The sequence below is a fragment of the Novosphingopyxis baekryungensis DSM 16222 genome (assembly GCF_000420305.1).
In the GTDB taxonomy this organism is placed as follows: Bacteria; Pseudomonadota; Alphaproteobacteria; order Sphingomonadales; family Sphingomonadaceae; genus Novosphingopyxis; species Novosphingopyxis baekryungensis.
In genome coordinates, this window is sequence record NZ_ATUR01000003.1 from 453,510 (window position 1) to 511,180 (window position 57,671).

Sequence of the window (57,671 nt, forward strand, 5' to 3'; positions counted from 1 at the left end):
CGCTGGCAGAAAACCTCAGCGGCCGCGGCATTCGTGCCAATCTCGTGCTGGACGGGGATTTTCGCACCCCCGCCGTCGCGTACAAGTTGAATGCCGCGGCGCTTGGCTTCAACGATATCGTGGTGGAGCGCCTATCTGCCGAAGGGTCGGCAACGGTCAAGGCGGACCGCATCCTGATTCCGGTCAACGCCACGGCAGCCCGGATTACCGGGCTCAATGCAACCGCCGGCGAGCTGCTCACCAATGTCCGTTTGAATGGCGATATCGCCGTGGATGGTCCACGCATTCTGAGCGACAATCTGCGCATTCGCTCGGACAGGTTGCAGGCCGAGGCGCTGATCATCGCGAATCTCGACACCGGCCTCTACACGGGCGCCCTTCAGGGGCAACTCAACAACTACCGCATCGACAGCGTGGGTGTGATCGACATCAACACGCAGGCGGACCTGCGCGCGAACAATCAAGGCGGCTTCACGCTTGGCGGCAAGCTGCGTGTGCGCACGACGCAGATTTTCAATGAAAGCGCGCGCGATTTTCTGGGCGGTGACACCCTGATATCGACGGACTTCGCGTTCGGTAGCGATGGCGTGGCCCGTTTGCGCAATCTCAATGTCGCCTCGCCTGCCTTTCGGCTTACGGGCGGATCGGGCAGCTATTCTCCCGATGGACAGATTGCGTTCAGCGGTCAGGGCGTCTCGCGCCAATATGGCCCGCTCGGCTTGCGCGTGACGGGCACGATGACCAATCCTACCGCGGTCCTGACGGCCGATCGACCAGGCTTCGGGATCGGTCTGGCCAATTTTCAGGCGCGCGTGAATGGCAGCAATGCGGGATATGCGGTGCTGGCCAAGGGCGATACGGATTACGGTCCGTTCGATGCGGATCTGACGGTGATCACCGGCAATGCGCTGACCATCGATATCGCCCGCGCCAATTTTGCAGGCGTCGTCTTTGACGGGCGCGTGCAGCAGACCGCAGCCGGCCCCTTTGCCGGGCGCCTGAATGCCAACGGTTCGGGCATTAACGGTGTCGTGCAGCTGGCGTCCGTATCCGACGTGCAACAGGCCGTTATCGATGCCCGCGCCAACAACGCCAGACTACCCGGCAAATTCAATGTGTCGATTGGCCGTGCGATCATCGATGCAACCGTTACGCTATACGATCAGCCTTCCGTGGTGGCCGATGTGCAATTCGCCAACACCAATTATGGCGAGCTCAATATCAACGCCGCCCGCGCCAAGGTGAATTATCAGGGCGGCAACGGGACCGCGCAGATTTATGCGGAGGGACTTAATAGCGTACCATTCCGGATCGCTGCCAATGCCGATCTCAAGCCCGATCTGTGGCGGATCGCGCTGGATGGCCGGGCCAACAGCATCGATTTCAAGACGAAGAACCCCGCGCGGATCATTCCGGGAGCAGGCAAGTATCGGCTGCAACCCACCACCATTTTGCTGTCCAGCGGATCGCTGCAACTGGCCGGTCAATATGGCGACGGTCTCACGTTGCAAAGCCGCCTGAACGATGTCGATCTGTCCATTGCCAATTCCATCGCGCCGGGCCTCGGCCTCGGCGGCAAGGCGAATGGCAGCCTCGATTTCAATCAGGCGTCCGATGGCAGCTTCCCCTCTGCGGATGCGCGGATCAGTATCAAACGCTTCACCCGCACCAGCCTGTCCGCCGTCTCCACCCCCGTCGATGTGAATTTCGTGGGCAAGCTGCTGCCAAATGGCGGTGATGCGCGCGCCGTCCTGCGCCAGGGCAGTACGGTCATCGGCCGCATGGTCGCCACGCTCAATCCCCTGCCACCTGACAGCGGAAGCTGGGTCACGCGCGTGCTCACCGCACCGCTGGGTGGCGGCATCCGTTATAATGGTCCGGGAAGCACCCTGTTCAGCTTTGCGGCAGTGCCGAACCAGACGTTGAAGGGTACGATCGGCCTTGCTGCCGATTTCAGCGGCCGTGTGCAGCGACCGCAATTGACGGGCCTCGTGCGCGCCAACGACCTGACCTATGAGAATGAGGTCTATGGCACGCGGCTCAGCCAGATGAAGCTTGCGGGGACCTTTACCAATGACCGGTTTCAGCTTGATACGCTTCGCGCGGTGGCTGGCAATGGAACGGTCAGTGGCTCCGGTTATGTCAGCCTGAGTTCCGACGCGGGCTTCCCGCTGGATCTGAAATTGAATCTGGACGATGCCCGTCTGGCCCGCAGCGACAATATCTCTTCGACGGCGACCGGCGATATCCGCATCACCAACCAGCCGGGCTCCAATGCAAAAATTGCAGGCACCATCCGTCTGCCCGAGACGCGTTACAAGGTAATCCGTCAGGGCGGCGCCCAGGTGCCGGTGCTGACCGGCGTGCGCCGCAAGCCGCCGCTCGGCCGCCAGAAGGTTACCGGCGATGCGCAGCCCGGCGCCGGCCTGCCGACGGTGTTCGACCTCGCCGTCAACATCAAAGCGGACGACCAGATTTATATTTCCGGCATGGGGCTGGAGTCCGAATGGGCGACGGATCTGCGCATCACAGGCACCACTGCCAATCCGGCGATCGCCGGTGAGGTTTCGCTGGTCCGTGGCACCTACGGCTTTGCTGGCAATTCCTTCGAGCTGACTGAAGGCCAGATCACGTTCAATGGCGGTGAACTGACCAATCCCACGATCAAGATTGCCGCCGAGTCCGATGTCGATGGAGTTACGGCCATCCTGAATGTGACGGGCCGCGCACAAAATCCGCAGATCGCCTTTACGTCCACGCCGGCGCTTCCGCAGGACGAAATCATCAGTCGCATTCTTTTCGGCAGCTCGGTGGCCAATCTTTCCGCCATCCAGGCGGTTCAGCTCGCCTCATCGCTCAACAGCCTGCGCGGCGGCGGTGGCGGGTTCAATCCGCTGGGTGAGCTTCAGGCAGCCACCGGGATCGATCGTTTGCGCATTCTTGGCGGGGATGATGCGAGCGGGCGCGGCACGGCACTTGCGGCAGGCAAATATCTGACGGATGATGTCTATATCGAAATTATCACCGACGCCCGCGGCTTCACGGCGACGCAGCTCGAGGTCACCTTGACGCCGTTCCTTTCGGCCTTGAGCAGTTTCGGCAGCTTCGGCGGCTCCAATGTGAGCGTGCAGTATAAGAAGGATTATTGATGCGGGCGGTGTTGCGCATCGCGCCACTATTGGTGGCTTCGCTCTGCAGCGTCGCATGCCAAAAAGAGCCGGATTTCGACACGCAATATGACGCCACGAAAAGCGTGATCGACGCACGCACCAAAGCGCTTGATGCGGAAATGGCCAATAAGATGGAAGCGATGGACCGCGAAATGGATGTGCGCGGGTTCGCCACGCCATCCACCCAGCCGACCACGACCGACCGTTCCACGCCAGATAACGGCTGATCTTGCAAATACAGCGTTCCGGCGAAACCTTGCTTGATATGTTGTAACATTCCAGTATGAGAGCCGCTTCTCCCGCCTCTCAAAAATGGTTCTGCCCTATGAAATTGCTGATCCCCCTGCTCGCCGGCAGCTGCTTGGCCGCGCCCGTTCATGCGCAATCAACGCAGGCTGCCGCGCCTGAAAATTCGTTGCAACAGCGAGAAAATCTATCGGCCTATCATGATGAGGCACCTGCCGAGATCATCGTGACGGCGCCCTATCAGCGCAATCGCCTCGATGTGCTGTCCGGCACTTCGGTCCTGACCGGCGAACAGCTGGCGCGCGAACTGAAGCCAACCATTGGCGAAACCTTGGCGAGCCAGCCCGGCGTTTCCGCAACGTCCTTCGGTCCGAACGCCTCCCGCCCCGTCTTGCGCGGTTTTCAGGGGGAGCGCGTGCGGGTGCTTTCCGACGGTATCGGCAGTTTCGATGTGTCGAACACCAGCGTCGATCATGCGGTGGCCATCAATCCGTTGACGGCCGACCGCGTGGAAGTTCTGCGCGGCCCATCGGCCCTGCTCTACGGTTCATCGGCCATCGGCGGCGTGGTCAATGTGATCGATTCGCGCATTCCGCGCCGGGTGCCCGACGAATTTTTCCATCTCGATGGCATCGCGACCTATGGCAGCGCCGCAAACGAACGCTCGGTTGCGGGCGCTCTAGATGTGCCCGTCGGCGGCAAGTTCGTCGGCCATGTCGATGGTAGCTACATCAAGACCGATGATCTGGAGACTGGCGGATTCATTTTGACGCCGGAATTGCGTGCCCGTGCCGCTGCCAGCGCCGATCCGGAGATCGCAGCGCTCGCCAATCTGAAGGGTAAGCTGCCCAACAGTGCCTCCGAAACGTCCGACATCGCGGCGGGCCTGGCCTTTATCGACAGCGGCGGCAGCATCGGTTTTTCCGTCAATCAGTATGACAGCCTCTATGGTGTGCCCGTCCGCTATGCCCTGAACCCCGGCGAGGAAGCCGAGGCCGTCATGCTGGATGTCAAGCAGACCCGCGCCGATCTGCGCGCCGAAGTCGACACGGGCGGCGGCATTCTACGCCAGATCAAGCTGCGCGCGGGCTTCGCCGATTATCGGCATGATGAGCTGGAGGACACTGGCGAGATCGGTACCAGCTTTTTCAACGAAGGCATCGAAGCGCGCGTGGAGCTGGTCCAGGCCCGCCGTGGCAATTGGGAAGGCGCCGTTGGCGGCCAGCTGCTCGTGCGCGATTTCAACGTGATCGGCGAAGAGAAATTCCTGCCGCGCAATCGCACCGAACAATATGGCCTTTTCACCCTGCAAAGCTTTGACCTCGGCCCGCTACGCGCCGAAGTCGGCGGGCGGTTCGAACATAGCGTCATCAGCGCCTTTGCCGACGAAGATCTGGGTAATGGCGATATTCGCCGCACGTTCGATGCCTATTCCGGGTCCCTGGGGGCCAGCTACGGCCTCTTCGATGGATGGCGCGCCGGTTTGAGCGCGACCTACAGCGAACGCGCCCCATCTGCCGAAGAGCTGTATCCGAACGGTCCGCATGCCGGCACGCAGGCCTTCGAGATCGGTGATCCGACCTTTACCAAGGAGCGGAGCAAGGGGCTCGAGGCTTCGCTGCGCGGATCCGGCGACGGCTATAACCTGTCCCTCTCCGGCTTCTACAACTGGTTCGACGATTTTATCTACGATCAGCAGACTACCGCCATCGAAGACGGCTTGCCGGTGTTTCAGTTCAATCAGGGTGACGCGCGTTATTACGGCTTTGAAATCGAAGGATCGGCGCAATTGCTGCAACTGGGCGGCTTTGCCGTCAATGTGGACGGATTGGCGGACTATGTTCATGCCACCATCACCAATGTTGGCCCTGCCCCGCGCATTCCCCCGCTTCGCTTTCTGGGCGGTATCGAGGCGCAGTCGGATCGCCTGACCGGCCGTATCGAGGCGGAATATAGCTCGGAACAGACGCGGGTTGCCGCCATCGAAACGCCGACCGACGATTTCACGCTGGTGAACGCGTCGCTTTCCTACAAGCCCTTTCAGGACAATCAGACCACCCTGATCCTGTCGGCTAACAATCTTCTGGATGTGGTTGCACGCCGCCATGCCAGCTTCCTGAAGGACTATGCCCCGCTCGCCGGACGGGACATCCGGTTGAGCCTGAAACTTTCGCTTTGACCCAGGGCTGCCGCGTTCCGCCAATCAGGGCTGGACGCGGCTGGCCATCTGAATAGAAGCGTGTCCATGACACAATTTGATCTGACAGACGAACAGCGCGCCATCCAGGACATGGCGCGCAAATTCACCGCCGACGAAATCACGCCCCATGCCGCCAAATGGGACGAAGAGCATATCTTCCCGCGTGACACGATCCGCAAAGCCGCCGAACTCGGCTTTGCTTCGATTTACGTGTCCGAGGAGTCCGGCGGGATCGGTCTTGGACGACTGGATGCGGCGCTGATCATGGAGGCCATGGCCTATGGCTGCCCGTCCACCAGCGCGTTCATTTCCATCCACAATATGGCCAGCTGGATGATCGATGCGTTCGGCAGCCAGACGGTGAAGGACAAATATCTGCCCGATCTGGTCAGCATGGACAAGATCGCCAGCTACTGCCTGACCGAGCCCGGCTCCGGCTCCGACGCGGCGGCGCTCAAGACCAGCGCGAAGCTGGATGGCGACCGTTATGTGCTGAACGGCTCCAAGCAGTTCATTTCCGGCGGCGGTGAGAACGAGATTTACGTCTGCATGGTGCGCACCGGGGTGGACGGCCCCAAGGGTATCAGCTGTCTGGTCGTCGAGAAGGACATGCCCGGCGTAAGCTTCGGCGCACCGGAAAAGAAGCTGGGGTGGCATTCGCAACCCACCGCGCAGGTGATCTTCGACGATGTGCGCGTACCGGTCGAGAACCGTGTCGGCGATGAGGGCGAAGGCTTCTCCATCGCGATGAAGGGCCTCGACGGCGGGCGCCTCAACATCGGCGCATGCTCGCTGGGCGGGGCGCAGCGCTGTCTGGACGAAGCGATCGCCTACACCAAGGACCGCAGCCAATTCGGCACAGCCATCGCGGACTTTCAGAACACCCAGTTCATGCTGGCCGATATGGCCACCGATCTGGAGGCCAGCCGCGCACTCCTGTATCTTGCCGCCGCCAAGGTGACCGAGAATGCGCCCGACAAGACCCGCTTCGCCGCCATGGCCAAGCGCCTTTCCACCGACAATGGCAGCAAGATCGTGAACGATGCGCTGCAATTGTTCGGCGGCTATGGCTATCTGCAGGATTATCCGATCGAACGCTTCTGGCGCGATCTGCGCGTGCATTCCATCCTTGAGGGCACCAACCAGATCATGCGCATGATCGTCTCGCGCGATCTTTTGCGGCAGTAAAACCCCTATTGGGCAAATCTTATCCGTCATCCCGGCGCAGGCCGGGGTTTCAGATGGCGCAGCGCCGACTGGGTTTCCGGCCTTCGCCGGGATGACGAAGGAAAGCTTTTTGACATGACCGACCAACTCATCATCCGCACCGAGGGCCTGACCGGGCGCATCAGCTTGAACCGGCCCAAGGCGATCCACGCACTGACCACCCCGATGTGCTTCGGCATGAGCGAGGCCCTGTCCGCCTGGGAACATGACGACGCCGTGCAGGCGGTGATGATCGATCACAGCGAAGGCCGCGGCTTCTGTGCGGGCGGCGATATCCGCATGCTGGCGGAAAGCGGAGCAAAGGACGGCAAGGATGCGCGTGCATTCTTTCATTCGGAGTACCGCCTGAACCACCAGCTGTTCACCTATGACAAGCCCGTCATCGCCTTCATGGACGGCATCACCATGGGCGGCGGGGTCGGCATCTCGCTGCCCGCACGTTTCCGCGTGGCGACCGAAAACACGCGCTTCGCCATGCCGGAGACCGGCATCGGCCTGTTCCCGGATGTCGGCGCGGGCTGGTATCTGCCGCGTCTGGAGGGGCGCGTCGGCCAGTTTCTGGCGCTCACCGGCGCGCGGATCGACGGGGCGGAGTGCCTCGCGCTCGGCCTTGCCACGCACTATCTGCCATCCGAAAAGCTGGACGAAGCCAAGGAACGCATTGCCGAGCGGCCCGAGCGAATCGCCGGGATCCTCGGCGAGCTGTCGGTCACCGCACCCGACGCGCGCATCACCGAGAATATGGCCCGCATCAACCGCTTCTTCGCCAGCGACTCCTATGAGGATATCCTCGAGGCGCTGGAGAAGGACGATAGCGATTGGGCGCAAAAGGAGCGCGACACGCTCGGCACAAAAAGCCCGCAGACCTGCAAGGTGGCGCTGCGCCAGCTGAAGGAAGGCGCGGACATGCCGGATTTCGCTGCGGAAATGGCCCAGGAATATACCATCGGCGCACATGTCGTCGGGCGGCACGACTTTCTGGAAGGCGTGCGCGCGTTGATTATCGACAAGGACAACAGCCCCAAATGGAACCCGGCCACGCCCGCCGAGGTGAGCGATGCGCTGATCGACGAGATTTTCGCACCTTTGCCCGCGGGCGAGGCGTGGACGCCGTTGGCGCGCTGAAGCGGAGAGCAAGATGACGTACGAAACGATCACCACCGAAACGCGCGGCGCGGTCACGCTGATCACGCTGAACCGCCCCAAGGCGCTGAACGCACTTAACGCGCAGATTCTCGACGAGCTGATCGAGGCGTTCGAAGCCTATCAGAACGATGATGGCCAGCGCTGCGCTGTGCTCACCGGATCTGGCGAAAAAGCCTTCGCCGCCGGGGCCGACATCAAGGAAATGGCCGACAAGCCGATGGCCGATTTCTATGCCGAGGACTTCTTCTCGCGCTGGACCAGCCATATCGTGAAGGCCGTGCGCAAGCCATGGATCGCGGCGGTGAACGGCTTCGCTCTCGGAGGCGGGTGCGAGCTGGCTATGATGGCGGACTTTATTCTGGCGTCGGACAGCGCCAAGTTCGGCCAGCCGGAGATCAAGCTGGGCGTGGCCCCCGGCATGGGCGGATCGCAGCGGCTCACCCGCGCCGTCGGCAAGTCCAAGGCGATGGAGATGTGCCTCACCGGACGTATGATGGACGCCGAGGAAGCCGAACGCGGCGGCTTGGTCGCGCGCATCGTCCCCGCCGCCGATCTGCTCGACGAGGCGATGAAAAGCGCCGCTGCCATTGCCGCCATGCCCCCGCTGGCCGCCATGGTGAACAAGGAAATGGTCAATGCCGCCTATGAGACCACGCTGGATCAGGGCCTGCTGCACGAGCGCCGCCTGTTCCAGATCCTGACCGGCACACAGGACAAGGCCGAGGGCATGGCCGCCTTCATCGAAAAGCGCGAAGGCCAGTGGAAGGGTCGCTAATCGCCCGCCCGGCGCTCCGTTGCAACGAAGGCGAACGTCCTAACCTTCGCCTTCCAGCAGCGCCAGCGCAGCGTCATTGACGCGCCGGAGCATCGAATCGAACCCCGCCAGTTCTTCCGGGTCGAACCGGCCGAAGATAGCGCGCTCTATGGCGCGCGCCTGCGCCCCGATCCGTTGATGCAGGTCTTCGCCCGCATCGGTCAGCACCAGTTCGTGGCTGCGCCGGTCTTCTGATCGCGCGCGCCGCAGCAACAGCCCGCGATCCACCAAGGCGCGCGCCGAGCGGCTCACCGTCACCTTGTCCATGCGCGTGCGGGTGACGATGTCCCGTTGCGTCAGCCCTGCCCCCTCCGCCACCACGGCCACCAATCGCCACTCCGGAATCGTCAGCCCGAAATGGGATCGATAGGTGGCAGCGATCGTTTCACTGACGATATTGGACGCAACGGACAGCCGGTAAGGCAGGAACTCGTCGAGCCGCAATAGGTCGGCTGCATGGTCTCCGGATTGATCTGAAGCGCTCATTGCGGTAACATAGTTACAAATGAAACGAATTTGGAGTCTCGACACATGCCAACCGATGTAACCAAGCTCCCCGACAATGTCGCCGGCCTCGACGGTTTCGAATTTCTAGAATTCGCGGGTGACGCCAAGCAGATCGACACGATTTTTCGGCAGATGGGCTTTACGCCGATCGCCAAGCACCGCTCCAAGGCGGTGACGCTCTATCGCCAGAAGGGCATCAACTTCCTGCTGAACGAAGAGCCCGGCAGCCAGGCCCAGCATTTCGTACGCGAGCACCATACTGGCGGTGCCTGCGCCATGGGCTGGCGCGTGGAAGACGCGGCCAAGGCGTTTCAACATGCGGTGGACAATGGTGCCGAGCCTGCGACCGGCGATCTTGGCTGGATGGAGCTCAAAATTCCCGCCATCCGCGGCATCGGTGGCAGCCTGATCTATTTCGTGGATCGCTATGGGCAAAATGGCGAGCCCGACATCTACGATATCGATTTCCGCTATTTCGATGGCGTCGACAAAAATCCCGAAGGCGCGGGCCTCTCGATCGTCGATCACCTCACCCACAATGTCTATCGCGGACGGATGAAGTTCTGGGCCGATTTTTATGAGCGGCTCTTCAATTTCACCGAGATCCGCTATTTCGACATCAAGGGCGAATATACCGGCCTCACCTCCAAGGCGATGACCGCGCCCGACGGCAAAATTCGCATCCCGTTGAACGAGGAAAGCGAGGGCGGCGGCGGTCAGATCGAGGAATATCTGGTCGATTTCAACGGCGAGGGCATCCAGCACATCGCCATGTCCACGCCCGATATCTATGCCACGATCGACCAGCTGCGCGCCAACGGCCTGCCTTTCATGAACCCGCCGCCGGACACCTATTACGACATGCTGGCCGAGCGTCTGCCCGGCCATGGCGAGCCGGTGGACGAGATGAAATCGCGCGGTCTTCTGCTCGATGGATCGACCGAAGACGGCGATCCACGCCTTCTTCTTCAGATCTTCACCGGCAACATGTTCGGGCCTGTGTTCTTTGAGATCATCCAGCGCAAGAAGGACGAAGGCTTCGGCGAAGGCAATTTCAAGGCGCTGTTCGAAAGCATCGAGCGCGACCAGATGGACCGCGGTGTGCTGAAAAAAGGCGAGAAAGCCGAAGCCTGACCAAGGCTTTTCGTCGGCGCTTTCTCACATAGCGCCACAGCAATAAAAAGCCCGCCCCTCCGGTAAAATGGAGGGACGGGCTTTTCAATATTCGGTCAACCTTGTGCCTTTTTGCGCAGGCGATATGCGTGCAGCAATGGCTCGGTATAGCCGCTGGGCTGCTCCTCGCCTTCGAATACCAGCGCGCGTGCGGCTTGATAAGCAATGCCATCGAGCGACGGTGCCATCGGCTGATAGGCCGGATCATCAGCATTCTGTGCGTCGACCTTTTCCGCCATACGCGCGAAAACGGCGTCGACCTGCTCCGCCGTGGCAATACCGGTCTTCAGCCAGTTGGCGACATGCTGGGAAGAAATACGCAAGGTCGCGCGATCCTCCATCAGGCCGATGTCATTGATATCCGGCACCTTGGAACAGCCGACGCCCTGATCAATCCAGCGCACGACATAACCCAATATGCCCTGGATATTATTCTCCAGTTCCCGCTCGACCATATCGCTTGGGAGATTGGTGTCGCTTGCCAGCGGGATGCGCAGCAATTTTTCCAGACCCGGTGTCTCGCGTTGTGCAATTTCCTGCTGCAGTGCGAACACATCGACCCGGTGATAATGCACGGCATGCAGCGTCGCTGCCGTCGGGCTCGGCACCCAGGCGGTGTTGGCGCCGGTCCTGGGATGGCCGATCTTCTGCTCCATCATGTCGGCCATACGGTCCGGCGCGGCCCACATGCCCTTGCCGATCTGTGCCTGGCCGGAAAAGCCATGCGCGAGACCGATCTGAACATTGCGGTCTTCATATGCCGAGATCCAGTCGCTGCTTTTCATCTCACCCTTCGGCACCATGGCACCGGCGTGCATGCTGGTGTGCATCTCGTCGCCCGTGCGATCGAGGAAGCCGGTGTTGATGAAGAAAATCCGGTCCTTCACGGCATGGATACAGGCTGCAAGATTGGCGGATGTGCGGCGTTCCTCATCCATCACACCCATTTTCAGCCGATTGCGGGCCATGCCCAGCATATCTTCGACCGCCGCAAACAGCTCGTCGGTAAACGCCGCTTCTTCCGGCCCATGCATTTTCGGTTTCACCATATAGGTGGAGCCGGCACGACTGTTCGTACGTCCTGCCTTACCGTCCTGAAGGCTGATGAGCGCCGTCATTGCCGCATCCAATATGCCTTCGGGTGCATCCCCCCCATCGGCCAGCTGGACTGCCGGCGTGGTCATCAAATGGCCGACATTGCGCACCAGAAGCAGGCTGCGCCCCGGCAGCGTGAAGCTGCTGCCATCGGGAGCGGTATAGGCGCGATCGGGGTTCAGCGTGCGGCTGATCGTCTTGCCGCCCTTTTCGAAACTTTCCGACAGATCGCCGCGCATAAGGCCCAGCCAGTTGGTGTAGCCAAGGACCTTGTCTTCGGCATCGACCGCGGCAACCGAATCCTCCAGATCCACGATCGTGCTGAGCGCCGATTCCAGAATGACGTCCGCAATGCCGGCGGGATCGTCCTTGCCCACCGGATGGGCGCGGTCGAACCGCACCTCGATGTGCAGACCATTGTGCCGATAGAGGCGCCCCTTGCCATCTTCACTGGTGCCGACAAACTGCTGCGCATCGGCCAGCGCTATGTCGCCGTCCGGGTTCTCCAGATCGGCCCAGCTGCCCGACGCCAATGGCACCGCTTCATCCAGGAACGACTTGGCCCAGGCGACGACCTTGGCTCCGCGTTCGGCATCATAGCCGCCCGGCTTCGCTTCACCCGGAATGACATCCGTGCCGTAAAGCGCATCATAGAGGCTGCCCCAGCGAGCATTGGCTGCGTTCAGCACGAAGCGCGCATTCAGCGCAGGGACCACCAGCTGCGGCCCCGCCAGGGTCGCAATTTCCGGATCGACATTGCCGGTGCCGATGGTGAATGCCTCCGGGTCTGCGACCAGATAGCCGATGTCCCGCAGGAAGGCGTGATAAGCGGAGCCCTCGGCGATGACATCATGCTGCTGATGCCAGCTATCGATCTTCGCCTGCAAATTGGCGCGTGTTTTGAGCAGAGCATGATTGCGCGGGGCAAATTTGGCATAGAGATCGGCCAGGCCGCCCCAGAACGCGTTCGCCTCGATCCCGCTACCGGGCAGCGCCTTGTCTTCCACAAAGCGGACCAGCTGCTCGTCTATCTTCAGTCCATTACGTTCGATCATGACAGGATATCCTTCAGTTCTGGCCCATGCGACGCATAAAATCGGCGCCAGCGAAATGCGCCGCCTCGCCTAGCTGTTCCTCGATCCGCAGCAGCTGATTATATTTGGCCGTCCGATCGGATCGCGACAGGGAACCGGTCTTGATCAGCCCGCAATTGGTAGCGACCGCGAGATCGGCGATGGTCGTATCTTCGGTCTCGCCCGAGCGGTGCGACATGACCGCGCTGTATCCGTGGCGATGGGCAATATCGACGGTTTCCAGCGTCTCGGTAAGCGAGCCGACCTGGTTGACCTTGATCAGGATCGAATTGCCCAATCCGCGATCGATACCATCGCGAAGCCGTTTTTCCTGCGTCACGAACAGGTCATCGCCCACCAGCTGGCAGACCGAACCGATCTTGTCGGTCAGCTGTTTCCAGCCGTCGAAATCATCCTCATCCATGCCGTCCTCGATCGACAGGATCGGATAATTGGCCTGCAGCGTTGCAAGATAATCCACCTGCTCCGACACCGAACGCGTGACGCCTTCCCCGGCATAGGCATAGGCACCATCCCTGAAAAACTCGCTGGCCGCCACGTCGAGGGCAATGACCATGTCGCGGCCAGGCTCGAACCCGCAATCGCGCATGGCGCCCATGATGAAGTCCAGGGCTTCATCGGCAGAAGGCAGGTCGGGTGCGAAGCCGCCTTCATCGCCCACCGCCGTGTTCTGGCCCTTGGCGGATAGCGCAGACTTCAGGCTGTGGAACACCTCGGTCCCCATCCGCAGCGCCTCACGGAAGCTGTCCGCCTTCACCGGCATGATCATGCATTCCTGAAAATCCAGCCGGTTGTCCGCATGCGCGCCGCCATTGACGATATTCATCATCGGTACCGGCATGGTCTTGGCGTTCGCTCCGCCAACATAGCGATACAGCGGCAGGCCGAAACTGTTGGCCGCAGCATGCGCCGTCGCCAGCGATGCGCCGAGGATGGCGTTGGCGCCCAGCCTGCTCTTGTTCTCGGTTCCATCGAGCGCCAGCATCACCCGGTCGACCGCCACCTGATCCACCGCATCCATGCCGGTAATGGCATCCGCGATGGGACCATTGACGGCCTCGACTGCCTTCAGCACACCCTTGCCGCCGAAACGCGCCTTGTCTCCATCGCGCAGCTCCACCGCCTCATATTTGCCGGTCGACGCCCCGGACGGCACGGCGGCACGCCCCATGCTGCCATCGGCCAGGAATACATCTGCCTCCACCGTGGGATTGCCACGGCTGTCAAGAATCTCGCGGCCGATGATTTGTGAAATAATGGTCATGTAAGGGGCCCTTGCGTTGTCAGAATCTGTTGCGGTCCTCCTGACGGAAGGCTTGGCGCAAGGCAAGGCATCGGCGCAAGGATCCTCAGCGCTGGCAGCGCGCGCAGTAGAAGGTTGAGCGGCCTCCTTCGCTCCGGCGGCGTACGGTACCGCCGCAGGGACATGGCTGTCCTTCTTTGCCGTAGACCCGCCACTGCTTTGCAAAATAGCCAAGCTCCCCGTCGGGGCGGGCATAATCGCGCAAAGTCGATCCACCGGCGTCGATCGCGGCGATTAGCACCGCTCTGATTGCCTCAACCAGCCGTTCCAAGTGTAGCAGACTGATCTTGCCGCCCTGCCGCCCGGGGGCGATCCGCGCCATGTTGAGCGCCTCGCACACATAGATATTGCCGAGGCCGGAGACGATCCGCTGATCCAGCAACAACAGTTTGATGGCGGCAACGCGGCCATCCAGCGCACGCTGCAGATAGGGCGCCGTGAAATCGGGCCCGAGGGGTTCCGGCCCCATCGCCGCGAATGGCGGCCAGACATTCACCTCTTCGGTCGCAATCAGATCGACCGAGCCGAAGCGGCGTGGATCATTGAGGCTGAGCAAATGCCCGCTCTCAAGCCCAATCACCAGATGATCATGCGTGCCGAGGCTATCCGGATCGATCCGCCAGCGACCGGACATGCCAAGATGAAAGATCATCGTGTCTCCGCGATCGGTATGGATCAGCCCATATTTGGCGCGCCTGCCCAGGCCGCTGATGGTCGCCCCGGTCATGCGCTGCCGCAGGTCTTCCGGGAAAGGACGGCGCAGATCGGGCCGCCGGGCCTCGATCCCGGCGATTCGCTTCCCATCCATGACCGCTGCCAGGCCGCGCACTGTGGTTTCGACTTCGGGGAGTTCCGGCATGGCCAGCTATATAGGCGCTTGATGGCGGCGCGCCATTGTTTCGCATTGTGGTCACCGCCATCTAGCAAAAGCGCGGCGCTGTCCCTAGGACGCTCGCCAAGGATCGCACGAGGACCAGCAAGATGTCAGACACCGTTTCTTTCGGCTTCGAGGAAGTAGCCCCCGATGAGAAGACCCGGCGCGTGGGCGGTGTGTTTTCCAACGTCGCATCAAATTACGATGTGATGAACGATGCCATGTCCGGTGGCATGCATCGGCTCTGGAAGGATCGCTTCGTGCGTCTCGTCAAACCGCGCGAGGGCGAGGATATTCTCGATATGGCGGGCGGCACCGGAGACATCGCCTTTCGCCTGCAGGCCAAGGGCGCGAATGTGACGGTGGCCGATATCAATCCCGAGATGCTGGAAGTCGGCATGCAGCGTGCGGTCAAGCGCGGGCTCGACGGGCTGGTCTGGACAGAACAGAATGCCGAGACGCTGACCTTTCCCGATCGGCATTTCGATGCCTATACGATTGCGTTCGGGATCCGCAATGTCACCGATATCCCGGCCGCGCTGGCCGAAGCGCATCGCACGCTGCGCTATGGCGGGCGCTTCTTCTGCCTGGAATTTTCCACAACATTGTGGCCCGGTTTTGCCGATGTCTATGACTGGTATTCGATGAATCTCGTGCCCAAGCTCGGCAAGGCGATCGCCAAGGATGAAGACAGCTATCGCTACCTCGTCGAATCGATCCGCCGTTTTCCCGGCATGGCGCAGTTCAAGGGCATGATCGAGGACGCCGGTTTCGTGCAGGCGAAGGCTGAACCGATCCTGGGCGGACTCGTCGCAATCCACAGCGGCTGGAAGATTTGATGCGCGAGCGATCGATCCAGACATGACCGCCGCGCGCACCCACATCTTCCGCCTTTTGAAATGGGGCCGTATCCTCGCGCGCCACGGGGCGCTGCGCGATATCGAGACGGCACGCCAGACGCCGCTGCCGGTGCGCCGCCTCTGCCGGATTGCGCGCTTCGGCACGGTGCAGCCCAAAACGCCTGACTATGCCGCGGCTTTTCGCGAGATCGGTCCCGCCGCGATCAAACTTGGCCAGACCCTGGCCACGCGGCCCGACCTGGTTGGCGAAGAGGCCACGCATAATCTGCTGAACCTCCAGGACAGCCTGCCGCCCGAGCCGTTCGACAAGATCTGCGAACAGATCGAGCGCGCACTGGATGCGCCGCTGAACAAGCATTTCCAGTCGATCGACCCCGATCCCATCGGCTCCGCTTCGATTGCGCAGGTGCATAAGGCGGTAACCACCGATGGCCGGACCGTCGCCATAAAGGTGCAGCGTCCGGGCATCGACAAGCGCTTCCTGCGCGATATCGAAACCTATGAATGGGCCGCAGCCCATCTGGAAGCCTTTGGCGGGGAGGCCGCGCGTCTGCGCCCGCGCCTCATCATCGCCAATTTCAAGCGCTGGACCATGCGAGAGCTGGATTTGCGCCGCGAAGCCGCCTCGGCCAGCGAACTGAAAGACGCGATGCAGTCCGAGGCCTTTTACGAGGTGCCGGAGATCGATTGGGACCGGACGGCTGGCAAGGTGCTGACGCTGGACTGGGTCGACGGGGTCAAGATCGCCGATCGCGAGAAGCTGCGCGCCGCCGGGCATGATCCACACCTGCTTGCCAACCGGCTGGTCCATGCCTTTTTGCGACAGGCGATCAGCGAAGGCTTTTTTCACGCAGATATGCACCAGGGCAATCTGCTGGTGCGCGCCGACGGCACGATCGTGGCCATCGATTTCGGCATCATGGGCCGGATCGATCGCAAGGCACGTTTCTGGCTGGCCGAAATCCTCTACGGCTTGATTACCGGCAATTATCGCCGGGTGGCCGAGATTCATTTCGAGGCGCAATATGTGCCGGCCCATCATAATCTCGAAGAGTTCGCAACCGCCTTGCGCGCCGTGGGCGAACCGATGCGCGGCAAGCCAGTGAGTGAGCTGTCCGTCGGCATGATGCTGGACGGCCTGTTTGCCATCACGCGCGATTTCGACATGCAGACGCAGCCACATCTGCTGCTGCTGCAGAAGACGATGGTGATGGTGGAAGGCGTGGCCACCTCACTCGATCCCGGCATCAATATGTGGGACACCGCCGCCCCATTCGTGCGCGAATGGATCCGCACCGAGCTGGGGCCGGAAGCCGCCGCCGCCGATGCCATTCGCCGCAACGTACAAACGCTGGGCCTGATCCCCGATCTCATCCGCCGATTGGACGACACGCTGCCGAACAAGGGCGGCGCCCCGCCCCCGCCGCCATTGCCGGAGATCAAGCTGATCTGGGACCGCGACCGTCCGCGCGGCGCCGGCTTGCGCTATGTCGCAACAGCCTTGGTCGCCGCTGCCGCTGGCGCGGCCGGCATGTGGTGGATAGGTCTAAGCGTATGAGCCAGAAATCCATCCTCCTCATCGTTGGTGGTGGTATCGCCGCCTATAAATCGCTGGAACTGGTGCGCCTGCTCCGGCGGCAAGGCATTGCCGTGCGCGCGCTGATGACCAAATCCGCGTACGAATTCGTCACACCGCTGTCCATGGGCGTGATGACGGAGGATCAGGTCTATTCGGACATGTTCGATCTGAAAGACGAACGCGAGATCGGCCATATCCAGCTGTCCCGCCAGAGCGACCTCATCGTCATTTGCCCGGCCACCGCCAATTTGCTGGCCAAGATGGCGGCCGGCATCTGCGACGATCTGGCGACCACCGTACTGCTTGCCACCGACAAGCCCGTGCTCGCCGTGCCAGCCATGAACGTACGGATGTGGGACCATCCCGCCTCGGCGCGCAACCGGGCTCAGCTTACGGCGGACGGCGTAGACGTGATGGAACCGGACAGCGGGTCCATGGCCTGTGGTGAGTTTGGGCCCGGGCGTCTGCCCGAGCCGCCGTCGATCGCACGGCGTATCTGCGCAAAGCTCGGCATCGGCTTCGATCCAGCGCTCGCCCAGCCGCATGCACCGACGACCGAACCTGCCGACCCGCTGGCCGGCCAGCCCGCCTTTGCGCCGGACAGCCACCGGCCATTGCACGGCAAGCGCGTACTGGTCACCGCCGGGCCCACGCATGAGCCGATCGATCCGGTGCGCTACATCGCCAATCGCAGCTCTGGCAAACAGGGCTTCGCGATCGCCGAAGCCGCCGCCAATATGGGTGCGAATGTGACGCTGATCGCCGGGCCGGTCAATCTGGCCACGCCCGCCGGTGTTATCCGCATCGACGTGGACACCGCGCGGGAGATGCAGGCGGCTGTTGAAGAGGCTCTGCCGATGGATGCAGCCATTCTGGTGGCCGCCGTGGCCGACTGGCGCGCTGCGGAAGAAACCGATCGCAAGATCAAAAAGTCGGGTACCGGCCCTGCCCCGCTCGCCTTGGCCGAGAACCCGGACATATTGGCGGGCCTCGCCCGGAGCGATCATCGTCCGGGTCTGCTGATCGGATTCGCGGCCGAAACCCATGATGTGGTCGCCCATGCGCAATCCAAGCTGGCGCGGAAAGGCTGCGACTGGATCGTCGCCAATGATGTGTCCGGCGATGTCATGGGCGGCAGCGACAATGCCGTGCATCTGGTAACGCAGAGCGGGGTGGAAGACTGGGCCAGCGCGCCCAAGAGCACCGTCGCGCGCAAATTGATGGAGAAAGTGGCCGATGCGCTTCGAACCGATTGACATTGCGATCAAGCGCCTGCCCCACGGCGAGGGTCTTGACTTGCCGCGCTATGAAACGGCGGGCGCGGCAGGCATGGACGTTTCGGCCGCCGAAGACGCCACTTTGGCGCCGGGCGCCCGCGCCCTGATCGCCACGGGCTTCGCGGCGGCCATACCGCCCGGCTATGAGATACAGGTCCGCCCGCGTTCCGGCCTTGCGTTCAAGCGCGGGATCAGCGTGCTCAACACGCCTGGCACGATCGACAGCGACTTTCGCGGAGAGATGAAGGTGCTGTTGGCCAACCATGGAGACGCGGACTTCGTGATCGCGCGGGGCGACCGGATTGCGCAATTCGTGGTCGCACCGGTGCAGCGCGGTACGCTGGTTGAGGTGGACGAGCTTGACGATACCCAGCGCGGAGACGGCGGCTTTGGCTCCACTGGGGTCTGACCGCCTGATTGCATGACCAGCCTCACCGACGATCAACTGGACCGCTATGCCCGGCACATCGTGCTGCGCGAAGTGGGCGGCGCTGGACAGAAAGCGCTGCTGGCCGCCCATGTGCTGGTGGTGGGCGCTGGCGGGATCGGCTGTCCGGCGGTCCAGTATCTGGCAGCGGCTGGCGTGGGGCGGCTGTCGATCATCGATCATGACCAGATCTCGCTGTCCAACCTGCAACGCCAGCCGCTTTACGGGACCGGCGATATCGGTGCGCCCAAGGCCGAAACGGCGGCGGCGGCCGTGGCGCGGCTCAATCCTGACGTAGCGGTGGCCGCCATTACCGAGGCGATCACGGCGGACAATATCGCGCCTCTTCTGGCCGACACGCAGCCCGACATCGTTCTGGACGGCACCGACAATTTCATGACGCGCCTCATCGTATCCGACGCCTGCGTGGCCGCGCGCATTCCGCTGGTGTCCGCTGCGATCGGCATGTTTCAGGGGCAGGTCGGCAGCTTCTACGGCCATCTGCCCGACGCGCCCTGTTACCGCTGCTTCGTGGGCGATGCCCATGATGCGGACGATTGCGACACCTGCGCCGATCAGGGCGTGCTTGGCGCGCTCTGCGGGCTCGTCGGCAGCTTCGGCGCGATGGAGGCGATCCGCGCCATCACCGGATTTGGAGAAGACGCCAAAGGCAAGCTGCACGTCTATGACGGGCTGAAGCCGGACATGTATACGATGCGTCTGCCCAAGGACCCGGCCTGCAAGACCTGCGGATCGCTTGCCGCCGCCTGAAAAGCCGCATAGCCTGCCCCGCACGATCATCTCCGGGGCCCCGCCATCATGACCTTACCTGTTACCGCGTTGACCGCCGCCATCTGCGCCATCATGCTGCTGGCCACCGCGCTCGCCACGGTGCGCAGCCGTTTCCGCACAAAGCGGGCGTTCGGGATGGGTGAGGACGACAGGCTTATCGCCGCCAGCCGGTCCCACGGCAACCTGGCCGAACATGCGCCCATCGTCATCCTGATGATCGGGGTGCTGGAATTGAGCGACGCCAATCACTGGGCGCTCACCGCGCTGGCCGTGGTCTTCCTCGGCGCGCGCGCCGCCCATATCATAGGCCTGCACCAGAAGCATGAGGGTGGTCCACCCAAGCTGCGCGCCCTGGGCGTAATCGCCACCTGGGCCGTCATGGTAGCGCTGATCGGCTGGATTCTGTTCAAGGTGGTGACCCAGAATGGCTGAGCGACGATAGGTAATGATCCTGCGCAAAGTTGACAAAGTGGCCACGGTTCGATGTCAACGCAGCGTAATAATATAACAAAGTAGACAGGTGCAACCCGGCAGCAAAGCACAATAGGCTTTTTGCTCCCATGACGTGAAATTGCCTTGCCCTACCCGGTCATATTTGATCTGATCCTTTCCATCATTGCATGATCGCAATCGGTGGGGGAGCGCCAGATTTGATGAAGACGAACTTTGGGTCGCGTAGGGCGATCGCGGGCGCCGCATGGACGGGGATGCTGCTCGCTAGCACAGCGGCAAGCGCGGCCAAGGAGGCGCAAATCCTGCCGCCCAGCTCCAACTGGCAGCTCGATTATTCGCCGACATCCTGCAAGCTTGCCCGCGCCTTTGGCGAAGGCGACGATAAGGTCGTTCTGCTGCTGACCCGCTATTCGCCATCGCCGCGCATGAGCATGACGCTGTCGGGTGCCATGATGAAACGCCTGCCGGGTCGCGGTGACGTCGCCATACGGTTCCATGATGGCGCGGAACCGCAGGACATCATGTTTTTCCAGGGAAATCTCGGCGAGACGCCCGCCCTGATCGCTGCAGACGGCCTCTATATCCGGCCCGAGAAGGATCGGGACCCGTCGGTGGAATCCGATGAGGGCCTCTTCGACAGCGCGGCGGAACAGGCGGATGCGCAGGCCGATCTCGATGAAGCCGACAAGGCGACCTATCTTTGGTTCGATGCCCCGTTCCACCGCCCGGTGAAGCTGGAGACAGGCGCACTCGGCAAACCTTATCGGGCCTTCAACCAGTGCCTGAAAGAGCTGGTGACGCATTGGGGTGTGGACGCCGAACGCTATGCCGCCCGCACGCACAATCCCAAGCCGATCAACGAACCGGTCAGATGGATAACCTCAAAAGATTATCCGTCCGATATGCTGCGCAAAGGCGGTCAGGGCATCGTTCACTTCCGGCTGACCGTCGGTCCTGATGGCAAGGTTGCCGACTGCAATATTCAGGGCGGGACAGAGGGCGATGCCTTTCGCGATGTCACCTGCGCCACCATCCGCAAACGCGCGACATTCGAACCCGCGCGCGATAGCGAAGGCCAGCCGATGACCGGCTATTTTCTCAGTACCGTGCGCTTCGAAATGCCTTATTGACGATCGCCCTGGCGTTCGCCGCTGAACTGCAAAAGCAATGGCCTGCTTCAACCGCGCTCATGCGCAACAACGTGGCCCGGCTCTAGTCCCAGCTGGAGAAAAGCTGGGGGCGCACGTCAGAAGCGGTAAGGCGGCTGACGACCCGAAAGCGGACTTTTGAAGCTATTGATGAGGCTGCCGATGAGCAGCCGTTTGCATCGTTAGCAGTGTGGCTGGGCGAGTTAACGGCCTAAGCCGCCCAAAGCTGATGCCATCAATTTTTTTACGCCGGAAATTCGAAGCATGATGGGCTTCATTTGATGCTATCGAAAACACTTCTGGAGGGACGTATGATGAGAATTGTGAAGGCGCTCGGCGTTTTGTTACTCACCTGCATGTCCGCAAGTGTGGCCGCCGAACCTGCAGCAAACCATTTGGGAAATTGGCTCACCGCCTTCAATTCAGGTGACAAAGCGACAATCCAGAAGTTTTATGGAGACCATCTAGGTGATGCCGATGCGCTAACCGCTCGGAATATGCGTGCGGAAACCTGTGGGTTCGACCTAGCGCGAATTGAAAACGACAGCGACGAGTCCTTTCGCGCTCTTTTAAGCCAACGATGCTTTCCGGCTCTTTTCCGTGTGAGCTTTGCAGTAGCAGATAATGGGGAGACGCTCGAGAACTTCAAGCTCCAGCCTTTTGCTATGTCCGAGGCGCGGACGCTAGCGGCCACTCGGGACATCGCGGATCGATTGGCGGGGCTGGATAGCTTCGCTGGATCCATGATCGTGGCGCGCGATGGGGAGGAGCCGTGGACCTATACGGCAGGGACCTTCAGCAAAAACGACGCGCGGCCAATCACTCTTGAGACACCGATGTTTTTGGCATCCGCCGGCAAGATGTTCACCGCGGTGAGTATCTTGCAGCTTGTCGAGAAAGACCAAGTCGAACTGGACGCTCCGCTTTCCCGTTACTTGCCGAATTATCCGAACAGTGAAATGGCGAAGGTAACGATCAGGCAGTTGCTGAGCCACCGTGGAGGGACTGGTGAGGACGGCATCCTTCAGCGTGAGGACGGCGCTAACCGGGCGTGGGTCCGGACCATTGATGATCTGATCAAGCTAAACGGCAGCCGTGCGCCTGATTTTCCACCAGGCAGCAAGTTCGATTATTCAAATTACGGCTTCATTCTGCTTGGCGCGGTGATTGAGCGAGTATCAGGACAGTACTATCAGAATTTCATCCAGTAGAATGTTTTCGACCCGGCTGGAATGACGCATGCGTCGTTTCCAGACTTGGAGCATATCGCGGATGTTCCCGTCGGCTATACAACCTTTTTCGAAAGCGAGCCCGAATTTCTCGCCGCGACCGATGTGCTTCCATGGCGCGGTTCGGCGGCCGGGGGCGGCGTGGCAAGTGCGACCGACCTACTGCGATTTCTCAATGCCCTCAGGTCGGACGTGCTGTTGTCGAGCAACACGCTCGCGTTTGCTACTCAATCTAACGAGACTGGGTGGTACGGCTTGGGCTTTGTCACTCAGGGGGGAAAGCACCCACTCTGGGGGCATGGTGGCTTCGGATATGGAATGAACGTGGCGGCGCAGAGATTTCCGGAGGATGAGCTCACATTCATCTGCATTGCGACGCGCGACATGGCCTGCGACCGAATGATATACGCGTGGTCTGACCGTTTATTCGGCGAAATCGAGTGATTGGCTTTTCAACTTTCTCACAATTTTCCCGCTGGAGCAGGAATTCGGATCGTCCGCTGTCTGAAATGATCGCATTAAAACCGGACAGTCGCAAACCCACCCCAATCTAAGACGTTCCCTGTAGTCGTACAGTTCCCTAAAGCAGACTTGGTCCCAATAGTTTCAGCGCACCGGCCTATTCAGCATTTGCTGAGCAGGCGCATGCGGATATTGTCCGGGAGGGGGGGATAAGGACCGTAGGTTTTGCTGCCATAGCGCAGGGGGACATCGCCGGACTGCATCACGCCGAACAGACCCTCCGCTTCGTCCTGGAAGGACAGTTTCTCGCCCATCATCATCCGCAGCCGCGTTTGCGCCGCGCTCAATTGCGCGGCCAGCCATGTCGCGCGCCGCCGCCCCACCGCATCCTTCGGTGCAGCCGCGTTGATGGCAGCACGCAGCGCGATCGTGCGCGCCAACAGGTCCGGCTTGCCGGCGGGATCGGCCTCCGCCGCGTCTCGCCACGCCGCCGGGCCATAATAGGCATCGATATAGCCGTCTTCCTGCGCGCCAATGGCCAGCTGCAATGTCACATAGCGCGCCGCCAGCGCATCCAGCGCCACATCCTGTGGGGCGGAAACGGAGGTTGGCGCATGGCCGGCGGTGACGGGCGCATCGCCCGATGTCATCGGCGCACAGCCGGAAACAAGGGCGGCGGCGGCAAGGCAAATCATCTTGGTCAGGAACATACCGTGCCGTAGGCAGTGGTGGCATGTCTAGCGCTGTTGGCGTGGTGTGATTTTGCCCAAAAAGGCCGCCCCGCCCGTGGTACGTCATGATGATCGGCTCGAACGCTATGATGATCGGTGCGATTCACCCAGGCGTCTCGCGACCGCGAGCTAATTGCCGTCTGTCTGCTCCAGTCCGTATAGCTTTGGCTTGATTGCCAGAAGGCGGTCTTCGATCTCGGTCATTTTCGTCTGGATCGATGTCCATTCGATGCTTCGTTCCGCCGCCGGTCCATGCTCGGCCCGAAGAAGTGTCTGCTCATCGATCAATATGTCCCGCTCTGCGATGAGCTCGTCCCACTCGATCTGAGCCAGTTCGAGAGGATGTTTGGGTCTGCTTTGTATCTCGGCAGCGGCGCGCTCTTCCAACTCTCGCGCTTTTGCCAGATCGATCGCCTCTCCAACCGTTTCGGGCTGCCTGCCATCCAGTCCGGTCAATAATCGACCGCAAAATCTGGAAGATGAACTTCTATGCCTGACAACATAGTTCGCAAAGGCAACGCCGTCCTTAGGGCTTAACCCACTTCGGACGTCCTGTACGGCTCGCATGTCCCGAAAATCGATATCAGCGAGCTGGATGCTGCGAGTATCGGTTGCGCAACTCGACAGGAGCACAAGACTGAGCAGCGTACACTGAAATTGTGCCAGCGATAACATCCCGGCGCAGTACCGTATCTTTGGTAAAAGGTCGGTGAACGTCCATTCCCCCGGCAACGGTCGCTCAAGCCGCCTGCAAGCCATTGGCTCCATCATGACAGGATTGTGGCAGGAACGACCCGGACCGTCTCAAACCGGAAATTTTGTCAGCATTCGCTGAGCAGGCGCATGCGGATATTTTCCGGGAGGGCGGGATAAGGACCGTAGGTTTTGCTGCCATAGCGCAGGGCGACATCGCCGGACTGCATCATGCCGTCCAGTCCCTCCGGCTTGGGTCCGGCGGCCTTCATGCCGCCGGGAATGGCATTGCCGGTTGCGCTGCGATCGATGGTGGGCACCACGTTGAGCGCGATGCCATCGCCTGCGCCGAAGCTGACCGTCACGGCTTCGCCATTGCCGAGCGGCTGCGCGCCCGCCAGGCTGACCTCCATCAGATTGCGGATCGGGCAGGAAATGGAGACGGTGCCGCTGGCGGCCCCGGCTTCGGTATAGACGGCGGTTGCGCCCGCGCTTTGCGAGGCGGCGAGCCGCCAGCCATTGTCCGCCTCGATCACCGTCTCCGCTTCCCCGGACTGTTCGCTGTTCACGGTGGTCACCGTGGTGCCCTCATCGACGTCGCTACAGCCAAGCAGCAGCAACGGAAAGGCGGCGAGTGGAAGCAGGCGGTACATGGCAATATCCTCTTGTGCGACCCGCTATTCTATCGCCGCTTCAAGTCAGTTTTGCGATGGCGCGATCATCGAAAAAATATTTGACAGTTTCTCCATTTTGGAGTGATTTACCTCCAATTCCGGGGGGAATTTATGGGGGAATGGCTCAGCTGGGTCGAAGCCACCCAGCATGAGTTGCTGCTGTTTTGCGGCATCTGGTTCTTGCTCGGTGCGATCGACGATATGGCGATCGATCTGCTATGGGTCGTGCAGCGCGGCCGTCCGTGGCGGCGGGCGGTGCCGGTACAGCTGGCGCACATTCCGCCCTCACCCACGCCGGGTCTGATCGCGATCTTTCTGCCGCTGTGGGACGAAAGCGCCGTGTGCGCGCAGATGCTGTCCAACTGCGCGCGGCAGTGGGAGGGGCAGCCCTATCGCATCTTTGCCGGGGTATATCCCAATGATCCGGCCACGCTGCACGCGGTTGCGGCGCTGGCCGCCGGCAATCCGCAGCTGGAACCGGTGATCAACCCCCTGCCCGGCCCCACCACCAAGGCCGATTGCCTCAACAATCTCTGGAACGCCCTGCTGGCCTTCGAACGGAGCCATGTGCAGACGGTGAAGGCGGTCGTGCTGCACGATGCCGAAGACTTGGTCCATGCCGACGAACTGATCCTGTTCGACCGGTTGATGGACGATTTGGATCTCATCCAGCTACCGGTGCGGGCCGTGCCGATCCCCGGCTCACCCCTCGTCAGCGGGCATTATCGCGATGAATTTGTGGAGGCGCATGACAAGCAGCTGGTGGTGCGCAGCTGGCTTGGCGCGGGCCTGCCCTCCGCCGGGGTAGGCTGCGCCTTTGCGCGCGCCATGCTGGAAACCATTGCGGGCCGCGAACAGGGCCGTCCGTTCGATGCCGAAAGCCTGACCGAGGATTATGAGCTGGGCCTCAAGATCCGCCAGCTTGGCGGACGGCAGGCGATCATGCACGTCACCGGGCGCGACGGCAGCCTGATCTGCACCCAATGCTGTTTTCCCGGCCAGTTCGTGCAAAGCGCGCGGCAGAAGGCACGCTGGCTGAGCGGTATCGCCCTGGCCGGGTGGGACCGGCTCGGCTGGACCCGCCACCCGGCCGAATGCTGGATGCGGCTGCGCGACCGGCGCAGCATCTTTGACGCCTTCCTGGTGCTGATAGCCTATGTCACCGCCGCGCTCACTATCCCCTTGTGGCTGTCGGCGTTCTGGCCCGCCGGTTACCGTCCGCAGGGCCTCAGCTCGGATGCGACATGGCTCGTCGCGCTCACCTTTTGCGCGCTTCTCTGGCGGCTGGCCGTGCGATGCTCGCTGGTCGGCCGGGTTTATGGCTGGCGCGAGACGCTGTGGTGCCCGCCGCGGCTGCTGATCGGCAATCTGATCGCCATTGCCGCCGCGTCGCGCGCGCTGCGCCAATATGTCGCCTATTGCTTCGGGGCGCGGCTGCGCTGGGAAAAGACCAGCCATTATTTCCCGGCGGACCCGGAACCATGATGCGGCCGACGCGAGGGCGGCCGCTGCGGTCCATGATGCTGCTGCTGGTTCTATGGATCGGCGCACGGCTGGTCCTGCTGTCCTGGGAACATCATGCGGACCGGGCGGGTATAAAGTCCCCGCCGATATCGCGGACCGGGCGCACGCTGGTCCACGGCGACCCAGACACCATGCCGGCCAGGCCGATCGCGGCAGCTGCGGGCATAGCCCAGGACCCCGCCGGGCGCGATTATGGCGGCGAGACGCCTGCGCGCCTCGGCCCCCGGATCGCCGCAGCCGATGCCGCGCAGGGCCGGTCGGGTCCGCGCACACCGGACGCGCCTTTTCTTGCAAACGGTGCGCACGCGCCCGGCGTCCAGATGGTCGCCGCGCCTGCCGTGCCGGAAACGCGGACGGTTTTTCAGGACCACGGCCCGGCCAGCCCGCGCCGATATTTCAATCTCTATGCCTATGGTTTTTACCGTGCCGGCAGAGGCCCTGCCGCGATCACCGGCACGCGCTATGGCGGATCGCAGGCGGGCGCGATCGCGGCTTTGCCCGTCGCTGCCGTGAACGGGACACCGATCGAGATCCTCTCCAGGCTCAGCTATGCCCCAGACGATCCGCAGTCGCTGGAACCGGGCGCAGGCCTGCGCTGGACGCCGACGCGCGGTCTGTCGGTCGCGGCGGAATACCGCCGGCGCGCCGACGGGATCGGCACCGCCATCGCCTATATGGCCGGTGGTCCGCCGCCCATCGCCTTGCCGGCGGACTTCGCGCTGGAGCTCTATGGGCAGGCCGGGCTGTATCGGCAGAATGGCCTCCACGGCTTCTATGACGGACAGGCCAGCGTCATGCGGACCGTGGCCGCCGCCGGGCCGACGGCGCTGTCGCTTGGCGGCGGGGCCTGGTCTGGCGGGACGCAGGACGTCCAGCGCCTGGACATCGGGCCGCGCCTGGCCCTGCGCCTGCCGGTCGGCGCGCTGACCCTGGCCATGTCTGCGGACTATCGCTTTCGCATGGCCGGGGCCGCCGCGCCCGGCAGTGGACCGGCGCTCACGATCGCCGCGCAATATTGAAAAACTTTTCCCGCGCACGCGCCTGACGCTTTATCGCGGCGCACAACGGGTCTACGCGAAGGCCCGGAGGTCTGGTTCCCGTGGACATTTATCTGCCGATCGCGAATCTCGCCGTGAACGGCTTTGTCATCATCGCACTTGGCGCGCTGGTCGGCTTCCTGTCGGGCATGTTCGGCGTGGGCGGCGGCTTCCTGACCACGCCTCTGCTGATTTTCTACGGCATTCCCCCCACCGTGGCCGCCGCGTCGGCCTCCAGCCAGGTGACCGGGGCCAGCGTCTCGGGCATCTTCGCGCATCTCAAGCGCGGCGGCGTGGATTTCCGCATGGGCGGCGTGCTCGTTTTCGGCGGCATCTTCGGCACCGGCGCGGGCGCGGGGCTGTTCGCGCTGCTGACCGAGCTGGGCCAGATCGATACCGTCATCAACATCATCTATGTGGTCATGCTGGGCGGGATCGGCACCTCCATGGCGCTGGAAAGCTGGCGCAGCGTGCGCGCGCTGCGCAGCGGCAAGCCCCTGCCCGCGCGCAAGCGGCGGCACCATCCGCTGGTCGCCAGCCTGCCCTGGCGCTGGCGCTTCTACCGTTCCGGCCTCTATATTTCCCCCATCGCCCCGTTGATCCTGGGCTTTCTGACCGGCGTGCTGACCATGTTGCTGGGTGTGGGCGGCGGCTTCATCATGGTGCCGGCCATGCTGTATATTCTGGGCATGGGCGCGCGCGTGGTCGTCGGCACATCGCTGTTCCAGATCCTGTTCGTCACCATCGCCTCCACCATGATGCACTCGGTCACCACCCATGCGGTGGACATCGTGCTGGCCCTGTTCCTGCTGGTCGGCAGCGTCACCGGTGCGCAGATCGGCGCGCGGTTCGCGCAGAAACTGCCGCCCGAATATCTGCGCCTCGCCTTGTCCTGCATCGTTCTGCTGGTGGCGTTGCGGATGGTGATCGGCCTTGGCTGGCGTCCGGCGGAGATCTTTACGGTGCAGCCGCTATGAGCTGGCGGCCCGCCTGCGCGCTGGCGAGCCTGTTGCTGGTCGGCACCACCGCGCCCGCCGCCGCGCAGCAGCAGGGCCAGGCGCCGATCCTGGTGCCCGACGTCAGCCAGCATCAGATCGAACTGCGGTCCGGTTTTACCGGCGCAGAGCTGCTGCTGTTCGGCGCCATCGCCTATCCGGGCGGCCGCATACCCGATGGCCAGATCGACATCGTGGTGGTGATCGAGGGGCCGCGAACGCCCATTACCGTGCGGGAAAAGGCCAAGCTCGGCGGGCTGATCTGGGTCAATGCGGAATCGAACAGCTATCGCACCGCGCCAAGCTTTTATGCTGTCGCCTCCTCCCGGCCCATCGCTGACATCATGGATGACCGTGAAGCCTATGTGTATGAAATCGGGCTCAAGCATCTGCAGCTTTCCCCGCTGCAGGTGGGCGATACGCAGGAGCAGCTGCGCTTTCGCGATGGCCTGATCGCCACCAACATGGCCGATGGCCGCTTCGCGCAATCGACCGGAAGCGTCGAGATTTCGCAGAAGCTTCTATACAGCGCGCGCATCGCCATTCCCGCCAGCGTACCGGAGGGGCGCTATGATGCCAGCACCTATCTCGTGCGCAACGGCAAGGTGCAGGCGGCCGAGGAGACCGAAGTCGTGGTGGCAAAGCGCGGCGTGGAACAGTTCATCTCGCTGGCTGCCGATCGCTATGGCTTTCTCTACGGGCTGGCCGCCATCCTGCTGTCGCTGGGCCTGGGCTGGCTGGCGGGCGTGCTGTTCCAGCGCAGACAATAAGCGCCCGTTGCGCACGGCCACGCTAAGGCTTTGTTTAGACCCCGGGCCTATCACGCAAGATCGCCAGTAACAGTAACGGGTGCCTTGCGTGGACATGAGCGGACAGAATTTCGAGAAATCTCAAGAAGTTCGCGGGCCTGTCTTGCACCCGGATGCACTGAAAAAGCCGGGCGCTGCAGCAGCCATGCGGCCCAGCACCGACATCGCGATCGGCTATGTGGCGGAAATCGACGGATCGGCCTCCTCGATCCTGCTCGATGCCGAGAAGCTGCGGGCGCTGTCTTCCAGCAATGACAGCAGCCTGGCCATGGCCGGCCAGGTCGGCAGCCAAGTGAAAATCCGCGTCAACGACAGCTGGCTGCTCGCCAATATCCGCACGCAAAAGCTGTGCAGCGATGACGAGCGGGCGATCGTCGGCCAGGTCGATTTTCTGGGCGAGGGCGAGGAAGAAAAGCTGACCGGGCGGATCTACCAGTTCCGCCGCGGCGTCACCCGCTATCCCGTACCGGGATCGCAGGTCTATGCCGTCACCTCGCAGGACATCAAGCAGGTCTATGCCGCCGATGCGCGCGCCAATATCGAGATCGGCACGGTCTTTCCCACCGCCGATATTCGCGGCGCACTGTATATCGATGCCATGCTCGGCAAGCATTTTGCGCTGCTCGGTTCCACCGGTACCGGTAAATCGACGGCCGCCGCGCTGATCCTGCACCGGATTTGCGAAAAGGCACCCGAAGGCCATATCGTGATGATCGATCCGCATGGCGAATATTCCGCCGCGTTCAAATCGAACGGCAAGATCTTCGACGTCAACAATATCGCCATGCCCTATTGGCTGATGAACTTCGAGGAGCATTGCGAGGTGTTCGTCACCACGCGCGGCAATGAGCGGCAGACGGACATGGACATCCTCGCCCGCTGCCTGCTGCAGGCGCGCCAGAAAAACCGCATCGCCGATTCCATCGGCAGGCTGACCGTGGACAGCCCGATCCCCTATCTGTTGTCCGATCTGCTCAACATTCTGCAGAACGAGATGGGCAAGCTGGACAAGGCCACCTCCAGCGCGCCGTTCATGCGCCTGAAGACCAAGATCGAAGAGATGAAGAACGATCCGCGATACGGCTTCATGTTCTCCGGCATGCTGGTGGGCGATACGATGGCGCAGTTCATCACCAAGATCTTCCGCCTGCCGGGCGGCGGGAAGCCGATCTCCATCATCGATGTATCGGGCGTGCCGTCGGACATCACCTCCACCGTGGTCGCCGTGCTCAGCCGGCTGGTGTTCGATTATGCCATCTGGTCCCGCAATGAACCGCAGCGGCCCATCCTCCTCGTCTGCGAGGAAGCGCATCGCTACATCCCCAATGATGCGACCATGCAGCACAGCGCGGTGCGCGATGTGCTCAGCCGCATCGCCAAGGAAGGGCGCAAATATGGCGTCTCGCTGGGCCTGATCACGCAGCGCCCATCGGATCTGAGCGAAGGCGTGCTGTCGCAGTGCGGCACCATCATCTCGATGCGGCTGAACAATGACCGCGATCAGGCGTTTGTGCGCGCGGCCATGCCCGAAGGATCGCGCGGATTTCTGGATTCCATCCCGGCGCTGCGCAACCGCGAATGCATTGTCTGCGGAGAGGGTGTGGCCATTCCCATACGCGTCGCGCTCGACACGCTGGAGGAAGACAAGCGCCCGGCCTCGGACGATCCGATCTTCTCCGAATTATGGCAGACGTCCGGCGGCGAGGAAGACATGACGCCGCGCATCGTGAAGCGCTGGCGCAGCCAGGGGCGCTAGGCCCCCGGCCACACCGGCTGGCTAGCCCAGCCGCGCGAGCGCCGCTTCGAGCCGCTCCGCTTCCGATGCTTTCTCGTCATGATCGGCCTGCGCCTTGGCCACCGCCTCGGGCTTGGCCTTTTCCACGAACTGCGGATTGCCGAGCCGCTTGGCCAGCGAATCGCGCTCCTTCAGCGCTGCCTCCCGCGCCTTGGTGAGGCGCGTGCGTTCGGCCTCGAGATCGATCACGCCGTCCAGCGGCAAGGCAAAGGTGGTGCCGTCGACGATGATCTGGATCGCCGCGCCGGCGGGCGCATCCGTGAAGTGCACCGCATCGAGCCGCGCCAGGCGGTCGATCGTTGCGCCTTGCCGCTCCACCAGCGCCGTCACATCGGCGCTGGCATCGGCGGCATAGGCGGTCATCCGCGTGCCGGGCGGAATGCCCAGCTCCGATTTCGCTGCGCGCAGCTCGCGCACCAGCGTAATCATCCACTCGACCTCGCGTTTGGCCGCGTCATCCACGTCCGCTTGTGTGTCGCACCATTTGGCCGTGATCAACGGATGCTCTCCGCGCGCGCCCATGGCGTGCCAGAGTTCCTCGGTCACGAACGGCATGAACGGGTGCAGCATCACCAGGATCTGATCGAACGCCCAGCCGGCCACGCGGCGGGTTTCGTCCGCCTGTTCGGCATCATCGCCGCCCATGACGGGCTTGATCAGCTCCAGATACCAGTCGCAGAAGCGGTCCCACACGAAATGGTAGATTGCGTCCGCAGCGGCATCGAAGCGCAGATCGGCCAGCGCCCGGTCCAGCCTGGCGACCGTCTCCGTCACTTCGCCGATGATCCAGCGATTGACCGCCAGCGTCGCGTCCGGCGCAGCAACGGTGTCGCTGCCGCCGATGCCGTTGAATTCGCAGAAGCGCGCGGCATTCCACAGCTTGGTCGCGAAGTTGCGATAGCCCTCGACCCGGCCCTCATCCATCTTGATGTCGCGGCCCTGGCTTTCCATCGCCGCCATGAAGAAGCGCAGCGCATCGGCGCCATATTGATCGATCAGCCCCAGCGGATCGACCGTATTGCCCTTGGACTTGCTCATCTTGGAGCCGTCCGCCGCGCGCACCAGCCCATGCAGGTACAATCGCTTCCACGGCGGCGTGCCCATGAACTCGATCCCCTGCATCAGCATCCGCGCATCCCAGAAGAACAGGATGTCGAAGCCGGAAATCAGCAGATCATTGGGGTAATGTTTCTGCACCAGCGGCGCGCCGTCAACCGGCCAGCCGAGCGTGGCGAAGGGCCACAGCGCGGAGGAGAACCAGGTGTCGAGCACGTCTGGGTCGCGCGTGAGCGCAATGCCCTCGCCCGCTTCCGCCTGCGCCTCTTCCGGCGTTTCCGCGACATAGGGCGTGCCGTCGGGGCCATACCAGGCTGGGATCTGGTGGCCCCACCACAGCTGGCGGCTGACGCACCAGGGCTGGATATTCTCCATCCAGTTGAAATAAGTCTTTTCCCAGCTCTTCGGTACGATCTCGACGTCGCCCGAGCGGACCGCGTCCATTGCGGGGCCGGCAAGTTTTTCGGCATCGACATACCATTGATCGGTCAGCCAGGGCTCGATCACCACGCCGCCGCGATCGCCGAACGGCGTCTGGATCACGCGGTCCTCGACCTCGCCGAGCAGGCCAAGCTCGTCCATCGCCGCGACGACTTTCTTGCGCGCATCGAACCGGTCCATGCCGATATAGTCGTCCGGGATCGCGCCGTCCGAAACCTGCACCAGCATCGCCTCGGCATCCAGCATGTTGAACATGTCCGCAGCCGCAATCCCGGCGCGCCGGCCTACGTCGAAGTCATTAAAATCATGCCCCGGCGTGATCTTCACCGCGCCCGAACCCAGTTCGGGATCGGCATGCTCGTCCGCCACGATCGGGATGCGCCGTCCGGTGATCGGCAGCACGACCTTGGCGCCCGCTTCGACCAGCGAGGCATAGCGCTCATCGGTCGGGTGCACGGCCACCGCCATGTCGGCGAGCATCGTCTCGGGCCGCGTGGTCGCCACCACGATATGGTCCGCGCCCGCCGCCGTTTTCGCGCCGTCTGCCAGCGGATAGCGGAAATGCCAGAACTTGCCCTGCACCTCGCGCGTCTCGACCTCCAGATCGCTGATCGCGGTCTTGAGCGCCGGGTCCCAGTTCACCAGCCTTTTGTCGCGGTAGATCAGCCCGCGTTTGTGCAGCTCCACGAACACATGCGTCACCGCCTTCGAGAAATGCGGGTCCATGGTGAACTGCTCGCGGCTCCAGTCCATCGAGCAACCCAGACGCCGCAGCTGGCGGGTGATCTGGCCGCCGCTATCGTCCTTCCACGCCCAGACGCGGGCCATGAAGTCTTGCCGGCTGAGATCGGTGCGCTTCTCGCCCTGTGCAGCCATGTTGCGCTCGACCACCATCTGCGTGGCGATGCCGGCATGATCGGTGCCGACCACCCACAGCGCGTCCTTGCCGCGCAGCCGCTCATAACGGACCATGATGTCCTGCAGCGTATTGTCCAGCGCATGGCCGATATGCAGCACGCCGGTAACGTTCGGCGGCGGATTGACGATGGTGAACGGCTCGGCATCGCCGCGTTCGGGGCGGAACAGGCCGTTCTTCTCCCAATGCGCATACCAGCGCGTTTCCAGCTCGGCCGGATCGAAGGTTTTGGGCAGCGTTTTTTGTTCGTCGGTCATGGGATGAGCAATGCCAGCGCCGATGCCGCATCGCAACGCTCCATTGTCGGCTGGGCGTTACCGATCCGAACTAAAACGCGTCATTGCGCGCGCAGCGAAGCGATCCAGAGCCGTTACCGCGCTGCACCTACTCTGGATTGCCGCGTCGCCTGCGGCTCCTCGCAATGACGTTCGTTATCTCGCTACCGGCGCGCCATCCCGGCCAAGCCATTTGTCCAGCCAGGCAAACACATTGCGGTGCCACTGGATGCTGTTCTGCGGCTTGTTGATCCAGTGGCTTTCCTCCGGGAACACCAGCAGTTTGGATGGAATGTCCTGCCGCTGCGCCGCGGTGAAGCCCATCAGCGACTGGGTGTAGGGGATGCGGAAATCCTTTTCGCCATGGGTGAACAGCACCGGCGTTTTCCACGCGGTGACATGGTGCACCGGGTTCCATTTTTCGTACAGCGCGCTCTGCTCATAATAGGGGCCGCCGAAATCCCATTCGGGGAACCACAGCTCCTCGGTGGAGTAATAAAAGGCGCGCATGTCGAACAGGCCGGCATGGTTGACGATGCATTTGAACTGATCCGGCCACTGCCCCATGAACCAGTTCATCATATAGCCGCCATAGCTGGCCCCCAACGCGCAGGCATTGTCCGGCGTGACGGAGGAATCGAACTTGGCGGCGGCGGCGAGGCCCAGTTTCAGATCGGTGAGCGGCTTGCCGCCCCAATCCTTGTTGATCGAGTCCGTGAAGGCCTGGCCATATCCCGTGCTGCCGTGGAAATCGACGGTAACGGTGGACAGCCCGTGGCTGGCAAAGATTTTCGGATTCCAGCGGAAGCTCCAGCCGTCGCCGAAACTGCCCTGCGGCCCGCCATGCACCAGATAGGCCGTCGGCGTGCCCTTGGGCGCCCCGTCCGGCTTGATCACCTGCCCCCAGACGGTGTCGCCATCTGCACCCTTGAAGCTGAACCGCTCCACCGCGACGGGATCGATCTGCCGGAACAGATCGGCGTTCACCGCCGTCAGCTGCCGCTCGTTTCCGCCGGGCAGCATGCGGAACAGGTCGTTCGGGGCCTGGATCGAGTTCTTGGTATAGAGCATCGAGCCATCGGCCAGCGGCATGGTATCGCCGATGCTGCCGCGCTGCGTGAGGCGGGAGACGGTGCCGTCCAGCGCGACCATGAAGGCGGGATGATCCAGCGTGTCCTGCGCGGTCACGATCATGTGGCTGCTGTCCGGTGCCCAGGCGATGGAGGAGACCGAGCGGTCCCAGCCATTGGTGATCGCCTGCGTCGTGCCGCTGCTCAGATCGCGCAGCATCAGCACCAGCCGGTCGCTCTCATAACCGGGCCGCGCCATGGCGGCATAGGCCAGCCAGCGGCCATCGGGGGACGGCGTGGGCATGGTGTCGGTCGCCTGATTGGCGTCGGTCAGATTGGTCAGGGTGCTGCCATCGGCGGCGGCGGCATAAATGTCCGTATCGGTGGAGCGCGGCTCCATCCGGCCCGTTTCGCGCAGCGTGTAGAACAATGTTTGTCCGTCCGCGCTCCAGTTCACTTCCTCTCCGCCGCCAAACGGATCGGTCGGTGCATTGCCGGTGACATTGGCGTCCAGCGCCACGCCGCCACCCGTCACCGTGCCGTTCACCACATCGAAGGCGAAGATGCGATTATAGGTGCCCGGCGTGGCCCAGCTGGTCCAGTGGCGCACGAAATATTCGTCATAGGCGCGGCCCGATTGCTTGGCCTCGTCCGCCAGCTTTTGCGGTGCGGGGCAGCCGAAGCTGGCGCAGTCCTTCGGGATCGCGCTCCACAAAGCGATGCGCCGGCCATCGGGCGACAGTTTGAAGCCCGCCACCGGGGCCATCACGTCGCTGGCCTGAACCGGCGCCGCGCCGGGACCCCCCATCCGCCAGACCTGATCGCTGCCGGACTGGTCGCTGATGAACCAGAGCGATCCGTCGGCGGCAAAAGCGGGCGAACTTTCGGAGGCATCGGCCAGGTCCGCGATCGGCACCGGCACCGCTTCGGGCTGCGTCAGATCGAGGCTGTAGAGCTGCGTCGAGCGGCTGTTATCCTCGATATCGGTGCTGGTGACCTGATAGACGGCGGTGGTGCCATCCGGCGAGACGACCGGCGCGCCGAGGCGCTTCATCGCGTTCAGATCGATCTCGGTCATGGCACGGGCGGCGGCGGGGGATGGCGCGGCGGCGACCAGAATCGCGGCGGCAGCGGCGGAGTAAAGCAGTTTGTTCATGGGGCCCACGCTACGGCGGGTCACCAGCAGCGGCAAGCCGGGAAATCAGGCGGCGATGCGCCCATATCCCGGTTCATCGTCATTGGCGGCCTTTCTGCCAGGCATCCGTCTGCGCCTGCGCCTGGCACGCGACCGGGGCTGGCCAGAACGGCGTCCAGATGCCGTGCCCATCCAGCGGCGCACCGACAGGCCGGGCCGCACAAACCAAGCCGTCAGGCCCGTCGCCACCAGATCGGCATAGAGGTTGATCTCGAACGTGGAGAACAGCATCACGATCTCGGGCGAAGACATGCCCAGCAGATGGAGCGCCTCCCCCGCCTCGGCATGGATCAGCACGCAGATCAATAGGATGAACGCCATGCCACCGATCATCTGGCCGGGGCCAAAGCGATTCAGAATCGCCGCCGGTTCCTCGACGCACCAGCGCGACAGCCACCTGGCCATCGCGATGTCAGGCGTGAATTTCAGAATAGCGACAAGCCCGAGCAGGATGGCGCAGGCGGTCACGGCATCAGCCCTTGCGGGTGATCCTTTGAATTTCCTTTTGCACCATGCTCTCGACAAGGGGCGGCAAATTCTGGTTGAGCCAGTCCTTCAGCATCGGGCGCAGCATCTCGCGCACCAGTTGCTCGATCGAGGTTTCGCCCGATCGCACGATCTGCGGGCTCGCCCCCGGTTCGGCCAGCGTGGCCAGCGCGGAAAGCGATGCGCTCAGCGTGTCGGCCTTGTCCGCTTCCAGCAGGCCGTCATCGTCTGCCCCATCCCGGTCATCCTCCTTGTCCGAGACGCTGTCATCCTCGGTCAGTTCCAAGACCGAATCGGCACGGGGCCGCTGACGCGACTCGGTGGCACGGCGATTGTCTTCCGCAATGATGCGTTTGATCGAGGAAAGGATCTCTTCCATGCTTGGCTCCCGCTCGCTCACGCTCTGCTCCCCTGTCCGGCTTTGCCAACCGCCCTTCCCCAAGGACGGTGCGGCAGCACCCTGACGGACTTCAATCGATCGGCCGGCGCGGCCCGTAAAGATTGCGCGCGGCGCTGCCCGGCCCGATGTCTTCGGACAAGGGCTCTATTGGGGCGGTCTGGGGCACGGTGTCAACGGTGCGCGATGCCACCGGCAGCGGATCATCCTCGCGTGACCAGTCGCCGCGCCGTCCGCGCACATCATCATAATAGGTCAGCGGATCGTACAAAGTGCCGCCTTCCAGGCCCAGATCCTCGGCCTCGGCACGGCCCATGGCGGCGAGCAGCGTGAAGCCGGCGACATAGGCATTGCGCCGCGCCGCGACCAACTGCACCTGCGAATTGAGCAGCTCCTGCTCGGCGTTCAGAATGTCCAGGATGGTGCGATTGCCCACGCTGTTCTCGGCCCGCACGCCTTCCAGGGCCAGTTGATTCGATTCCACCGCGATCTGGCTGGACTGGATCACCTGCTGCGATGCCTGCCAGCTGGCATAGGCACCGCGCACCTGCGCGATGATCGACCGCTCGGTGGCGATTTCCTGCTCCTGCGCCACGCCGAGCAGCGCCTGTGCCCGCCGCGTCTGCGCGGTGACCCGGCCACCCTGATAGAGCGGCAAATTCACCCGCACGCCGACGGCCAGATTTTCCTGCGAATTTGGCGCCGCCGGAATGACGATATTGGGATTGCCGGGATCCTGCTGGCCGATGGGCGCAAAATTGCTGGTGATGACCGACCCAAGGAAATTGGCATAGCTGCCTTGGGTAAAGCCGGACACGCGCGGCAACCGACCGGCCTGCGCCACACGCACATCATAGGCCGCCGCTTCGCGCCGTTGGCGCGCGGCGATCAGATCGGGATTGTTGTCGAGCGCGATGTCCACCGCCATGGTGGGGGCTTCGGGCAGATTGGGCAATGGCGGCGGCGGCTCAAGACCTGTCGGCGCCTCGCCCACCAGCTGTATGTAATTTTCCTTCGACTGGATCAGGTTGGACCGGGCGGTTTCCAGGTCGCTCTGGGCAATGGCCAGCCGCGCTTCGGCCTGCGCCACATCGGTGCGGGTCAGATCGCCGATCTGGAAGCGGTCGCTCGTCGCCTCGCGATTGATCGTCAGCACACCGACATTGGCGCGGTTGAGCCGCACGATCGCCTCGTCGCGCACCACATTCATATAGGCTGCAACCGTCTGGCTGAAGATGCTGCTCTCGGTTCCACGCAAGGTGGCCCTGCCGGCTTCCACCCGCTGATCGGCCGCTTCCACGGAATATTTTACCGCGCCGCCATTATAGATCGGCACGGCCAGATCGAGTGCCGCCACCGCCTGACGGCTCGAAAACGGATTGGAATTGTAGATGCTTTCCTGAAAGGTGCCCTGCCCGTTCACCTGCGGCCGGCCATCGGCCTTGGCGATCGGCACCGTCTCATCCGTTGCGCGCTGCTGCGCGCGCTGCCCGGTAATCGTGGGATTGTTCCTATAGGCCTGGACCAGCGCCTCGCGCAGCGTATCCGCAGCGGCCGGAGCAGACAGCAGGCCGGCAACGGCGGCCGCCGCCAGATATCGCGCGCGCCTGGTCATGTTAAAACTGAAACGCCTTGGCGCGGGAAAATCCCGCCAGCACCGGCACTTCATTATCCTCGAACGCGACAGGACGAACGACGTCGCCGCGCTTGCGGGCAATCGCCAACCGTGTGAGCCCGTTGTCCACCAGACCGCAGACCAGGCGACCGCCATCCGCAAGCTGCGCGGCAATGGTGTCCGGCACGTCCTCCACCGCCCCGTCGATCAGGATGAGATCATATGGCGCGCCGGGCGCATGCCCGTCGGTCAGCGGACCGTCGACCAGTTCGATGTCGCCGAGCTGGCCATGGGCTTTACCGGACAGGCGCGTACGGGCGGCTTCCAGCAGATTGCCGTCGGATTCGAGCGCCGTGACATGCGCCACCACATGCGCCAGCACGGCCGCGGAATATCCGGTGCCCGCGCCGATGATCAGCGCCCGGTCGGTCGCGCGCGGCTCCGCCTTTGTCAGCAACCGCCCAAGGGCGACCGGCGGCGCAAGATAACGCTCATCGCCAAGCGGCACGGACCGGTCGGCATAGGCCACTTCGGTCCGGCTGGCCGGCACGAATTCCTCGCGCGGCACGGTGGCCATGGCACGGATGATCGCGCGATCATTGACGCCCGACGGCCGAAGCTGGCTGTCGATCATCGCGTCGCGCATTAGCTGGAAATGATTATCATGCATAATGAAGCCCTATAGCAGCTGTGTTAGTATTGCAATACAGCTATTCCCTTCCTCCTCTTAACCGCCGCCCAAGGCAGCGCCAACCCGCTTTTGGACGAACGGATGACCAGCGCGGTCCAACGGCGAAATCCGCAACGCTGTGACGACCCGGCGCTTGACAAGCCCGCCCCAAATCCACAATGGCGTGCGCTTCCGCATTCGAGGCCCGATGGCGGAGTGGTGACGCAGAGGACTGCAAATCCTCGCACGCCGGTTCGATTCCGGCTCGGGCCTCCAAATGCGTGGCGCAGATCGGCGCTATCGGCCGCCATAGCTGGTTCTTCGAAGCCCGCGTTCCTATCTTCATCGGCATGACCTTTTCAGATCTGTCCGACTGGCAGTCGGTGGCGCTCGTGGCGCTTGGCGTTGCCGTTCTCCTGAGCATATTGTTCCGCCTGCCGTTCATCGGCCGGGCGCTGCGCGGGCTGTTTTCCCTCGGGATCATGGCCATCGGGATCTATCTGCTGATGCAATATGCCCCCTATGATCCCACGCTGGCGCGGATGACCGAAGCGCTGGGCATTCAGCAGCAGGAGGTTGTGGGCGAAGAGGTACGCATCCCCATGGCGGCCGACGGCCATTTCTGGGCGGAGGTCGATATCGGCGGAGTGGAACGGCGCATGCTGATCGACAGCGGTGCAACGATGACGGCGCTCAGCCCGGCGACCGCTGAGGAGGCCGGGGTCGAAGGCAGGCCGGGGATGGTGCCCGTCCTGATCCGCACCGCCAATGGCACCGTGCAGGCCAGCAGCGTGCGGATCGCACAATTGCAAGTGGGCGGGATCGTGGCGCGCGATCTGAACGCCGTCGTCACGCCAGCGCTGGGCGTCGACATTCTCGGCATGAATTTTCTGTCGCAGCTGGAATCCTGGCGCGTCGAAGGCCGTACGCTGATCCTCGATCCGCAGGGAAATAGTGCGCCCGGCAGCGACAGCGCAGCGGATACCGGAAAGGCGGGTTGAACCGCCGCCTCCACGCCTGAGCTGGCCGCGCGCCGCCCGCCTGCCCAGCCCTTTCAGCCGAACCCTTTCAGCCCGGCGATCAGCCGGGCCGATTGGCGCGTGCCGCCTCGACCCGGTTGCGGCCATTCTGCTTTGCCAGATACAGGGCTTCGTCGGCGCGCTTCAGCGCCTGGTCGCAATTGTCCTTGCCGATCAGCGCCAGACCGGCGGAAAAGGTGATCGAGCCGATAAGCTCATCCGTTTCGCGAAGGCGGACCCGGCGCTTGCTGAGATCGGCGCGCGCATCGTCGACCATTCTGGTCGCATCCTTCAACGACGTGTTTTTCATCGCGACGATAAATTCCTCGCCGCCCCAGCGTGCGAGGGCGTGATCGCTGAAACTCGCCTTCAGCGATGTGGCAACCAGCTTCAGAATGCGGTCGCCGACCATATGGCCATGGCTGTCATTCATGCTCTTGAAGTGATCCAGATCGATGATCGCCACCACATCGCGCGCGGAAACGGCATCCAGAGTGGGCTGGATGCCACGGCGGTTGAGCAGGCCGGTCAGCGCGTCGCAGCCGGCATTGCCGCGTTCGGCCTCCACCTCTTCACGCAGCAGATCGATCTTGTTGAGCGCATGGGCAAGCTGCTGTTCCGTCTGCTCCGTCCGCGCGATCATTTGCTGCACCTGTGAAATCAGCTGATCCGGGCTATTCTCAATCCCATCGAGATCGGACGCCAGACCACGGCCGAAATGTTCGTTCGCATCGGCCGCGCCCTGCGTCACTTCGGCCAGTTGCCGGGCCTGATGGCGCAAGACGCTGTTCTGCTCTTCCTGTGCGCCATTGTCGGTGGAGGCTGCCGCCATGCCCTGCGCAATATGATCCAGCATGGACTGATCGATCATGTCACCTGCGATCAGGATGCTGTCGATCGCCCGGGCCAACAGGCCATCCGGGCGTGCGATATAATCGTAGATCAGAGAATAGTTGGACGGAGTGGAACTCAGCTCCTTCTCGCGCAGCCAGCCAAGAACACGGTGGCCGACGTCATCGACATCCGCATCTGCGCTACGCTGCTTCTTGGATTTGAGAAATGCCAAGCTCGCCAACGTCTGCATGTCCTTTGTTCGAGAGCGCATTTATTAGCATGCATGAGTTATCAAAACATTGCAGAAATTACCATTTCCGGCCGATGTCCTGATATCAAGCTGTATCGAAACGCTTTTTCTATATCGCCGCGCTGCTAGCGCAAGTTCTGCCACATGCCAAGTCAGGCCGCATTGTCCAGCAGCGCAGCCGCTTCGGCGATCATGTCCGTCCGCTTGTCGGGCGCCGCCTTTTTGAGCCGCTCTTCATAGTCCCGCGCTTGTTCCCCCAGATCCGCCTCTCCAAAGAAACCGGCCGTGCCGGATATCTTGTGGAGCTGATCGGCCAACTCGTCGATCGCGGCGTCATCGATCCTGTTTTCCCGCAAGGCCCTGGAAAATATCTCGAGCGCTTCCTTCTTGCGATCGGCATAACGCTCTCGAAGCGATTTCTTCCGGCTCGTGGCGGGCGCGGCGGCCGTCTCGCCGCGCACACCGCCCCAACGGCGTACGGTGGCGACGAAATCGCGCGTGCGCAGCGGCTTGGTGAGATGGCCTTGCATGCCAGCGTCGCGGCAGGCGTCGATATCTTCGGAAAAGGCGTTCGCGGTCAGGGCAAAGATCGGCAGGGTGGCCGCATCGAACCCCTTGGCCCGCAGCGCTCTGGTGGCGGAAAGACCATCGAGCCGTGGCATCTGCATGTCCATCAGCACCATGGCAAATGGCGTGCCGGCCTGCTGCGCCGCCTCGACCATTTCGATCGCTTCCTGCCCGTCTCTTGCGATCTCGATCGCGATGTTGGCACGATCGGCCATCTGGCGCATCAATTCCTGATTGATGTCATGGTCCTCGGCCACCAGCACGCGGCCGATCTGGTCCGATGCCGGGGTCGGCGCCTGATTGTCGAACGATTTGTCCGCCCCCTGCTTGGGCGCTGCGCAGGGTGTCAGGGGAATGCGCAGGGTGAAGGTGGAGCCGACATCGGGCTCGCTTTCCACATTGATCGTACCGCCCATTTTCTTGGCCAGGCTGGCGCTGATGGCCAGACCGAGGCCGGTTCCGCCGAACTTGCGGGCGATACCGCTGTCGGCCTGCGCAAACTGATCGAAAATGCGCTGCAACCGGCTTTCCGCGATGCCGATGCCGCTGTCCTTCACGGCGATCTCCAGCATGTCGCCGTCGTGCGAACCGGCCACGCGCGCGGCAATGGCGATGCTCCCCTGTTCGGTGAATTTCGTCGCATTGCCGAGCAGGTTGAGCAGGATCTGGCGAAGCCGCAGGGTATCTCCGACGATCCATTCCGGCAGATCGCCGGGGATATCCAGATGGATATCGAGGCCCTTGGACGCCGCAGCGCCCGCCATCAACTCGCTGGTGACATGCAACTGGCGCACGATATTGACCGGCTCTTCCACCACATCCATCTGCCCAGCCTCGATCTTCGCCATGTCGAGAATGTCGTTGAGCAACAGCATCATGGCCCGGCCGGAATCGGCGATCAGTTCCACCTTGCGGCGCTGGTCGCTCTCCAGTTCACCGGCCAGAACAAGCTCGGTAAAACCGATCACGCCATTCATCGGCGTGCGGATCTCATGGCTCATATTGGCTAGGAAAGCCGTCTTGGCCCGCGCGGCATGCTCGGCCTTGCGCCGGGCTTCTCGCAAATCCTGTTCCATCTGTTTGGTCATGGTCACGTTGCGGATGGACGCGATGACTTCTGCCGGGGTACCATCTTGTCCGCGCACGAGGCCGCAATTGGCCTCCAGCCAGGCATAGCTGCCCCGATCGGTCCGATCTTCAGCCCGATAGGCAATGATCAGTTCTTCCATCTGGCCTGCCATCATGTCGCCCAGCGCCTGCTGAACCCTGTCCTCATCGTCCGGGTGGAAGCCGGTCATGACGTTCTGGCCCACAAGTTGCTCCGGCGGAATGTCCAGAAGCTTTCCGCATGATGGCGAGGCGTACAGGCATATGCCGTCGAGCGAGAGCCGCATGACCGCATCGGTCACGTTGTTCGCCAATGTCGTCAGTTCCTGCTGACGGAGCGCCAGTTCGGCCTCGCTGGTCTTGCGCTCGGTAATATCGATGGTGACGCCGATATAGCCGACATAGTTGCCGTCCATATCGCTTTCCGGCGCGCACATGACGCTGACCCAGGTGACCGCGCCATCTTCATGGAGCCAGCGGAACTCCCCCTCATATTCCGTCCGGTTGGCAACGGCTGAGCCCCAGCCCTGCGCAACGCGGTCCAGATCGTCCGGATGCATGGCACTGCTCCAGCCGGTGCCTCTCCACCGTCCGTTGGCGATGCCCGCCATGTTCTCCCAGGCACGGTTGGCATAGCTGCAACCGCCGTCGACTTCGGTACGGAAGATACCGACGGGGGCCAGATCGGCCAGCGCCTGAAAGCGGCGATCGCTTTCGATCAGCGCACGTTGCTGTGCGATTGTGTCCGTCACGTCACGGATATTGCCGATAGTGCCGGTAAAATTGCCATGCTCGTCGCCCAGGCGGCGCACCATCACCTCGATATGGCGGATGGATCCATCGCGGTGCACGAACCGCTGGTGCAGCGTCATGCTGTCAATATGCCCGCCGACCAGCCGCCCATAATCCGCAAGGGAGGCTATCTTGTCTTCTTCTACCAGCAATCTGCTGGTGGACCATCCAAGGCTTTCATCCACCGAATAGCCGGTCATGTTGACCCAGGCGCTGTTGAGAAACAGCCATTCGCCCCGGGCATTGGTCTTGAACACGACCTCGCCCATATTCTGCAGCACCTGATCGAACAGGTTGCGGCTCTCCAGCAACTCGGCAGCGATCGACGCACGCCCCTGCAGCACGGTGGCGACCGGCAGACCGATCATGAAGCAGGTGACCAGAAACAGCTGCAACGTCGCCAGCTTGTACCCCAGATCGCCATCGACCAGCATGATCGGGCCGCTACCTTGCAGTGTTGCCGCCGATGCGATGACCGATACGATGACGATGGACACCGCCGTCCCCAGCAAGCCGGTACGGAACGCGGCCACCAGCACCAGAGGACAGGCCAGAAACAGCAGCGGATAACTGGTCTGGCCGAAAATCGCCGCGGCCACGAGGACGGTGCCGACGATCAGCTTGGACCAGTCTATAAGATCCTGCGCCGAGGGACGTTTGCGCGCGCGCCAGCCATCGATGAGAATAAGCATCGTCGGCACGACGGTGGCCATGGCCAGGGCATGGGCCGAATACCATTTGATCGCACTTTCCTGGTCGAACCAGCTACCGGGAGACGCAAGGGCAAGCCCCGGAAAAACCGCAGAGATTGCTGGCATGGCGATGCTGATGCCAAGCAGGATGTTGAGCATGCGCGGCTCGGCGATATCGGGGTTTTGACCGTAAAAGCGCCGGACCACCCACAGCGTGAGCGCCACCTCCACAAAATTGCCGATGCCAAGCAAGAGGGCGGTGGACAGGTCGTCTCCAAAGGCCAGGTTCAGCAGCACATTGGCCACAAAGGCAATGCCGAGATACATGTCCGGCCATGCGGCGCGCGTGCGCAGCAATATCGCCAGCAGCATGGCATTGGGCAGCCAGACCGCGGCGATCCGGCCATATTGGAACGTCAGCTGGACGTTCATCCACCCCAGAAGAATATAGATCGCGGCCAGCGCCAAAGCGCCGGCAATGGCCACGCGCAGGATGGAAAAAGCGGGGATATGCGAACGCGCAAATAGGGTCATCATCCTGCCATCGCAGAAATTGGTTAACGCAATCTAAGGGGGATGGCGCAACATGGCTGGTATGCGCGCCCGCGCTGGGATAGGCCAGCGGGATGACCCAAGCCCCAGACGTTCACCCATATCCGCCGGCCGCCCGTTTTTCGAAGGGAGGCTGCTGACATGGCGCATTTCGTCCTCGTCTCCGGCGCATGGCACGCGGCCTGGTGCTGGGAAACGGTTATCCCCTTGCTCGAAGCGAACGGTCACCGCGTGACCGCGCCGGATCTGATCGGCATGGCACGCGGCCAGCCGCAGGTGGCCGAACAGATGACCATCGCCGCCTGGACGGCGCAGCTGGTCGAGCTGATCGAGGCGCAATCCGATCCGGTCGTCCTTGTCGGGCATAGCCGGTCCGGGCTGCTCATCAGCGAAGTGGCCGAGCGTATTCCGGAGAAGATTGCGCGCCTGGTGTATCTTGCGGCATTCCTGCTGCCGGACGGCGCGAGCATCGGCCGCACCGCCGCCACCGTGAAAGGCGGCGTTACACCCGATGTGATCGAACCAGGCGCGGCCGAGGGCTTCATGGTCGTCAAGCGGGGCATGACGGTGCCGTTGCTCTACCATCGCTGCGGCGCGCAGGATGCGGCGGCATCGGTGGACCGTCTGGTGCCCGAACCCGCCACCAGCTTCGCCACGCCCGCGCAGCTGAGTGCGGCGCGTTTCGGCCGTGTTTCGCGCGGCTATATTGCGTGCAGCGATGATCAGGCGGTGCCGATCGCCTTGCAGCGCGCCATGCTGGCGAGCCTTCCGTGCGATCCCGTTGTCACGATCGACAGCGATCACTCGCCTTTCTACAGCGCGCCCGATGCCCTGGTCTCCGCGCTGGAAGAGATGGCCGCCACATGACGCCGTGCACGCCAGGAATATTTGATAGGCTCGGCCCCATTTTGCCCAGCGTAACGTTGCGGCTTTTATGAAAATCCATATCCATTCGCGGCTCGACTATTATTTCGAGCAACCGACCGACATTCTGCTGCAGATCGAAGCGGCCATCATCCCAGAACAGGCGGTGGAAAAAGCGCATATCGCCTTGCCGAACTGCGCGCATTTCGCGCGGGTTGGCGGGCATAACGATATCGGGGAGCGGATCTGGCTGCGCGCCGAGGGCCAGTGCATTTTCGATTATGAGTCCACCGTACGGATCGACCGCATTCTGGGTAATCTCGGCGATCTGGAATATGTGCCGCCGCATCAGTTGCCGGGCGAGACGGTCGAATATCTCTGGCCATCGCGCTACTGCCCTTCGGACCAGTTCCAGAGTTTTGTCGAGGCCGATTTCGGATCGCTTCAGGGCGGCGCCAAGATCATCGCCATGCGGGACTGGATCAAGGACTGCTTTTCCTATGTGCCCGGCTCCAGTAGCAGCGATACGACCGCGCTGGAAACCTTCGTCAAGCGCGAAGGCGTGTGCCGCGACTATGCCCATGTCATGGTGACGCTGGCCCGCGCCGCCGCCATTCCGGCGCGCGTGGCAGCCGTCTACGCACTGGGCGTCGAACCGCAGGATTTCCACGCGGTGGCCGAAGTCTTCCTGGGCGGCCAATGGCATTTGGTGGACGCCACCGGCATGGCCGAAGAGGGCGGCATGGCCAAAATCGGCGTGGGCCGTGACGCGGCCGACGTATCCTTTCTCACCGCCTATGGCTTTGCGCAGATGAACGCCCAGTCGGTGGAGGTCACCCCGGTCTGATCCGGCCCGGCCCTTCGCATGGAAGGGTGCGGACCGGCGCGCGGATTGAAATGCATCGGGGGATGGCCAAAACCGGCTTTTTGTCCCTAGACTGCATTTTCCTTTTCCACCCGCCGGAGCCCTGCCCTTCATGACTGCAACCGCCAAAGCCCTTGCCCTCGCTCTTCTGACCACCGCCGCAGCCCCGGCACTGGCACAGACCGCCCCCGAAACGCTGCGCACCGCGCAGGCCGGGCAAACCGGGATCGACGCCGAGACGCTTACCGAGATTGCCGGCACATTGGCATCGGATCAGTTCGAAGGCCGCGCGCCCGGGACGGCCGGTGAAGACAAGACCATAGGCTATCTGATCGGCCGGTTCGAGGCGCTGGGGCTGGAGCCGGGCGGTGTGGACGGCGGCTGGACGCAAGCCGTCCCCCTCCTGCACACGCAGCTTGGCACGCCCGAGACGTTGCAGGTGACCGTTGGCGGCCAGACGACCGACTGGACCTTTCCCAGGGATGTCTATGTCTCCACGCTGCAACCCAAAAACATGGCCGCGATTGACGGGGCAGACATGGTCTTCGTCGGCTATGGCGTCGATGCGCCGGAGCGGCAGTGGGACGATTTCAAGGGGCAGGACTTGAAGGGCAAGGTCGCCGTCTTCCTGGTCAACGATCCCGATTTTGCTGCGCAGCAAAACGAGCCGGTGAGCGGCAAGTTCAAGGGCCGGACCATGACCTATTATGGCCGCTGGACCTACAAGTTCGAGGAGGCCGCGCGGCGCGGCGCCATCGGCGCGCTGATCGTGCATGAGACCGAGGCCGCGGGCTATGGCTGGAACGTGGTGGAGAGTCCGGGCGGCGAGAATTACGATATCGTGCGGCAGCCGGAAGACGTCACCAGTCTGGCGCTGCAGGGCTGGATCTCCGGCGATGCCGCGCAAAAGCTGTTCGCCGATGCCGGGCAGGATCTGGCAAAGCTGCGCACGCAGGCGCGCTCGGCCAGCTTCAGGCCAGTGCCGCTGAAGGCGACCATGACCGCGCGTTTCCCGGTGACGCAGGAGGTGGTGAAGAGCCAGAATGTCCTCGCCAAGATCCCCGGCACAACGCGCCCCGGCGAGGTGGTGATGTATGGCGCGCACTGGGATGCCTATGGCGAAGGCCCGCCGGACGAGAATGGCAAAATCTACCGCGCGGGCGCCAATGACGATGCGCTGGGCATTGCCGGCATGATGGAAATCGCGCGGCTGATGAAGGCGGACGAAGCGCCCAAACGCAGCGTGGTGTTCGCCGCATGGACTGCCGAGGAGCGCGGGCTGCTGGGCAGCGAATATTATGCGCAGGATCCGATCTATCCGATCGAAACGACCGTCGCCAATCTGACGCTCGATATCCTTCAGACGGCGGGCAAGGCAAAGGATGTCCTGCTGATCGGCAAGGGTCAGGGCACGCTGGAGGATGATCTGGCGACCTATGCCAAAGCGCAGGGCCGCACGGTAACACCGGAAAGCCTGCCCGAGCGCGGCCTGTTCTACCGCGCGGACCATTTCTCCATGGCCAAGCGCGGCGTGCCGGTGCTGCTCATGATGGGCATCAGCGGGGCGACCGATCTGGTCGATGGCGGCAAGGAAGCGGGCCAGGCATGGGTCGATGCTTATACCGGCAATTGCTACCATCAGGCGTGCGACGCAGTGTCCGACGACTGGGATCTGGCCGGCGCGGTGCAGGATATTTCCCTGATGTACGCTATCGGCGCGGATCTGGCGCGTTCGGACCGCTGGCCCGGCTGGAAGGACGGATCGGAGTTCAAGGCCATCCGCGAGGAGACGGCGGCGGCGCGCCGGTAATCACGACGTCGTTGCGCGGAAACAGCAGCAGAGGACATCCCATGCCCCATTATGGCGACTATCAGAACCAGATCTACAATGCGGGCCTCTCCGGCATCATCCCCAAGATCCCGGTCGATTACGCCACCCTCGTCGCGCGTGCGGAAAAGGCGATGCCGCCTTCGGTGCTGAACTATGTGCAGGGCGGCTGCGGCGATGAATATACGCAAGGCCAGAATGCCGCCGCCTTCCGCCACTGGGGCATGACGCCGCGCATGATGGTCGATTGCCGGGAACGCGATCTGTCGATCGACCTGCTCGGCATGACACTCCCCACGCCCATTTTCATGAGCCCCATCGGCGTCAACGGAATCGCCACGCAGGACGAGCATGGCGATATCGCGGCGGCGCAGGCCTCGGCGGCCACCGGCGTGCCGTTCAGTAGCTCCACCTTGTCCAACGATCCGCTGGAGGACGTGCTGACCGCCTGCGGCGATACGCCCGCCTTCTTCCAGCTCTATACGCCCAAGGACAAGAAACTGGCCGAAAGCCTCGTCAGCCGCGCCGAGGCGGCAGGCTATAAGGCGATCCAGGTGACGCTCGATACATGGGTCACCGGCTGGAGGCCGCGCGATCTCAACACCGCCAATTTCCCGCAGCTTCGCGGCCATGTTCTGCAGAATTATTTCAGCGATCCGGTCTTCCGCTCGCGCCTGGAAAAGCCGCCGGAGGAAGACCCCAAGGCCGCGATCTTCACTTGGGCCGCCACCTTCGGCAAGGTGCTGACCTGGGAGGATATGGCCTGGCTGAAGTCCATCACGAAGCTGCCGATCATCCTCAAAGGCATTTGCCATGGCGACGATGCACGGCGCGGGATCGATGAGGGCGCGGACGCGATCTACTGCTCCAATCATGGCGGGCGACAGGCCAATGGCGGCATCGCGGCCATCGATATGCTGCCCGATGTGGTGGACGCCAGCGGCGATGTGCCGGTGCTGTTCGACAGCGGCATCCGCTCCGGCACCGATGTGATCAAGGCGCTGGCGCTCGGCGCCACGGCGGTCGGCGTGGGCCGCCCTTATCTTTATGGCCTGGCGCTGGGCGGCGCGGCAGGCGCGGAGCATGTGCTGCGCTGCATTCTGGCCGAGGCGGATCTGCTGATGGCGGTAAACGGCTATCCCACGGTGGAAGCGGTCCGCGCGGCCGGGGCAAAGCGGACGGCCTGAAACGAAACCATCTGGCCCACCGCGCGCTGTCTGCCAAAGGACCATAGGGAGCATCGCGATGAGTGGATTTACCGAGAAAGACGTACCGGACCAGAGTGGGCGAACGATCTTCGTAACCGGTGCCAATTCCGGGGTCGGCTTTCATGTAGCGCGGGTGCTGGCAGGCAAACATGCGCGCGTCCTGATGGGCTGCCGCTCCGAAGAGCGTGCGAAGAAAGCCATGAACCGCATCAAGGCGGAGCATCCGATCGCCCGGCTGGAGTTCATCGCCCTGGATCAGGCCAATCTGGCCAGCGTCCGCATCGCGGCCGAGCGGGTGAAGCAGGAACCCCGGCTCGATGTCCTGATCAACAATGCCGGGATCATGGCGGTGCCCATGGGCCGCACCGAGGACGGGTTCGAATCGCAATTCGGCGTGAACTATCTGGCGCCCTTCGCCCTCACCGGCCTGCTTCTGGCGAAACTGGGTGAGACGCGCGGCAGCCGCGTGGTCACCACCTCCTCCATCGCGCACAAGCGCGGCAAGATCGATTTCGACGATATCAATGCCGACGATCATTATGACGCCTGGGCGCGATATGCGCAGTCCAAGCTGGCGGACCTCATGTTCGCTTATGAGCTGGATCGGCGGCTGGCCGGTGCCGGACGCAAGACCATATCGGTCGCCGCGCATCCGGGCATGGCCGCGACGGAGCTGACCCGCCATCTGCCCGCCCCGATGCAGAAACTCGGCCCGGCGACAGGGGCGCTGTTCAACAGCTCCGCCCAGGGGGCATGGCCTACATTGATGGCGGCCACCGCGCGCGGTGTGTCCGGCGGCGATTATTGCGGGCCGAACCAGATGTTCGAAACGCGCGGCAAGGCGGTGAAGGTCGGTTCGTCCAAGGCGAGCCGTGACAATGCAGCGGCCCAGCGCCTGTGGGATCTGTCGGTGGAGATGACCGGCGTCGATCCGGGTCTCGCTGCCATCTAGAGCCAAGGCTGGACCGAACCGGACCGATTGCCTTTGGCGCGTCAAACCGGCTTGCCTCTCGGCCTGCTTTGGCTATCCCTTCGCCCACAATAGAAGGGCGCGCCCAAGCCGCGTCCGGGGAAAGGATGATAGAGATGCACGCCAAGACGTTTGCAACCGCTCTGCTGCTGGGAAGTGCGCTTACTGCGCTGCCCGCCGCCGCCAAGGAAGGGATGTATACGCCCGATCAGCTGCCGGAGATTGCCGAGGATCTCAAGGAAACCGGGCTTAAGATCGACCCCGAGCGGCTGGCCGACCTGACCGGTTTTCCGATGGGTGCCATCGTCTCGCTGGGCGGGTGCTCGGCCAGCTTTGTGTCTCCGCAGGGTCTGGTCGTGTCCAATCATCACTGCGTGCGGGGATCGGTGCAGTATAATTCCACGGCCGAGCAGAATTATCTGGAAAACGGTTTCCTGGCCAAGAGCATGGCGGACGAAGTGCCCGCCGCGCCCGGCAGCCGGATCTACGTCACCACCGAAGACAGCGATGTGACCGCCCGCATGACCGAGGGCACACAGGCGCTCGGCGGCCTGGCCCGTTACAACCTCATCGAACAGCGGATGAAGGACATCGTCGCCGAATGCGAAGAAGCGCCGGGATATCGCTGTCAGGTCGCCAGCTTTTATGGCGGCGATCAGTACAAGCTCATCAAGCGTCTGGAAATTCGCGACGTCCGGCTGGTCTATGCGCCCGCCGATTCCATCGGCAAATATGGCGGCGATGTCGATAACTGGCAGTGGCCCCGCCACACCGGCGATTTCGGCTTTTATCGCGCCTATGTCGCGCCGGACGGATCGGCGGCGGACTATGCCGAAAGCAATGTGCCCTACAAGCCGGAGCATCATCTGAAGGTCAGCGCGAGCGGCCTGAAGGAAGGCGATTTCGTGATGGCTGCCGGCTATCCCGGCTCCACCAGCCGCTATGCCCGGCTTGCCGAGGTGGAGAACACCTTCGACTGGCAATATCCGACCTATATCACGCTGCTGAACAACTGGATCGACACGATCGAGACGACCGCGCCCGAAGGATCGGACGCCCGCGTGAAATATGAGGCGCGTCTCGCCGGCCTCAACAATTATGAGAAGAACTTGCGCGGCCAGATCCAAGGGGCGCGCAGCGTGGGGCTCGTCGATCGGCGGCGCGAACGGGAAACGGCGTTGAACGCCTGGATTGCCGCCGATCCGTCGCGCAGCGGCTATGGCGATGCGATCACCCGTCTGGATGCCCTGACGGCGGAGTCCGCAGCGGCGGCCCGTCAGGATTTCTGGTATAATTTTGCGACCAATTCCCAGCTTCTGGGCACCGCGCAGCGCCTCTATCGCCTCGCCAAGGAAAAGCAGAAGCCCAATGCGGAGCGTGCGCCCGGTTTTCAGGAACGGGACATGACCTTCTTCCGCCAGGGCCTGCAGGCGCTCGACCGGCGCTTCGATCCTGCCGTCGACAAGGCGGAATGGATGATGTTCCTGAACGATTACAAGGCGCAGCCCGAAGCGGCGCATGTGACCGTGTTTGACGAGGCCCTCGGTTTGACGCCGACGCTATCGGACGCCGCTTTGGGCAAGAAGCTGGACAGCTATTATGCGGGCACCTCCCTCGGTGAAGCGGACAAACGTCTGGCACTGATGGACGCCAGCGCGAGCGAGATCGAAGCCAGCAAGGACCCGTTCCTGAAACTCGCCGTCGCGCTGTATGCGCGGGACCGGGCGCAGGAGGATGAAAGCAAGGACCGCGCTGGCCGCGGCATGGCGCTGCGCCCTGCCTATATGGAAGCCATCACCGCATGGCAGCGCCAGAACGGGAAGATCACCTATCCGGATGCCAACAGCACGCTGCGCGTGACCTATGGCACCGTGCTTGGCGGGTCCCCCAAGGACGGCCTGATCTATGCGCCCTTCACCACGCTGGAAGGGATCACCGCCAAGGACACCGGCGAAGAACCGTTCAACGCGCCCGCGCAGGAACTCGATCTGATCCGTGCCAAAGACTATGGCGCCTATGATATGAAGGGCTTGGGCTCCGTGCCGGTAAACTTCCTGTCGGACCTCGATTCCACCGGCGGTAATTCCGGTTCGGCCACGCTGAATGCGCGCGGCGAACTGGTCGGCCTGCTGTTCGATGGCACATTCGAAAGCGTGAATTCGGATTGGGATTTCGACCCGAGAACCACCCGCACCATCCATGTCGACACGCGCTACATGCTGTGGACGATGGACAAGGTCGATAATGCCGATGCGCTGATCGCGGAAATGGACATCGTCAACTGATCTGCCGGCCCTCCCCCACCGGGGAGGGCCATTGGCAAACGCGCCGCCTTTGGGTGCACAGTCGCCCACATATTAAAGACACAAAAAAAACGGGCAGCCGGCAGGCTACCCGTTTCAAACTTCATAACGTCTGCCGAGCGCGATTGCGCCGGCTGGCTCAGTTGACGGCGTCTTTCAACGCCTTGCCGGCCTTGAACTTCGGCTGCGTCGATGCCGGAATGGTCATCGGTTCACCGGTCCGTGGATTGCGGCCCGTAGAGGCCTTGCGCTGCGACACGGAGAATGTGCCAAAACCGACAAGGCGCACATCACCGCCGTCTTTCAACGTGGACGTGATGGTGTCGAACACCGATTCCACGGCCTTGCTGGCATCGGATTTGCTCAGACCGCTCGTATCGGCCACCTGATTGACGAGATCTTGCTTGTTCATTGGCGGGAACCCCCTCTTCTAATTTTTTTGTCAATTCGCTTGAATCGCGGCTTTGCCGTAGCGGCGAGTTAGAAGCAGCCAGAGCGGACTGTCAAAGGATAATCCCGCAATTCTGCGGTTCAGCGCCAGTCCCACCCTCTGTATCGCCGCCGCGCCGCCATGGGCCGGAAACAGATACAGAGGGTGTATCGGCGATCAGTGCGTAACCTTTGGCCCCTGCACGCCAGCCGCCGTATCCGGCTGCACCGCGCTTTGCGACCAGGCCGCCAGCTCATCGGCTTCGGTCCAGTCGATCGCTTCCAGCTTCTCGGTAAGAGCATGGGCCAGCACTTCATCGACATGGCTCACCGGCACGATTTCCAGCCCGGAGGTGATGTTGTCCGGGATCTCGACCAAATCCTTGCGGTTTTCTTCCGGGATCAGAACCTTGGTAATGCCGCCGCGCAGCGCCGCCAGCAGCTTTTCCTTGAGGCCGCCGATCGGAAGCACGCGGCCACGCAGCGTAACCTCGCCGGTCATCGCAACTTCGCGGCGGACCGGAATGCCGGTCAGCGTCGAGATGATCGCCGTCACCATGCCCACGCCCGCCGATGGCCCGTCCTTCGGCACCGCCCCTTCGGGCAGGTGGATGTGGACGTCCTTGCGCGCAAAAAGGCTGGGCTTGATGCCATAGCTCGGTGCGCGCGCCTTCACGAAGCTGAGCGCGGTCTGGATGGATTCGTTCATCACATCGCCAAGCGTGCCGGTGGACCGGATCTGGCCCTTGCCGCTGACGGTCACGGCCTCGATGGTCAGCAGTTGCCCGCCAACCTCGGTCCATGCCAGCCCGGTGACCGCACCGATCTGATCCTCTTCCTCGCCGATATCGTGGCGGAATTTGCGCACACCGGCAAAATCGGAGAGATTATCCGGCGTCACCGTCATCCGCTCATATTTCTTCTCGAGAATACCGCGCAGCACCTTGCGGGCCAGTTTGGCAATCTCGCGTTCCAGGGTGCGGACACCGGCTTCGCGCGTATAATAGCGGATCAGATCGCGCAGGCCGTCTTCGGTCAGCTCGAACTCGCCTTCGGCAAGCCCGTGCGCATCGAACTGCTTTTCGATCAAATGGCGCTTGGCAATCTCGACCTTTTCGTCCTCGGTATAGCCTTCCAGCCGGATGATCTCCATCCGGTCCAGCAAGGGCTGCGGCAGGTTCATCGTATTGGCGGTGCAGACGAACATGATGTCCGAAAGATCGATGTCGATTTCCAGATAATGATCCTGGAACTTGCCGTTCTGCTCCGGGTCCAGCACCTCGAGCAGCGCAGAGGCAGGATCGCCGCGGAAATCCTGGCCCAGCTTGTCGATCTCATCGAGCAGGAACAACGGGTTCATCGTGCCGGATTTTTTCAGGTTCGACACCACCTTGCCCGGCAGTGAGCCGATATAGGTGCGCCGATGCCCGCGGATTTCCGCCTCGTCGCGCACGCCGCCCAGCGACTGGCGGACAAATTCGCGTCCGCAGGCCTTGGCAATGGAGCGCCCGAGCGAGGTCTTGCCCACACCGGGCGGGCCGACGAGGCACAGGATCGGCCCCTTCAGCTTGTTGGTGCGCGCCTGAACCGCCAGATATTCGACGATCCGGTCCTTCACCTTTTCCAGCGCATAATGATCGTCATCGAGCACGTCCTGCGCTTCGGCGATGTTCTTCTTGAGCCGCGACTTCTTGCCCCAGGGCAAGCCAAGCAGCGTATCAAGATAGTTGCGCACAACGGTCGCCTCGGCGCTCATCGGCTGCATGCCCTTCAGCTTCTTCAGCTCGGACTGCGCCTTGGCCTTGGCTTCCTTGGACAGTTTCAGCTTCTCGATCTTGGACGTCAGCTCGGCCAGCTCATCGCCATCCTCGCCGTCGTCCGATCCCAGCTCGCGCTGGATCGCCTTCATCTGCTCGTTCAGATAATATTCGCGCTGGGTCTTTTCCATTTGGCGCTTCACACGGCCCCGGATCTTCTTTTCGACCTGCAGCACGCCAAGCTCGCCCTCCATGAAGGCGAACGCCATTTCCAGGCGCTTCATGATATCCATCTCGACGAGCAGCGACTGCTTGTCGGCCACCTTGATATTGATATTGCCGGCAATGGCATCGGCCAGCGCGGAGGCATCGTCGATCTCGCTAAGCTGCACGGCGGTTTCCGCCGGCAGCTTGCGGTTGAGCTTGGAATAATTGTCGAACTGATCGACCACCGAGCGCATCAGCGCCTGCACGTCCTTGCCCTCGGCCGGCGCTTCCTCGGGGAAATTGACTTGCGCGGCGCAATAGCCGTCCCGCTCGTCAATATCTTCCAACGCGACGCGCTGCTTGCCTTCAACCAGCACGCGCACGGTGCCATCGGGCAGTTTCAGCAGCTGCATGATCGTGGCGGTCACGCCCATTTCATACAGATCGTCGCGGCCCGGATCATCCTCGGCCGGATCGAGCTGTGCGATGAGGACGATTTCCTTGTCGCTCTCCATCGCCTTTTCCAGCGCGACGACGGATTTGTCACGACCGACGAAAAGAGGCACGATCATGCCCGGAAACACAACGATATCGCGCAGCGGCAACAGCGGTAAAGACTGACTCATATCTACTCCCAGCGCCGCAAACTCCCATGCGGCGTAACCCCATATATGGTGGGCGGCCCCGTGCCCTTCAACCGCGCCTCAGAAAGGCAGCTTGAAGCCCGCAGGCAGCGGCAGACCGGCGGTCATATCGCCCATTTCCTTCTGCGCGGCGGCATCGGCCTTGTCGCGCGCATCGTTGAGCGCGGCGGCCACCAGATCTTCCAGCATCTGCTTTTCGCTGGCCACCATCAGACTGTCGTCGATCGCGACCGAGCGGATCGAGCCCTTGGCGGTGGCGACAATCTTGACGAGGCCGCCACCGGCGACGCCCTCGACCTCGATCGTCTCCAGCTTGCCCTGGGATTCCTCCATCTGCTTCTGGATATTCTGCGCCGCTTCCTGCGCGGCCTTGATCATCGATTCCATATCTTTCATGCGCTTGCGCTCCATTGCTGCGGATCATTGTCCGACTGTGTTTCCAGAATGACGGCGTCCGGAAAGGCTTCCAGCGCCGCCTTGACCAAGGGCGATTCCATCAGCGCCTTGCGCGCCGCGTCCGCCTGTTGTCGTTGTTGCTCGGCCTGCGAAGGGGCCGCCTCGCCCGCGCCCTCTCCCACCGTCCAGCGCTCGCCGGTCAGCTTGAACAGGACATCGCGCACATCATTCTCGAACCCGTTGGGCATGCGCCCGGCAGGCTGATAGATCAGCTCCGGCGGCGCATAGCGCACCAGGCGCATGGCGTCGCTCATGATTGCGGCAACCAGCGGTCGCTCGGGCTCCACCAGATCGATCAATGCGGCGAAATCTCCCGGCATGGCCTGTGCCGTGTCGCTGGCGCCGCTCCACGGCGGGCTCTCGCCTGGGTTGGTGTCGCCAGCATCGGGTGCGGACATTTGCGGCGGCGCCGGGGCCGATTCCGGCTCGGCAGGCGCCGGGCCGCCTTCCGTCAGCATTCGCGCCAGCTCACCCGGATCGGGCAAGGTCGCGGCGTGCATCAGGCGCAGCAGCGCCATCTCGCATGCCTGCATCGGCATGGCGGCACCGCGCACCTCATCATGCCCTTTCAGCAGCAATTGCCAGAGACGATGCAGCACGGGGAAGGACAGGCGGTCCGCCCATTCCTTCAGCGCCGCGCGTGCTTCTTCGGATAGCGACGGATCGGCATGGCCCCCCGCTTTGGCAATGGTCACCAGATGCACTTCGGAAAGCAGGCCGGAAAGGATCGCCAGCGGCTCCACCCCCAGGCTATGCTGTTCCTTCAGCGCGCCGAGCATGGCCGCCACGTCGCCGGACAGCAGCAGCCCGAGCAGCCGCCGGATCGCGCCGCGATCGCTCAGGCCCAGCATGTCGCGCACCTGATCGGCGGT

45 protein-coding genes, 1 tRNA gene and 1 pseudogene (2 of these 47 cut by a window edge) are annotated in these 57,671 nt (G+C 62.7%); 28 read left to right on the forward strand and 19 right to left on the reverse strand.

From position 1 onward, the window contains the following. The 6 genes from G410_RS0106060 to G410_RS0106085 all read left to right on the forward strand — a co-directional run. Positions 1-3,149, forward strand: the 3' portion of a protein-coding gene (locus G410_RS0106060; RefSeq protein WP_022672760.1) for a translocation/assembly module TamB domain-containing protein. Its footprint begins 1,123 nt before the window's first position; 3,149 of the gene's 4,272 nt are visible here — the last part of the coding sequence; the start codon falls outside the window, past its left edge; its stop codon occupies positions 3,147-3,149. An 8-nt stretch (positions 3,150-3,157) separates the two neighbouring features. Next, entirely contained in the window at positions 3,158-3,397 is a 240-nt protein-coding gene (locus tag G410_RS0106065; protein ID WP_156851868.1) for a hypothetical protein, read from the forward strand. A gap of 98 nt (positions 3,398-3,495) precedes the next feature. Beyond that, on the forward strand, positions 3,496-5,595 hold the full coding sequence (locus G410_RS0106070; protein WP_022672762.1) for a TonB-dependent receptor: 2,100 nt from the start codon (positions 3,496-3,498) through the stop codon (positions 5,593-5,595). A 66-nt stretch (positions 5,596-5,661) separates the two neighbouring features. After that, positions 5,662-6,804, forward strand: coding sequence for an acyl-CoA dehydrogenase family protein (locus G410_RS0106075; RefSeq protein WP_022672763.1), 1,143 nt, complete (start codon positions 5,662-5,664; stop codon positions 6,802-6,804). A gap of 114 nt (positions 6,805-6,918) precedes the next feature. After that, the gene (locus G410_RS0106080; protein ID WP_022672764.1) at positions 6,919-7,968 is read left to right on the forward strand and encodes an enoyl-CoA hydratase/isomerase family protein; all 1,050 of its coding nucleotides are present in this window, start codon (positions 6,919-6,921) and stop codon (positions 7,966-7,968) included. Between the two features lie 13 nt (positions 7,969-7,981). Then, the gene (locus tag G410_RS0106085) at positions 7,982-8,764 is read left to right on the forward strand and encodes an enoyl-CoA hydratase-related protein (protein ID WP_022672765.1); all 783 of its coding nucleotides are present in this window, start codon (positions 7,982-7,984) and stop codon (positions 8,762-8,764) included. Between the two features lie 39 nt (positions 8,765-8,803). Here G410_RS0106085 and G410_RS0106090 read toward each other — a convergent pair whose 3' ends face one another. Beyond that, on the reverse strand, positions 8,804-9,289 hold the full coding sequence (locus G410_RS0106090; protein WP_051137216.1) for a MarR family winged helix-turn-helix transcriptional regulator: 486 nt from the start codon (positions 9,287-9,289) through the stop codon (positions 8,804-8,806). A 45-nt stretch (positions 9,290-9,334) separates the two neighbouring features. On the opposite strand from G410_RS0106090, the gene hppD reads away from it, so the two are divergent. After that, positions 9,335-10,444, forward strand: coding sequence for a 4-hydroxyphenylpyruvate dioxygenase (hppD, locus tag G410_RS0106095; protein WP_022672767.1), 1,110 nt, complete (start codon positions 9,335-9,337; stop codon positions 10,442-10,444). 95 nt (positions 10,445-10,539) lie between these two features. Here hppD and G410_RS0106100 read toward each other — a convergent pair whose 3' ends face one another. From G410_RS0106100 to mutM, 3 genes are all read right to left on the reverse strand, one after another. Beyond that, positions 10,540-12,633, reverse strand: coding sequence for a malate synthase G (locus tag G410_RS0106100; protein ID WP_022672768.1), 2,094 nt, complete (start codon positions 12,631-12,633; stop codon positions 10,540-10,542). A gap of 13 nt (positions 12,634-12,646) precedes the next feature. Beyond that, positions 12,647-13,936, reverse strand: coding sequence for a phosphopyruvate hydratase (gene eno, locus G410_RS0106105; protein WP_022672769.1), 1,290 nt, complete (start codon positions 13,934-13,936; stop codon positions 12,647-12,649). An 85-nt stretch (positions 13,937-14,021) separates the two neighbouring features. Beyond that, positions 14,022-14,834: a bifunctional DNA-formamidopyrimidine glycosylase/DNA-(apurinic or apyrimidinic site) lyase gene (mutM, locus tag G410_RS0106110; RefSeq protein ID WP_022672770.1), complete on the reverse strand. Its 813-nt coding sequence runs from the start codon at positions 14,832-14,834 to the stop codon at positions 14,022-14,024. Positions 14,835-14,956: 122 nt separating this feature from the next. Here mutM and G410_RS0106115 point away from each other — a divergent pair, with 122 nt between their 5' ends. The 8 genes and pseudogenes from G410_RS0106115 (at position 14,957) to G410_RS18270 (ending at position 23,058) form a co-directional block, all read left to right on the forward strand. Continuing rightward, positions 14,957-15,688, forward strand: a complete 732-nt coding sequence (locus G410_RS0106115) for a class I SAM-dependent methyltransferase (RefSeq protein WP_022672771.1) — start codon at positions 14,957-14,959, stop codon at positions 15,686-15,688. A 22-nt stretch (positions 15,689-15,710) separates the two neighbouring features. Continuing rightward, positions 15,711-17,267, forward strand: coding sequence for a 2-polyprenylphenol 6-hydroxylase (gene ubiB, locus G410_RS0106120; protein ID WP_022672772.1), 1,557 nt, complete (start codon positions 15,711-15,713; stop codon positions 17,265-17,267). Beyond that, complete coding sequence (locus G410_RS0106125; RefSeq protein WP_022672773.1) at positions 17,264-18,544, forward strand: bifunctional phosphopantothenoylcysteine decarboxylase/phosphopantothenate synthase; 1,281 nt, start codon at positions 17,264-17,266, stop codon at positions 18,542-18,544. The genes ubiB and G410_RS0106125 overlap by 4 nt, the downstream gene beginning before the upstream one ends. Further along, a complete protein-coding gene (gene dut / locus G410_RS0106130) occupies positions 18,525-18,974 on the forward strand; it encodes a dUTP diphosphatase (RefSeq protein WP_022672774.1) in 450 nt (149 codons plus the stop codon). The genes G410_RS0106125 and dut overlap by 20 nt, the downstream gene beginning before the upstream one ends. Before the next feature lie 12 nt (positions 18,975-18,986). Then, on the forward strand, positions 18,987-19,763 hold the full coding sequence (locus G410_RS0106135; RefSeq protein ID WP_022672775.1) for a HesA/MoeB/ThiF family protein: 777 nt from the start codon (positions 18,987-18,989) through the stop codon (positions 19,761-19,763). Between the two features lie 48 nt (positions 19,764-19,811). Then, positions 19,812-20,216, forward strand: coding sequence for an MAPEG family protein (locus G410_RS0106140; RefSeq protein ID WP_084489004.1), 405 nt, complete (start codon positions 19,812-19,814; stop codon positions 20,214-20,216). A gap of 275 nt (positions 20,217-20,491) precedes the next feature. After that, positions 20,492-21,367 (forward strand): energy transducer TonB, encoded by an 876-nt coding sequence (locus tag G410_RS17350; protein WP_028971134.1) that lies wholly within the window; start codon positions 20,492-20,494, stop codon positions 21,365-21,367. 683 nt (positions 21,368-22,050) lie between these two features. Beyond that, positions 22,051-23,058 (forward strand): annotated as a pseudogene (locus tag G410_RS18270) (serine hydrolase domain-containing protein). 179 nt (positions 23,059-23,237) lie between these two features. On the opposite strand, the gene G410_RS0106160 reads toward G410_RS18270, so the two are convergent. The 3 genes from G410_RS0106160 to G410_RS0106170 form a co-directional block, all read right to left on the reverse strand. Further along, a complete protein-coding gene (locus G410_RS0106160) occupies positions 23,238-23,786 on the reverse strand; it encodes a hypothetical protein (RefSeq protein WP_022672780.1) in 549 nt (182 codons plus the stop codon). A 150-nt stretch (positions 23,787-23,936) separates the two neighbouring features. Then, positions 23,937-24,263 (reverse strand): hypothetical protein, encoded by a 327-nt coding sequence (locus G410_RS18195; protein ID WP_211214996.1) that lies wholly within the window; start codon positions 24,261-24,263, stop codon positions 23,937-23,939. A gap of 365 nt (positions 24,264-24,628) precedes the next feature. Continuing rightward, positions 24,629-25,153: a hypothetical protein gene (locus G410_RS0106170; RefSeq protein WP_022672782.1), complete on the reverse strand. Its 525-nt coding sequence runs from the start codon at positions 25,151-25,153 to the stop codon at positions 24,629-24,631. Between the two features lie 132 nt (positions 25,154-25,285). Between G410_RS0106170 and G410_RS0106175 the strand changes: the two genes are divergently transcribed. The 5 genes from G410_RS0106175 (at position 25,286) to G410_RS0106195 (ending at position 31,295) form a co-directional block, all read left to right on the forward strand. Beyond that, positions 25,286-26,659: a glycosyl transferase family protein gene (locus tag G410_RS0106175; RefSeq protein WP_022672783.1), complete on the forward strand. Its 1,374-nt coding sequence runs from the start codon at positions 25,286-25,288 to the stop codon at positions 26,657-26,659. Further along, positions 26,656-27,717 (forward strand): hypothetical protein, encoded by a 1,062-nt coding sequence (locus tag G410_RS17355; RefSeq protein ID WP_022672784.1) that lies wholly within the window; start codon positions 26,656-26,658, stop codon positions 27,715-27,717. Before G410_RS0106175 ends, G410_RS17355 begins: the two co-directional genes overlap by 4 nt. A gap of 80 nt (positions 27,718-27,797) precedes the next feature. Beyond that, complete coding sequence (locus tag G410_RS0106185; protein WP_022672785.1) at positions 27,798-28,712, forward strand: sulfite exporter TauE/SafE family protein; 915 nt, start codon at positions 27,798-27,800, stop codon at positions 28,710-28,712. Further along, the gene (locus G410_RS0106190) at positions 28,709-29,500 is read left to right on the forward strand and encodes a TIGR02186 family protein (RefSeq protein WP_022672786.1); all 792 of its coding nucleotides are present in this window, start codon (positions 28,709-28,711) and stop codon (positions 29,498-29,500) included. Before G410_RS0106185 ends, G410_RS0106190 begins: the two co-directional genes overlap by 4 nt. Before the next feature lie 184 nt (positions 29,501-29,684). Next, positions 29,685-31,295 carry an ATP-binding protein gene (locus G410_RS0106195; protein WP_022672787.1) on the forward strand — a complete coding sequence of 537 codons (1,611 nt, stop codon included), beginning with the start codon at positions 29,685-29,687 and terminating at the stop codon, positions 31,293-31,295. 21 nt (positions 31,296-31,316) lie between these two features. Here the strand turns inward: G410_RS0106195 and G410_RS0106200 are convergent, their stop codons facing one another. The 6 genes from G410_RS0106200 to G410_RS0106225 form a co-directional block, all read right to left on the reverse strand. Beyond that, positions 31,317-34,004 (reverse strand): valine--tRNA ligase, encoded by a 2,688-nt coding sequence (locus tag G410_RS0106200; RefSeq protein WP_022672788.1) that lies wholly within the window; start codon positions 34,002-34,004, stop codon positions 31,317-31,319. 174 nt (positions 34,005-34,178) lie between these two features. Beyond that, on the reverse strand, positions 34,179-36,248 hold the full coding sequence (locus G410_RS0106205) for a dipeptidyl-peptidase 5 (protein ID WP_028971136.1): 2,070 nt from the start codon (positions 36,246-36,248) through the stop codon (positions 34,179-34,181). 45 nt (positions 36,249-36,293) lie between these two features. After that, positions 36,294-36,755: a hypothetical protein gene (locus G410_RS0106210; protein WP_022672790.1), complete on the reverse strand. Its 462-nt coding sequence runs from the start codon at positions 36,753-36,755 to the stop codon at positions 36,294-36,296. Positions 36,756-36,759: 4 nt separating this feature from the next. Beyond that, complete coding sequence (locus tag G410_RS0106215; RefSeq protein ID WP_022672791.1) at positions 36,760-37,173, reverse strand: DUF2497 domain-containing protein; 414 nt, start codon at positions 37,171-37,173, stop codon at positions 36,760-36,762. A gap of 70 nt (positions 37,174-37,243) precedes the next feature. Then, positions 37,244-38,785, reverse strand: coding sequence for a TolC family outer membrane protein (locus G410_RS15860; RefSeq protein ID WP_022672792.1), 1,542 nt, complete (start codon positions 38,783-38,785; stop codon positions 37,244-37,246). A gap of 1 nt (position 38,786) precedes the next feature. Further along, on the reverse strand, positions 38,787-39,455 hold the full coding sequence (locus tag G410_RS0106225; RefSeq protein ID WP_022672793.1) for a protein-L-isoaspartate O-methyltransferase family protein: 669 nt from the start codon (positions 39,453-39,455) through the stop codon (positions 38,787-38,789). 202 nt (positions 39,456-39,657) lie between these two features. On the opposite strand from G410_RS0106225, the gene G410_RS0106230 reads away from it, so the two are divergent. Together G410_RS0106230 and G410_RS0106235 are read left to right on the forward strand one after the other, a co-directional pair. Next, positions 39,658-39,731 (forward strand) — tRNA-Cys (locus tag G410_RS0106230). Positions 39,732-39,736: 5 nt separating this feature from the next. Then, a complete protein-coding gene (locus tag G410_RS0106235) occupies positions 39,737-40,456 on the forward strand; it encodes a retropepsin-like aspartic protease family protein (protein WP_245559304.1) in 720 nt (239 codons plus the stop codon). A gap of 79 nt (positions 40,457-40,535) precedes the next feature. Here G410_RS0106235 and G410_RS17360 read toward each other — a convergent pair whose 3' ends face one another. Then, positions 40,536-41,549, reverse strand: a complete 1,014-nt coding sequence (locus G410_RS17360) for a GGDEF domain-containing protein (protein ID WP_162604078.1) — start codon at positions 41,547-41,549, stop codon at positions 40,536-40,538. A gap of 161 nt (positions 41,550-41,710) precedes the next feature. Then, positions 41,711-45,250: a PAS domain S-box protein gene (locus tag G410_RS15870; RefSeq protein ID WP_022672795.1), complete on the reverse strand. Its 3,540-nt coding sequence runs from the start codon at positions 45,248-45,250 to the stop codon at positions 41,711-41,713. A gap of 159 nt (positions 45,251-45,409) precedes the next feature. Between G410_RS15870 and G410_RS0106250 the strand changes: the two genes are divergently transcribed. The 6 genes from G410_RS0106250 to G410_RS0106275 all read left to right on the forward strand — a co-directional run bounded on the left by G410_RS0106250 (position 45,410) and on the right by G410_RS0106275 (position 53,288). Beyond that, positions 45,410-46,135: an alpha/beta fold hydrolase gene (locus G410_RS0106250; RefSeq protein WP_022672796.1), complete on the forward strand. Its 726-nt coding sequence runs from the start codon at positions 45,410-45,412 to the stop codon at positions 46,133-46,135. Between the two features lie 67 nt (positions 46,136-46,202). Next, the gene (locus G410_RS0106255; protein WP_022672797.1) at positions 46,203-46,979 is read left to right on the forward strand and encodes a transglutaminase-like domain-containing protein; all 777 of its coding nucleotides are present in this window, start codon (positions 46,203-46,205) and stop codon (positions 46,977-46,979) included. Between the two features lie 130 nt (positions 46,980-47,109). Next, positions 47,110-48,807 carry a M28 family metallopeptidase gene (locus tag G410_RS0106260; RefSeq protein WP_022672798.1) on the forward strand — a complete coding sequence of 566 codons (1,698 nt, stop codon included), beginning with the start codon at positions 47,110-47,112 and terminating at the stop codon, positions 48,805-48,807. A gap of 41 nt (positions 48,808-48,848) precedes the next feature. Beyond that, complete coding sequence (locus tag G410_RS0106265) at positions 48,849-50,012, forward strand: alpha-hydroxy-acid oxidizing protein (RefSeq protein ID WP_022672799.1); 1,164 nt, start codon at positions 48,849-48,851, stop codon at positions 50,010-50,012. Positions 50,013-50,070: 58 nt separating this feature from the next. Continuing rightward, a complete protein-coding gene (locus G410_RS0106270; RefSeq protein ID WP_022672800.1) occupies positions 50,071-50,985 on the forward strand; it encodes an oxidoreductase in 915 nt (304 codons plus the stop codon). Between the two features lie 134 nt (positions 50,986-51,119). After that, on the forward strand, positions 51,120-53,288 hold the full coding sequence (locus G410_RS0106275; protein WP_022672801.1) for a S46 family peptidase: 2,169 nt from the start codon (positions 51,120-51,122) through the stop codon (positions 53,286-53,288). Between the two features lie 157 nt (positions 53,289-53,445). On the opposite strand, the gene G410_RS0106280 is transcribed toward G410_RS0106275, so the two are convergent. From G410_RS0106280 to G410_RS0106295, 4 genes are all read right to left on the reverse strand, one after another. Then, positions 53,446-53,718 (reverse strand): HU family DNA-binding protein, encoded by a 273-nt coding sequence (locus G410_RS0106280; RefSeq protein WP_022672802.1) that lies wholly within the window; start codon positions 53,716-53,718, stop codon positions 53,446-53,448. Positions 53,719-53,913: 195 nt separating this feature from the next. Continuing rightward, positions 53,914-56,325 carry an endopeptidase La gene (gene lon, locus G410_RS15875; protein WP_022672803.1) on the reverse strand — a complete coding sequence of 804 codons (2,412 nt, stop codon included), beginning with the start codon at positions 56,323-56,325 and terminating at the stop codon, positions 53,914-53,916. A gap of 78 nt (positions 56,326-56,403) precedes the next feature. Continuing rightward, complete coding sequence (locus G410_RS0106290) at positions 56,404-56,739, reverse strand: YbaB/EbfC family nucleoid-associated protein (protein WP_028971141.1); 336 nt, start codon at positions 56,737-56,739, stop codon at positions 56,404-56,406. After that, positions 56,736-57,671, reverse strand: the 3' portion of a protein-coding gene (locus tag G410_RS0106295) for a DNA polymerase III subunit gamma/tau (RefSeq protein ID WP_028971142.1). It continues 738 nt past the right edge of the window; only the last 936 of its 1,674 coding nucleotides appear in the window; its start codon lies beyond the right edge, outside the window — the gene reads right to left on this strand; the stop codon is at positions 56,736-56,738. The genes G410_RS0106290 and G410_RS0106295 overlap by 4 nt, the downstream gene beginning before the upstream one ends.

What these genes read in the sequence shown, in the direction of transcription:
- G410_RS0106070 (WP_022672762.1), top strand. Translation starts at nt 3,496, where the DNA reads ATGAAATTGCTGATCCCCCTGCTCGCCGGCAGCTGCTTGGCCGCGCCC.
- G410_RS0106075 (WP_022672763.1), top strand. Translation starts at nt 5,662, where the DNA reads ATGACACAATTTGATCTGACAGACGAACAGCGCGCCATCCAGGACATG.
- G410_RS0106080 (WP_022672764.1), top strand. Translation starts at nt 6,919, where the DNA reads ATGACCGACCAACTCATCATCCGCACCGAGGGCCTGACCGGGCGCATC.
- G410_RS0106085 (WP_022672765.1), top strand. Translation starts at nt 7,982, where the DNA reads ATGACGTACGAAACGATCACCACCGAAACGCGCGGCGCGGTCACGCTG.
- G410_RS0106090 (WP_051137216.1), bottom strand. Translation starts at nt 9,289, where the DNA reads ATGAGCGCTTCAGATCAATCCGGAGACCATGCAGCCGACCTATTGCGG.
- hppD (WP_022672767.1), top strand. Translation starts at nt 9,335, where the DNA reads ATGCCAACCGATGTAACCAAGCTCCCCGACAATGTCGCCGGCCTCGAC.
- G410_RS0106100 (WP_022672768.1), bottom strand. Translation starts at nt 12,633, where the DNA reads ATGATCGAACGTAATGGACTGAAGATAGACGAGCAGCTGGTCCGCTTT.
- eno (WP_022672769.1), bottom strand. Translation starts at nt 13,936, where the DNA reads ATGACCATTATTTCACAAATCATCGGCCGCGAGATTCTTGACAGCCGT.
- mutM (WP_022672770.1), bottom strand. Translation starts at nt 14,834, where the DNA reads ATGCCGGAACTCCCCGAAGTCGAAACCACAGTGCGCGGCCTGGCAGCG.
- G410_RS0106115 (WP_022672771.1), top strand. Translation starts at nt 14,957, where the DNA reads ATGTCAGACACCGTTTCTTTCGGCTTCGAGGAAGTAGCCCCCGATGAG.
- ubiB (WP_022672772.1), top strand. Translation starts at nt 15,711, where the DNA reads ATGACCGCCGCGCGCACCCACATCTTCCGCCTTTTGAAATGGGGCCGT.
- G410_RS0106125 (WP_022672773.1), top strand. Translation starts at nt 17,264, where the DNA reads ATGAGCCAGAAATCCATCCTCCTCATCGTTGGTGGTGGTATCGCCGCC.
- dut (WP_022672774.1), top strand. Translation starts at nt 18,525, where the DNA reads ATGCGCTTCGAACCGATTGACATTGCGATCAAGCGCCTGCCCCACGGC.
- G410_RS0106135 (WP_022672775.1), top strand. Translation starts at nt 18,987, where the DNA reads ATGACCAGCCTCACCGACGATCAACTGGACCGCTATGCCCGGCACATC.
- G410_RS0106140 (WP_084489004.1), top strand. Translation starts at nt 19,812, where the DNA reads ATGACCTTACCTGTTACCGCGTTGACCGCCGCCATCTGCGCCATCATG.
- G410_RS17350 (WP_028971134.1), top strand. Translation starts at nt 20,492, where the DNA reads ATGCTGCTCGCTAGCACAGCGGCAAGCGCGGCCAAGGAGGCGCAAATC.
- G410_RS0106160 (WP_022672780.1), bottom strand. Translation starts at nt 23,786, where the DNA reads ATGTTCCTGACCAAGATGATTTGCCTTGCCGCCGCCGCCCTTGTTTCC.
- G410_RS0106170 (WP_022672782.1), bottom strand. Translation starts at nt 25,153, where the DNA reads ATGTACCGCCTGCTTCCACTCGCCGCCTTTCCGTTGCTGCTGCTTGGC.
- G410_RS0106175 (WP_022672783.1), top strand. Translation starts at nt 25,286, where the DNA reads ATGGGGGAATGGCTCAGCTGGGTCGAAGCCACCCAGCATGAGTTGCTG.
- G410_RS17355 (WP_022672784.1), top strand. Translation starts at nt 26,656, where the DNA reads ATGATGCGGCCGACGCGAGGGCGGCCGCTGCGGTCCATGATGCTGCTG.
- G410_RS0106190 (WP_022672786.1), top strand. Translation starts at nt 28,709, where the DNA reads ATGAGCTGGCGGCCCGCCTGCGCGCTGGCGAGCCTGTTGCTGGTCGGC.
- G410_RS0106195 (WP_022672787.1), top strand. Translation starts at nt 29,685, where the DNA reads ATGCGGCCCAGCACCGACATCGCGATCGGCTATGTGGCGGAAATCGAC.
- G410_RS0106200 (WP_022672788.1), bottom strand. Translation starts at nt 34,004, where the DNA reads ATGACCGACGAACAAAAAACGCTGCCCAAAACCTTCGATCCGGCCGAG.
- G410_RS0106205 (WP_028971136.1), bottom strand. Translation starts at nt 36,248, where the DNA reads ATGAACAAACTGCTTTACTCCGCCGCTGCCGCCGCGATTCTGGTCGCC.
- G410_RS15860 (WP_022672792.1), bottom strand. Translation starts at nt 38,785, where the DNA reads ATGACCAGGCGCGCGCGATATCTGGCGGCGGCCGCCGTTGCCGGCCTG.
- G410_RS0106225 (WP_022672793.1), bottom strand. Translation starts at nt 39,455, where the DNA reads ATGCATGATAATCATTTCCAGCTAATGCGCGACGCGATGATCGACAGC.
- G410_RS15870 (WP_022672795.1), bottom strand. Translation starts at nt 45,250, where the DNA reads ATGACCCTATTTGCGCGTTCGCATATCCCCGCTTTTTCCATCCTGCGC.
- G410_RS0106250 (WP_022672796.1), top strand. Translation starts at nt 45,410, where the DNA reads ATGGCGCATTTCGTCCTCGTCTCCGGCGCATGGCACGCGGCCTGGTGC.
- G410_RS0106255 (WP_022672797.1), top strand. Translation starts at nt 46,203, where the DNA reads ATGAAAATCCATATCCATTCGCGGCTCGACTATTATTTCGAGCAACCG.
- G410_RS0106260 (WP_022672798.1), top strand. Translation starts at nt 47,110, where the DNA reads ATGACTGCAACCGCCAAAGCCCTTGCCCTCGCTCTTCTGACCACCGCC.
- G410_RS0106265 (WP_022672799.1), top strand. Translation starts at nt 48,849, where the DNA reads ATGCCCCATTATGGCGACTATCAGAACCAGATCTACAATGCGGGCCTC.
- G410_RS0106270 (WP_022672800.1), top strand. Translation starts at nt 50,071, where the DNA reads ATGAGTGGATTTACCGAGAAAGACGTACCGGACCAGAGTGGGCGAACG.
- G410_RS0106275 (WP_022672801.1), top strand. Translation starts at nt 51,120, where the DNA reads ATGCACGCCAAGACGTTTGCAACCGCTCTGCTGCTGGGAAGTGCGCTT.
- G410_RS0106280 (WP_022672802.1), bottom strand. Translation starts at nt 53,718, where the DNA reads ATGAACAAGCAAGATCTCGTCAATCAGGTGGCCGATACGAGCGGTCTG.
- lon (WP_022672803.1), bottom strand. Translation starts at nt 56,325, where the DNA reads ATGAGTCAGTCTTTACCGCTGTTGCCGCTGCGCGATATCGTTGTGTTT.
- G410_RS0106290 (WP_028971141.1), bottom strand. Translation starts at nt 56,739, where the DNA reads ATGAAAGATATGGAATCGATGATCAAGGCCGCGCAGGAAGCGGCGCAG.